Source organism: Streptomyces sp. NPDC127108 (assembly GCF_042677545.1).
Classification (GTDB): Bacteria; Actinomycetota; Actinomycetes; order Streptomycetales; family Streptomycetaceae; genus Streptomyces.
The window spans coordinates 55,076-109,022 of sequence record NZ_JBHXTE010000036.1 but is presented as its reverse complement, the minus strand read 5'-3'; the positions used below and the strand labels follow the sequence as shown (position 1 = coordinate 109,022).

At 71.4% G+C, this 53,947-nt stretch carries 43 protein-coding genes (1 of these 43 only partly in view); 13 read left to right on the top strand and 30 right to left on the bottom strand.

The annotated features are described in order from the left end of the window. Window positions 1–36: 36 nt before the first annotated feature. The 3 genes from ACFVHO_RS27880 to ACFVHO_RS27870 form a co-directional block, all read right to left on the bottom strand. Window positions 37–2,136 (bottom strand): MMPL family transporter, encoded by a 2,100-nt coding sequence (locus ACFVHO_RS27880; RefSeq protein ID WP_385720168.1) that lies wholly within the window; start codon window positions 2,134–2,136, stop codon window positions 37–39. Window positions 2,137–2,337: 201 nt separating this feature from the next. After that, window positions 2,338–2,652 carry a hypothetical protein gene (locus tag ACFVHO_RS27875; protein WP_385720166.1) on the bottom strand — a complete coding sequence of 105 codons (315 nt, stop codon included), beginning with the start codon at window positions 2,650–2,652 and terminating at the stop codon, window positions 2,338–2,340. Continuing rightward, window positions 2,649–3,038, bottom strand: a complete 390-nt coding sequence (locus ACFVHO_RS27870; RefSeq protein WP_385720164.1) for an ArsR/SmtB family transcription factor — start codon at window positions 3,036–3,038, stop codon at window positions 2,649–2,651. The genes ACFVHO_RS27875 and ACFVHO_RS27870 overlap by 4 nt, the downstream gene beginning before the upstream one ends. Before the next feature lie 335 nt (window positions 3,039–3,373). Here ACFVHO_RS27870 and ACFVHO_RS27865 point away from each other — a divergent pair, with 335 nt between their 5' ends. Next, window positions 3,374–4,438: an alpha/beta hydrolase gene (locus tag ACFVHO_RS27865; protein ID WP_385720162.1), complete on the top strand. Its 1,065-nt coding sequence runs from the start codon at window positions 3,374–3,376 to the stop codon at window positions 4,436–4,438. Between the two features lie 197 nt (window positions 4,439–4,635). After that, a complete protein-coding gene (locus ACFVHO_RS27860) occupies window positions 4,636–5,916 on the top strand; it encodes an alpha/beta hydrolase family protein (protein ID WP_385720160.1) in 1,281 nt (426 codons plus the stop codon). Window positions 5,917–5,939: 23 nt separating this feature from the next. Here the strand turns inward: ACFVHO_RS27860 and ACFVHO_RS27855 are convergent, their stop codons facing one another. Further along, entirely contained in the window at window positions 5,940–7,160 is a 1,221-nt protein-coding gene (locus ACFVHO_RS27855; protein WP_385720157.1) for a metallophosphoesterase, read from the bottom strand. Window positions 7,161–7,249: 89 nt separating this feature from the next. On the opposite strand from ACFVHO_RS27855, the gene ACFVHO_RS27850 reads away from it, so the two are divergent. Beyond that, window positions 7,250–7,381 carry a hypothetical protein gene (locus tag ACFVHO_RS27850; protein ID WP_385720155.1) on the top strand — a complete coding sequence of 44 codons (132 nt, stop codon included), beginning with the start codon at window positions 7,250–7,252 and terminating at the stop codon, window positions 7,379–7,381. Between the two features lie 54 nt (window positions 7,382–7,435). Here the strand turns inward: ACFVHO_RS27850 and ACFVHO_RS27845 are convergent, their stop codons facing one another. Together ACFVHO_RS27845 and ACFVHO_RS27840 are read right to left on the bottom strand one after the other, a co-directional pair. Next, window positions 7,436–8,335, bottom strand: coding sequence for a GNAT family N-acetyltransferase (locus tag ACFVHO_RS27845; RefSeq protein ID WP_385720152.1), 900 nt, complete (start codon window positions 8,333–8,335; stop codon window positions 7,436–7,438). 264 nt (window positions 8,336–8,599) lie between these two features. Next, window positions 8,600–8,968 (bottom strand): MerR family transcriptional regulator, encoded by a 369-nt coding sequence (locus ACFVHO_RS27840; RefSeq protein WP_385720151.1) that lies wholly within the window; start codon window positions 8,966–8,968, stop codon window positions 8,600–8,602. 59 nt (window positions 8,969–9,027) lie between these two features. Between ACFVHO_RS27840 and ACFVHO_RS27835 the strand changes: the two genes are divergently transcribed. Continuing rightward, window positions 9,028–9,825, top strand: a complete 798-nt coding sequence (locus ACFVHO_RS27835) for an SDR family NAD(P)-dependent oxidoreductase (RefSeq protein WP_385720148.1) — start codon at window positions 9,028–9,030, stop codon at window positions 9,823–9,825. Between the two features lie 127 nt (window positions 9,826–9,952). Here ACFVHO_RS27835 and ACFVHO_RS27830 read toward each other — a convergent pair whose 3' ends face one another. Further along, window positions 9,953–14,197 carry a glycosyl hydrolase family 18 protein gene (locus ACFVHO_RS27830; RefSeq protein WP_385720146.1) on the bottom strand — a complete coding sequence of 1,415 codons (4,245 nt, stop codon included), beginning with the start codon at window positions 14,195–14,197 and terminating at the stop codon, window positions 9,953–9,955. 176 nt (window positions 14,198–14,373) lie between these two features. On the opposite strand from ACFVHO_RS27830, the gene ACFVHO_RS27825 reads away from it, so the two are divergent. Continuing rightward, window positions 14,374–14,829, top strand: coding sequence for a VOC family protein (locus ACFVHO_RS27825; protein ID WP_385720143.1), 456 nt, complete (start codon window positions 14,374–14,376; stop codon window positions 14,827–14,829). A gap of 35 nt (window positions 14,830–14,864) precedes the next feature. Here ACFVHO_RS27825 and ACFVHO_RS27820 read toward each other — a convergent pair whose 3' ends face one another. The 8 genes from ACFVHO_RS27820 to ACFVHO_RS27785 all read right to left on the bottom strand — a co-directional run bounded on the left by ACFVHO_RS27820 (window position 14,865) and on the right by ACFVHO_RS27785 (window position 25,298). After that, on the bottom strand, window positions 14,865–16,091 hold the full coding sequence (locus ACFVHO_RS27820) for a cytochrome P450 (RefSeq protein WP_385720140.1): 1,227 nt from the start codon (window positions 16,089–16,091) through the stop codon (window positions 14,865–14,867). Window positions 16,092–16,204: 113 nt separating this feature from the next. Continuing rightward, window positions 16,205–17,323: a methyltransferase gene (locus ACFVHO_RS27815; RefSeq protein ID WP_385720137.1), complete on the bottom strand. Its 1,119-nt coding sequence runs from the start codon at window positions 17,321–17,323 to the stop codon at window positions 16,205–16,207. 46 nt (window positions 17,324–17,369) lie between these two features. Next, entirely contained in the window at window positions 17,370–19,025 is a 1,656-nt protein-coding gene (locus ACFVHO_RS27810; RefSeq protein ID WP_385720134.1) for a serine hydrolase domain-containing protein, read from the bottom strand. 107 nt (window positions 19,026–19,132) lie between these two features. After that, on the bottom strand, window positions 19,133–20,074 hold the full coding sequence (locus tag ACFVHO_RS27805; RefSeq protein WP_385720131.1) for a class I SAM-dependent methyltransferase: 942 nt from the start codon (window positions 20,072–20,074) through the stop codon (window positions 19,133–19,135). Next, entirely contained in the window at window positions 20,071–21,192 is a 1,122-nt protein-coding gene (locus ACFVHO_RS27800; protein ID WP_385720128.1) for a Gfo/Idh/MocA family protein, read from the bottom strand. The genes ACFVHO_RS27805 and ACFVHO_RS27800 overlap by 4 nt, the downstream gene beginning before the upstream one ends. 5 nt (window positions 21,193–21,197) lie before the next feature. Then, window positions 21,198–22,508, bottom strand: a complete 1,311-nt coding sequence (locus ACFVHO_RS27795) for a B12-binding domain-containing radical SAM protein (RefSeq protein ID WP_385720125.1) — start codon at window positions 22,506–22,508, stop codon at window positions 21,198–21,200. After that, complete coding sequence (locus tag ACFVHO_RS27790) at window positions 22,505–23,623, bottom strand: Gfo/Idh/MocA family oxidoreductase (RefSeq protein WP_385720122.1); 1,119 nt, start codon at window positions 23,621–23,623, stop codon at window positions 22,505–22,507. Before ACFVHO_RS27790 ends, ACFVHO_RS27795 begins: the two co-directional genes overlap by 4 nt. After that, a complete protein-coding gene (locus tag ACFVHO_RS27785) occupies window positions 23,613–25,298 on the bottom strand; it encodes a hypothetical protein (protein ID WP_385720121.1) in 1,686 nt (561 codons plus the stop codon). The genes ACFVHO_RS27790 and ACFVHO_RS27785 overlap by 11 nt, the downstream gene beginning before the upstream one ends. Window positions 25,299–25,632: 334 nt before the next feature. On the opposite strand from ACFVHO_RS27785, the gene ACFVHO_RS27780 reads away from it, so the two are divergent. Continuing rightward, window positions 25,633–28,749 carry an AAA family ATPase gene (locus ACFVHO_RS27780; RefSeq protein ID WP_385720118.1) on the top strand — a complete coding sequence of 1,039 codons (3,117 nt, stop codon included), beginning with the start codon at window positions 25,633–25,635 and terminating at the stop codon, window positions 28,747–28,749. 82 nt (window positions 28,750–28,831) lie between these two features. Here ACFVHO_RS27780 and ACFVHO_RS27775 read toward each other — a convergent pair whose 3' ends face one another. Further along, complete coding sequence (locus tag ACFVHO_RS27775; RefSeq protein ID WP_385720185.1) at window positions 28,832–29,368, bottom strand: TetR family transcriptional regulator; 537 nt, start codon at window positions 29,366–29,368, stop codon at window positions 28,832–28,834. Between the two features lie 160 nt (window positions 29,369–29,528). Here ACFVHO_RS27775 and ACFVHO_RS27770 point away from each other — a divergent pair, with 160 nt between their 5' ends. After that, window positions 29,529–30,290, top strand: coding sequence for an SDR family NAD(P)-dependent oxidoreductase (locus ACFVHO_RS27770; RefSeq protein WP_385720115.1), 762 nt, complete (start codon window positions 29,529–29,531; stop codon window positions 30,288–30,290). A gap of 99 nt (window positions 30,291–30,389) precedes the next feature. On the opposite strand, the gene ACFVHO_RS27765 is transcribed toward ACFVHO_RS27770, so the two are convergent. The 7 genes from ACFVHO_RS27765 to xylB all read right to left on the bottom strand — a co-directional run bounded on the left by ACFVHO_RS27765 (window position 30,390) and on the right by xylB (window position 39,803). Further along, the gene (locus ACFVHO_RS27765; RefSeq protein ID WP_385720182.1) at window positions 30,390–31,001 is read right to left on the bottom strand and encodes an SDR family oxidoreductase; all 612 of its coding nucleotides are present in this window, start codon (window positions 30,999–31,001) and stop codon (window positions 30,390–30,392) included. 195 nt (window positions 31,002–31,196) lie between these two features. Further along, window positions 31,197–32,105 carry an amidohydrolase family protein gene (locus ACFVHO_RS27760; RefSeq protein WP_385720112.1) on the bottom strand — a complete coding sequence of 303 codons (909 nt, stop codon included), beginning with the start codon at window positions 32,103–32,105 and terminating at the stop codon, window positions 31,197–31,199. 281 nt (window positions 32,106–32,386) lie between these two features. Next, window positions 32,387–33,910 carry an aldehyde dehydrogenase gene (adh, locus tag ACFVHO_RS27755; protein ID WP_385720109.1) on the bottom strand — a complete coding sequence of 508 codons (1,524 nt, stop codon included), beginning with the start codon at window positions 33,908–33,910 and terminating at the stop codon, window positions 32,387–32,389. Between the two features lie 188 nt (window positions 33,911–34,098). Beyond that, a complete protein-coding gene (locus ACFVHO_RS27750) occupies window positions 34,099–35,382 on the bottom strand; it encodes a GAF domain-containing protein (RefSeq protein WP_385720107.1) in 1,284 nt (427 codons plus the stop codon). A 204-nt stretch (window positions 35,383–35,586) separates the two neighbouring features. Further along, complete coding sequence (locus ACFVHO_RS27745; protein WP_385720104.1) at window positions 35,587–36,231, bottom strand: N-acetylmuramoyl-L-alanine amidase; 645 nt, start codon at window positions 36,229–36,231, stop codon at window positions 35,587–35,589. Between the two features lie 865 nt (window positions 36,232–37,096). Continuing rightward, window positions 37,097–38,227 (bottom strand): ROK family protein, encoded by a 1,131-nt coding sequence (locus ACFVHO_RS27740; protein WP_385720179.1) that lies wholly within the window; start codon window positions 38,225–38,227, stop codon window positions 37,097–37,099. A gap of 130 nt (window positions 38,228–38,357) precedes the next feature. After that, window positions 38,358–39,803: a xylulokinase gene (gene xylB, locus ACFVHO_RS27735; RefSeq protein ID WP_385720102.1), complete on the bottom strand. Its 1,446-nt coding sequence runs from the start codon at window positions 39,801–39,803 to the stop codon at window positions 38,358–38,360. A 136-nt stretch (window positions 39,804–39,939) separates the two neighbouring features. Here xylB and xylA point away from each other — a divergent pair, with 136 nt between their 5' ends. Together xylA and ACFVHO_RS27725 are read left to right on the top strand one after the other, a co-directional pair. Further along, entirely contained in the window at window positions 39,940–41,106 is a 1,167-nt protein-coding gene (gene xylA, locus ACFVHO_RS27730; protein WP_385720099.1) for a xylose isomerase, read from the top strand. 342 nt (window positions 41,107–41,448) lie between these two features. Beyond that, window positions 41,449–41,709, top strand: a complete 261-nt coding sequence (locus tag ACFVHO_RS27725) for a hypothetical protein (protein ID WP_385720096.1) — start codon at window positions 41,449–41,451, stop codon at window positions 41,707–41,709. Between the two features lie 23 nt (window positions 41,710–41,732). On the opposite strand, the gene ACFVHO_RS27720 is transcribed toward ACFVHO_RS27725, so the two are convergent. From ACFVHO_RS27720 to ACFVHO_RS27710, 3 genes are all read right to left on the bottom strand, one after another. Continuing rightward, window positions 41,733–43,103, bottom strand: coding sequence for an esterase-like activity of phytase family protein (locus ACFVHO_RS27720; RefSeq protein ID WP_385720093.1), 1,371 nt, complete (start codon window positions 43,101–43,103; stop codon window positions 41,733–41,735). A gap of 354 nt (window positions 43,104–43,457) precedes the next feature. Next, window positions 43,458–44,822 carry an SWF or SNF family helicase gene (locus tag ACFVHO_RS27715; protein WP_385720090.1) on the bottom strand — a complete coding sequence of 455 codons (1,365 nt, stop codon included), beginning with the start codon at window positions 44,820–44,822 and terminating at the stop codon, window positions 43,458–43,460. After that, window positions 44,819–47,698: a DEAD/DEAH box helicase gene (locus ACFVHO_RS27710; protein WP_385720087.1), complete on the bottom strand. Its 2,880-nt coding sequence runs from the start codon at window positions 47,696–47,698 to the stop codon at window positions 44,819–44,821. Before ACFVHO_RS27710 ends, ACFVHO_RS27715 begins: the two co-directional genes overlap by 4 nt. 249 nt (window positions 47,699–47,947) lie before the next feature. On the opposite strand from ACFVHO_RS27710, the gene ACFVHO_RS27705 reads away from it, so the two are divergent. Continuing rightward, window positions 47,948–49,012 (top strand): fatty acid desaturase family protein, encoded by a 1,065-nt coding sequence (locus ACFVHO_RS27705; RefSeq protein ID WP_385720084.1) that lies wholly within the window; start codon window positions 47,948–47,950, stop codon window positions 49,010–49,012. A 106-nt stretch (window positions 49,013–49,118) separates the two neighbouring features. After that, entirely contained in the window at window positions 49,119–49,301 is a 183-nt protein-coding gene (locus ACFVHO_RS27700) for a hypothetical protein (protein ID WP_030359293.1), read from the top strand. Between the two features lie 71 nt (window positions 49,302–49,372). Here ACFVHO_RS27700 and ACFVHO_RS27695 read toward each other — a convergent pair whose 3' ends face one another. Together ACFVHO_RS27695 and ACFVHO_RS27690 are read right to left on the bottom strand one after the other, a co-directional pair. Continuing rightward, window positions 49,373–50,290: a hypothetical protein gene (locus tag ACFVHO_RS27695; protein ID WP_385720081.1), complete on the bottom strand. Its 918-nt coding sequence runs from the start codon at window positions 50,288–50,290 to the stop codon at window positions 49,373–49,375. Between the two features lie 477 nt (window positions 50,291–50,767). Further along, a complete protein-coding gene (locus ACFVHO_RS27690; RefSeq protein WP_385720078.1) occupies window positions 50,768–51,067 on the bottom strand; it encodes a hypothetical protein in 300 nt (99 codons plus the stop codon). 100 nt (window positions 51,068–51,167) lie between these two features. On the opposite strand from ACFVHO_RS27690, the gene ACFVHO_RS27685 reads away from it, so the two are divergent. Further along, window positions 51,168–52,073 (top strand): oxygenase MpaB family protein, encoded by a 906-nt coding sequence (locus ACFVHO_RS27685; RefSeq protein WP_385720075.1) that lies wholly within the window; start codon window positions 51,168–51,170, stop codon window positions 52,071–52,073. Window positions 52,074–52,097: 24 nt separating this feature from the next. On the opposite strand, the gene ACFVHO_RS27680 is transcribed toward ACFVHO_RS27685, so the two are convergent. Continuing rightward, on the bottom strand, window positions 52,098–52,619 hold the full coding sequence (locus tag ACFVHO_RS27680; RefSeq protein ID WP_385720072.1) for a PadR family transcriptional regulator: 522 nt from the start codon (window positions 52,617–52,619) through the stop codon (window positions 52,098–52,100). 121 nt (window positions 52,620–52,740) lie between these two features. On the opposite strand from ACFVHO_RS27680, the gene ACFVHO_RS27675 reads away from it, so the two are divergent. Next, a complete protein-coding gene (locus ACFVHO_RS27675) occupies window positions 52,741–53,496 on the top strand; it encodes an alpha/beta fold hydrolase (RefSeq protein ID WP_385720177.1) in 756 nt (251 codons plus the stop codon). Window positions 53,497–53,556: 60 nt separating this feature from the next. Here the strand turns inward: ACFVHO_RS27675 and ACFVHO_RS27670 are convergent, their stop codons facing one another. After that, a protein-coding gene (locus ACFVHO_RS27670; RefSeq protein ID WP_385720069.1) for a class I SAM-dependent methyltransferase crosses the window boundary here: on the bottom strand, window positions 53,557–53,947 show its 3' portion. It continues 209 nt past the right edge of the window; 391 of the gene's 600 nt are visible here — the last part of the coding sequence; its start codon lies beyond the right edge, outside the window; the stop codon is at window positions 53,557–53,559.

Sequence of the window (53,947 nt, the reverse complement as noted above, 5' to 3'; positions counted from 1 at the left end):
CCGGCACGTCGCACCACCCGGGACCGCCGGGCTCGTTCAGACCGTCGCCCGCGCCGCGCTCTCCTCCTTCGGCGCCGCGGGCCGCCGCTCCAACGCGTGGAACAGCTTCCCGGGCCACCAGAACCAGCGGCCCAGGTCCAGGGCCAGGGCGGGCACCAGGACCGTGCGGACGAGGAAGGTGTCGAGCAGGACGCCGATGCCGACGATCACGCCCATCTGGGCCATGGTCACCAGCGGAAGGCCCGCGAAGACCGCGAAGGTCGCGGCGAGTACGACGCCCGCGGAGGTGATGACGCCGCCGGTGCTGGTCAGGCCCTCCAGCACGCCGTGGCTGTGGCCGAGGCGGGTGGCCTCCTCCTTGACGCGGTGCATCAGGAAGATGTTGTAGTCGATGCCGAGGGCGACGAGGAAGACGAAGCCCATCAGGGGGATCGACCAGTCCACGCCGCCGAATCCGAGCGCGTGCTCGAAGAGCAGGTTCGAGGCGCCGAGCGCCGCGAGGTAGGACAGGACCACGGTCGCCAGAAGCAGGAGAGGGGCGATCAGCGCCCGCAACAGCCAGATCAGGACGGCCAGGACGACCAGCAGGACGACCGGGACGACCGTCGTCAGGTCGCGGTCGGCGGCACGCTGCGTGTCGACGGCCTGCGCGGTGGTGCCGCCGACCAGCGCGTCGGCGCCGTCCACGGCGTGCACGGCGTCCCGGAGGCGGTCGACGGTGTCCTTGGCGGCCCGGCTGTCCGGCGTGTGCTTCAACACCACGGAGAGTTGGGCGAGTCGGCCGTCGCCCGTGCGGGCGCTGTCCTCGACGCGCGCCACCCCTGCGACCCGGGATACGGCCGACTTCACCTGCTCGGCCTGCGGCGTGTTCGTGACGATCTTCGCGGGGTCGGAGGCGCCGGACGGATAGTGGGCGGAGATCTTCTCCTGCGCGACCACCGACTCGGGCTTGTCCTGGAACATCTCGGCCTGTGTCAGGCCCAGGTTGATGCCGAAGGTGCTGAGCGCCAGGACCCCGGTGACCGCGACCGACATCAGCCAGGACCAGCGGGGGCGCAGCGCGACGGCGGCTCCGACGCGCGACCAGACCGTATGTTCCTTGCGGGCCGGCGTGCCGTGGCGGGGGACGAACGGCCAGAACACCCAGCGGCCCGCGGCGACAAGGAGTGCCGGCAGGACGGTGACCATCGCGAGGAAGGCGCACACGACACCGACCGCGCCGACCAGGCCGAGGGAGCGCGAGGAGTTGATGTCGGCGAAGACCAGGCAGGCCAGGCCGACGGCGATGGTTCCGGCCGACGCGAGGACCGCCGGTCCTGAGCGGCGCTGGGCGATCCGCATCGCCGTGTGCCGGTCCTCGTGGCGGTGCAGCTCTTCGCGGTAGCGGGCGATGAGCAGGAGCGCGTAGTCGGTGCCGACGCCGAAGACGAGGACCATGAGCACGCCCGCGCTCTGCGGGTCCACGGGCAGGTCGGCGTACTTGGCGAGGAGGTACGTGCAGACCTGCGTGAGGACGGCGGCGAAGCCGACCGCGAGCAGCGGGAACAGCCACAGGACAGGGCTGCGGTAGGTGATCAGGAGCAGGACGGCGACGACGATGCCGGTGGCGATCATCAGGGTCGAGTCCAGGCTGTCGAAGACCGAGACCTCGTCGGTGAGCGAGCCGGCCGGACCGCCGACCTCGACATCAAGGCCCTTCGGTGCGTTCGCGCCCGCGATGTCGCGCAGGTCCTCGACCTTGTCGGTGAGGTCGTCGTCCTCCGTCGACAGGGGGACCACGACCATGCGGGCCTCGCCGTCGTCCGACGGCAGCGGCCGCGAGACCTCCTCGCCCGCGGCGGCGAGCTTCGCGAACGCGGACCGGTCGGCGGTGGCGGCCGCGTCGGCTCCGGCGCCGGTGTAGACGACGACCGCGGGCATGACCGGGTCGTCGCGGAACTCCTCCAGTTCCGTGTTGACCTTCGCGGACTCCGCGCCGCGCGGCAGGAACGCGTTGGCGCTGGTGTCCTCGACCTCGCCCAGCTTTCCGGCCAGCGGGCCGAGCGCCACGGCGAGGATCAGCCAGGCCGCGAGGACCAGCCATTTCGAGCGCTGTCCGGCGGGCGCACCGGCGATGCGCTGGAGCAGCGGACGCATGAGTAGTCTCCTTCATGTGGAGCGCGCCGCCGGTCACCGACCGGCACGAGGCGCACGGGACCCGCGCCACGGCGTCTGCGGTGTGACGACCTGCCGTGGCGTCCGGGTGGTGATGTCGGTCCGGGGCCTTTGCCCCGGGGTGTGTTCCGCCTTGGTACGGCCGGGAGTTGCCGCTCCTGGCCGTACCGCGGGGTGCCGCGTCTATTCGATCTCGCGCATCATCTTCTCCATCGAGGTCACGGCGAGGCGGGTCTGCGCCAGTTCCTCGCGCGTCTGCCGCATCTCCTCGGTCGAACGCCGGTGCAGCTCCACGTTGTCCTCGAGGAGCTGTGCGTACTTCGCCGCGAGCTGTTTGTACTGTTCCTCGCGGGCAGCGAGCATCCGGGCCCGCCAGGTGGCGGCGAGCTGCCAGACGATCACGATCAGCAGGAGGAAGAACCCGCCCGCGCCGATCCCGCCGACCCATGCCCCCACCAGGTCGGATTCGGCGGCGAGCGTCGCCCCTTGTCCGTTCACTTCGTTTCCTCTTTCGTGGTGTTCGGAGTGTTCGTGGTCTCGTCGGCCTTGGCCCGGCTTTCGCGCGTGTCGGTGAGAGTCCGTACCGCCTCGTGGATGACATCGGGGGTCAACTCGTAGAGAAACGGCGCTACTTCGAAGTACTTCACCGTCTTGCCGTCGTCGGCCGCCTCCAGCGATCCGACGACGAGACCGGCGCCTTCGAGCAGCTTCAGGTGCATGTGCAGCAGCGGACGGCCCATGCCGATCTCGCGGGCCAGTGCGCTGACGTAGTTCCGGCGGGCGGTGAGCGCGGCGACGATCCGCATCCGGTGCGGATTGCCCAGGGCGGTGAGCACCTTGAGCAGCTTGTCGCCCGTCGGTTCCGGAGCCTGCTCCTCGGCCATCACGGCCTCTCTCCCTTGTTCCTGTCAAGAAAAGCTGACATGCCCCGAGAGGACCTGTCAAAGATTCTTGACACATCTCGGGGGCGCGTCAGGGAGAGATGGGGGACGCCTCGGGGGCGTCTCAGGGTCGGCTGCGGGTTCGACGGTCGCTGACCTTCGCCACTGATGCCGACTACTCCCACGGGAGTACCGCCCGACTCCCGGCGGCGGATGCCGCCCCGCCCCGGCCTCCCTAGCGTCGAGGGCATGACCGGGGCGATGCGACCCACCGAGCGAACCGGCGACGGGACGCCTGACCCACCTGCCCCTCCCACCACCACCGAACGGTCACGATCATGCGCAAGAAGCCTCAACTCACAGCCCTGCTGGCCCTGTTGCCCCTCGTCGTCCTTCTCCTGCCCGGCCCGGCCGGAGCCGCCCCGGCCGCGGGTGAGCACGCGGCCGCGAGCGCGCGAACGGCCGCGCCTGACGGTGCCCGCGTCGTCGCGGAGCGGCGCCTCGGTCCGCGCCTGCGCGATCTCACCGTGTCCTCGCCCGCGCTGGGACGCGACGCGAAGGTCCGGCTGCTCACGCCGGACGGCTGGGAGCGGCGTCGGCCCCAGGACCGCTGGCCCGTGCTCTATCTCCTGGTCGGCGGCGACGGCAACTACAAAGCCTGGACGGAGGACTACGCCTCCCGCATCCAGGAGCTGCCCGCGCTGCGCGACGTTCTGGTCGTCATGCCCGAGATGCCGCTGTTCGGCTTCTACACCGACTGGTTCAACGGCGGCGAGGGCGGCCCGCCCGCCGTCGAGACCTTCCACCTGGGCGAGGTGCGTCCTCTCCTGGAGCGCGGCTACGGCGCCGGGACGCGTCGTGTGGCCGCGGGCGAGTCGCAGGGCGGATTCGGGGCCCTGTCGTACGCGGCACGTCACCCGGGACTGTTCCGCGCGGTCGCGAGCTACAGCGGCTTCGTACACCCTTCGCGGCATACGCACGCGATCAGGGCCGCGATGACGTACCTCGGGCTCGACTGGCGTGCCCTGTGGGGCGATCCGGTCACCGACCGCGCCAACTGGCAGGCGCACGACCCCTATTACCTCGCCGAACGCCTGCGGGGCATCCCTGTCCACCTCGCCGCCGGTGACGGCACCGAGGGCCCGCTGGACCCGCCCGGCGTCGAGCCCGACCCGGTGATCCCCGGCCTCGAGGACCCCGCGGACCCGTTCCCCGAGGACGCCGTCTCCCCGACCGAGACACTCATGGCTCGTCAGTCCCGCGCGCTCGCCGACCGCCTGCACACCGTCGGCGTCCCGGTGACCACCCACTTCTACGCGGGCACACACTCCCCGCCTTACTGGGCAAGGGAGTTCCACAAATCCCTGCCGATGCTGCTGCGCGCGCTGGCACCGACTTCCTGACCCTCCGGCTGTCGACGCCGGGCGGCGCGAGCCGTTGTCACCGCTGGCTGTCGTCGCACAGGTGCAGCACCGGTCGCCAGTTGTCACCCCCGGGCCGACGACGCGCGCGGGGTCCGGCTCCTAGCGTGCAAGGCCTGCGAAGGTCCGGCACGCCCGTCCTGCGTGCCGGACCGAACCACCGACAGAAAGCGACCGACATGAAGGCAAGGCATGGTGCGCCCCTCGCCGGTGCGGCAGCCGTCGTGGCTCTGCTCGTCTCCGCCGGAAGTGTCCCCGCCGGAGGTGTCTCCGCCGGAGGTGTCTCCACCGAGGGAGTCCCCGTCGGGGGCGGCGCCGCCGCGTACACGGACACCGTCGCGTACGCGGAGACAGCATCGCCCGCGCCACCGGATCGGACCGCACCCGCCCTGCCCGAGCCTTCGGGCGACAGGCCGGTGGGTCTGACGACCCTGCATCTCAAGGACGCGGACCGGGCCGACCCCTGGGTGCCCGAGGAGCGCCGCGAGTTGATGGTGTCCCTCTGGTACCCGGCGAGGAAGCCCTCGGGCACGCCCGCGCCGTACATGACCGCGGAGGAGTCGAAGCGGTACGTCGCAGCCAATCGGATACCGGTCCCGCCCACCGCGTTGAGCGAGGTGACGACTCACGCGACGGTGGGCGCCAAACCGGCCCCCGCGCCCGGCGGACTGCCACTGGTCGTGCTCTCTCCCGGATTCGGGATGCCGCGTGCCACCCTGACCGGACTCGCCGAGGAACTCGCCAGCCGCGGCTACGTCGTCGCCGCCGTCGGGCACAACTACGAAGCCGACGGCATCTCCTTCCCAGACGGGCGCACCACGTCCTGCGTGGCGTGCGCGAACAGGGACTATCCCAAAGTGGGGGCCGTCCGCGCCGCAGACGTCTCCTTCGTCCTCGACAAGCTGACAGGCAGGGCCGCGCGGGACACCTCCGGCCCGGCCCCGGCCGAGGCCCGGCACCGGGCCCTGCTCCGGAAGGGCGGCCCCCGGATCGACACCCGCCGCGTCGCGATGGCCGGCCACTCCGCCGGAGGCTTCAGCACGATCCCCGCCATGCTGCGCGACACCCGGATCAAGGCAGCCGTCAACATGGACGGCAACTACCACTTCCCCAACGACATCCCCGTCGACCGGCCGCTGCTGATGCTGGGCAGGCCCAGTCACGTACCCGGCGGGCCGGACGGAACCTGGGACGAGACCTGGACCGAACTGACGGGCTGGAAGCGCTGGCTGACCGTCGACGGCATCGAGCACAACTCCCTGACCGACCTGGCGTCGCTGGCCGAGCAGTTCGACATTCCGCTGCAGGACCTCGACGGCGACCGCAGCGACGCGATCGTCCGCGGCTACGTCACGGCGTTCCTCGACACCCACCTGCGGGGCCGGGAGACGCCGCTCCTTGAAGGGCCGTCGGCGCGGTACCCCGAGGTGCGCTTCCACACTCCTCGGGGCCTCGGCTGACGGAACCGGCGGCCCGGCCCGCGCTACGCCGAGGTGGGCCCGTGCGGGGAGCGGAGTACGAGCAGGGTGATCTCGCTGGGGGCGAAGATGCGGAAGGGCGGGCCCCAGAAGCCGGTGCCGCGGCTGGTGTAGAGGAGGGTGCGGGTGCCGTGGCGGCTGAGGCCCGCCAGCGCGGGCTGGTCGATGCGGACCAGGTGGTGGAAGGGCCAGATCTGGCCGCCGTGGGTGTGGCCGGAGAGCTGGAGGTCGACGCCGCCGGCCGCCGCCTGGTCGACGAACTTGGGCTGGTGGGCCAGGAGCAGGACGGGGTGGTCGGGGTCGGCGCCGTGCAGGGCCCCGGTGAGGTGGGCGCGGTGGCCGGGCAGGCCGGAGGACTCGGCGGTGACGTCGTCCACGCCGGCGACCACGAGGGTGTCGCCGCCGCGTTCGAGCAGCAGATGGCGGTTGCGCAGCGGCTCCCAGCCCAGCTCGTCCATCAGGTCGACCCAGCCCTGGGCCTGGCTGTAGTACTCGTGGTTGCCGGTGACGTAGACCCGGGCCCGGGTGGCCCGCACGGTGCCGAGCGGGGCGGCCTGGGCTCGGCGGCGTGCGGCCGTGCCGTCCGCGATGTCCCCGGTGTGGCAGACCAGGTCGGCCTCCAGGGTGTTGACCGTCTCGCAGACCCGCGCCGACCAGCGGGCACGGTCGAGCGGGCCGTAGTGGGTGTCGGTGATGAGGACGACGCGCGTGCCGTCCAACCCGGCTCCGAGGCGCGGGAGTCGCACGTCGAGGCGGCGTACCCGCGGGACCCGGCGAGCCTCGGCGTACCCCCAGGCGAGCAGCACGGCGGTTGTGCCGAGGGCCGCCCAGGTGACGGTCCGGGCCCGGTCCTGGCCGTCGCCGACACCGGTCACGGCCAGGGCGAGCCGCAGCAAGGCGCCGAGGAGAACGGACCAGGTGAACAGGGTCCAGATCGCGCCCAGCAGGGTGTCCCCGATGATCGCCGCCCAGTCCTGCTGGCGGCGGCCGTGGCCGCGCATCATCGCGAGCGGCATGCCGATCAGACCGAGGGCGAACAGGGTGGTGCCGGCCAGGGTGACGGGGAGCGGCCAGTGCTGGCCGGTGTGCAGCAGCATCCAGCAGGGCACGGTCCACAGCAGGACGGGGGCGATCAGGGGGAGATAGCGCATCAGGCGCTGCAGTCGGCTCGGCCGAGTCTCGTGCGCTGCACTGTCGGCGGTTCGGGTTTCGCTGGTGCCGGTCACGCTTCCCCTCCTTCTCGAACAACCAGGCTGGCGTCGACCGCACTGTATCCGGCCGCCTTCTCTGTGGTCGGTCGAGGTCGTGGGTGAGGATGGCGGCACGACGACATGGTTACGTAGACGGCTGGCAGGACCAGCCGCAGGCGGTCGAGGTCTCTGCGGAGGAGTTCGAACGGCTGTGGGCCGAGGCGCGGCGGGCTCTCGGTGGCGGGGTACGCCACTGACGAGGGGCCCGGACCTGCCCTCGGTCCGGGCCCCTCGCCGCGTGCTACCCCTCGCTAGGCCGCTCGGCCCGCCAGGTGGAAGTTGATGCGTTCACTGACGACGGGGAAGCCGGCCTTGGCGAAGTTCGCCGCCATGGGGAAGTTGCCATGGTCCGTCGCGCCGCTGATGAACTCTGCGCCCTGCTCGACGAGGAAGTGGGTGCACTCCGTGAGGAGGTCGTAGGCGTAGCCGTGCCCGCGTTGTTCCGGGACGACTCCGATGAAGCCGATGGTCGGGCCGGAGGGGTTGTGGGCCGGGATGTGGATGCCGGCCAGGTCACCCTCGGGCGTGTGCGCGACCTGCCACCACTCCCGAGGGGAGGGGCACCAGTGGAAGAAGTCGAGTTCCTCCTGGGCGGCCTGGTCGAGGCCACCCTCCTCGATGGCCTTGAGCGCGTGGGCGTCCAGGGTTACGGAGTGGATGCGGCGCAACGCGTCGAAGAACACGGCGTCGTCGGGTTCGGCGCCGAAGCGCAGCCGTCCGGGCCGCTCGGGCAGACCCCGCTCCGGGGTCCAGCGGTACAGGAAGCGTTCCACCAGGCGTTCGTACCCGGCGGCTTGTGCCGCGGCGAAGCGTGCCTCTGCGGCGGCACGCAGGTCCGGCTTGTCCCGCCAGTCGCCGGGCAGGTTGATTTCGAGTTCGACCTGCCAGGGAGCGGAGCGCAGGAGTTCGGTCCCTGCCTCCTCCTCGCCCTCGGCCACGTCGAACCAGTTGACGTTGACGGGCTCCGAGTCGTCGGGGCCGCCCCACCAGGCGCCGCGTGCGACGACCTCGCCGTCGCGCAGGGCGACGCGCTTCCACTCGGGCCGGAACTGGGTACGCCGATGGGCTTCTCGGGCACCCAGGGGGTCGGAAAGTGCGTCGAAGAGATGAGCGTCGCTCGCCGAGAGCGCGCGGATGACCAGATCGGTCATGGATTCCTCCGGGATACAGGCTGCTAGGAGCGCTCCCGGTCAGAACTGAAGAACCACGCCGGGACAGCGGAAAAGGGAGCGCTGGAAAGGTGTGAACCGCACGGCACTCGCCTCCTTCCGTCCATGTTCAGGGCGTGGAGCCAGACACTACGTGGTCTGCAACGGGTCCGTCCATGGTTTTCCTCGGCCGTCAGCGGGCGCCAGTCGTCGCCCGGCCCCGGTCGGCGGTCAAGCCCTGGTCGGCGGTCAGGCCCCGGTCGGCGGTCAGGCCCCGGCGGTCGTGGCCTCGCCCGCGTGAATGATCGAGCTGAGCATGGCGTGAGCGGCTTGGAGCTGCTCGATGGAACTGCTCATGCGCTCGCGCTCGCGCTTGAGGTCCTGGGCCATTTCCTCGCAGGTGGGCGCGAGGATGGCGCCTTCGTCAGTCATGCAGGGCAGCACCTCCCGGATCAGGTCGGTGTTCAGCCCGGCATCGAGCAGGATCCGGATCCGGCGCACGGTGGCCACATCGGATTCGTCGAACTCGCGGTAGCCGCTGGCCCGACGCCGCGGACGCAGCAGTCCTTGCTGCTCGTAGTACCGAAGGCCCCGGGTGCTCACGCTGGTGCGCCTCGACAGCTCGCCGATGAACATGTGACCCCCGGCACAGAAGATTGACTCTGACGTCAACGTCAATGTTTAGCGTACCGGCCATGACAACGAACACCAGCACCCAGACCATCCCCGCCATCGATCCGAAGGCCCTGACGGGCAAGAAGGCCGTCGTCACCGGCGGCACCGTCGGCATGGGCCGGGCCATCGTCCGGGCCCTGACCGACCGCGGCGCCGAAGTGCTCTACACCGGGCGCAGCGACCAGCGGCTCGCCGAGGCCCAGGCCGCGCTCGACACCCCGCTGGCCCACCCGGTGCGCTCCGACGCCACGGACGCCGACGCCATCGCCGCCCTCGGCGACCAGGTCGCCGACCGCTTCGGCGGGATCGACTACCTGTTCGTCAATCAGGGCATCGCCGAGTTCCAGACGCTCGAAGAGGTCACCGAGGAGTCGTGGGACCGCATCTTCGACGTCAACGCCAAGGGCGCCTTCTTCACCGTGCAGCGGCTGGCGCCGCTGATGTCCGAGGGCGGTTCGATCGTGTTCACCACGGTCTCCAACGACCAGATCTTCCCCGGCCTCAGCGCCTACTCCGCGGCGAAGGAGGCCGTCGCCGCCTTCACCAAGGTGCTCGCCGCAGAGCTGCTCCCCCGCAGGATCCGCGTGAACGCCATCGCCCCCGGCTTCATCCTCACTCCCACCATGGGGGTCGCCGAACTGACCGAGGAACAGCGCGCCGAGTTCATCGAACAGGGCAACGCCTCCACACCGATGGGCCGGGGAGGCACCGTGGAGGAAATCGCCGCCGCCGCGCTGTACTTGGCTGTCGAGGCCACCTTCACCACCGGCGTGGAACTGCCCGTGGACGGCGGCTTCGGCCAGGGCATCGGCGCATGACCGCCTCCACCCGGTAGACGCTCTCCCGCCGGCAGACGTTCTCCCGCAACCGGCTCAGCCGGGCGCGGGAGAACGCGCGAGCCCTCGCGGGGCTCACACCCTGGGAACCAGGGACCTCAGGGCAGCATCAGCTCGCCCGTCCCAACTTCCGCCAGGGATACACCTCCTTGCCCTGGCTGTCCCGCTCCGAAGTGCCCGGTTCGACGGTCGTGTACCAGGACGCCGCCCAGTACGACCCCTTCCAGGAGACGTAGGCGCCGGTCGCCGGGTCGGCGGTGTCGCCGCCCCACAGGTGGGTGCTGGAGGTCGTGGCGCCGAAGGCGGCCTCGACGTCCTTGCCGTCGGCCGAGCGGAGGGTGAAGAGCTTGCCGTGGGCAGGGGCGGCGGGGGAGCCCTCCGCCCCCGTCGCCGGGTCGATGGGGACGAAGTGCCAGCGCTGGCTGTCTGAGGAGTCGCAGCCGGACACCTTGACGTCCTCGCGGGCACCGGACGCCGTCAGGCACTTGCCCGCGTTCTGGATGGTGTACCAGCCGTTCCCGGCACCGCGTGGGGTCCAGAGCTGGTTGGGGTTGTCGGGCTGCGGCTCCACCAGGTGGGCGCGGTTCTCGCCGGGGTGGTGGTCCATCAGGTTGCCCTGGTACTCGAACTGCCAGCCCTTGTCGCCCTTGTCCCAGGCCGCGAAGGTCCGGCCGACCGTCTTGCCGTGCGCGGAGCCCCGCTGCCACTCGGGGGCACCGCACTCCTTGGCGTCACCGGTGTCCGGCTCGACCTTCCGCACGCCCTTGCGGTCGTCCTGGACGGAGCCGTACGTGTGGTCGCCGGTCGACACGGTGATGTTCGCGGGGCCGGTCACCGGCAGGTAGTACTTCAGGCCGATGTCATGCGACTTGCCGGGCGCGATGGCCTCGCAGAAGCCGAGTTTCAGCGTCACGCGGTGGAAGTCGGCCTTCAGACCGCCCACGTTGGGCCCGGAGCGGCCGGGTTTCACCGCGTCCTTCAGCTCCGACCAGCCGTCGTCCTTGAGGAGCGGTGATGTGGACGTGGGCAGGTCGAAGGAGATCTCGGTGCCGGTGCCGAGGGTCCGTTCCGTGTTGTTGGTGATGCGCAGCTTGGGCTGGATCGGCCACAGGTCGCCCTCGGCCGTCGGGTAGTCCACGAACTCGGCTGAGACGTCCACGACTTCGTCGGGGAGGGCAGTGTCACCGGCACGTTCCGTCTTGTAGCCCCCGGAGCCGTGCAGCGCCCCGTCCAGGCGGCTGGTGACGTCGTATCCCATGCCGTACTCGCCGTTGGCGCGCTTGGTGTAGTCGCCCGCCAGCTCCCACAGCATGACGCCGCCGATGCCGTTGTCCTTCACGTACCGCGCCTTGGCGTCGATCGAGGCGTCGTTCTCAGTGGAGAGGAACACCTTCTTCTCGGCGTTCCACAGCCACGACGCCTTGAGGGTGTCGTCGTACTTCTCCGTGTACGTGCCCTTGAGCTTGCCGGACTCCTTGTCGATGTCGACGTAGGAAGGGAGGTAGCCGGGGGTGATGCCGTCCTGGAGGTTCCGGGCGTGCCACAAGGGGTTGGACCCGGAGGCGACCTCCTCGCCCCGGGTGCCGAGGTCGTGCCAGACGTTGTCGATGCCCTCGGCGCCGTGGCCGCAGTCGACCTTCTCACCGGTGCCGGGCTGGCAGGCGTCCTGGTCGGGAAGGGACGAGGTGCCCCACAGGCCGTCCGTGCCGCCGCTCACGTTCTGCCAGCCGCGCGTGTAGTAGGGGACGCCGAGGTTGATGCGGCCGGGCGGCAGCGCGCCCCGGTAGTAGCGGTACGACCAGTCGACGTTGAAGTAGCCAGTCCTGTCGAACTCCTTCTCGTCGTAGACCTTCGCGGCGGCCAGCTCGGCGTCCTTGCCGTCGTCGTACAGCGGCGCCTGCGGGCCGACGTACTTGTTCCAGGAGCCGTGCAGGTCGTACGACATGACGTTGACGAAGTCCTGGTACTGGAGGGCCTGTCCGGCGTCGTAGCCGCGTACCAGGTAGCCGGAGGCGGAGCCCGCCGAGGTGAGGAGGTAGTAGCGGTCCTTGTCGGCGCCCGCGCGGTCCAGCTTCTCGCGCAGGGTCTTCATCAGCGCGTTGTAACCGGCCTGGAGGCCCTTGCGGCGGCTGTTGGACAGTTCCCAGTCGGCCGGGTTGCCGCTGTCGGGCAGCGCGGTCGGGTACTCGTAGTCGATGTCGACGCCGTCGAACCCGTACCGGTCGAGGAAGCCCGTCACCGAGTCGGCGAACGTGTCGATGCCCGCCTGGTTCACCGAGCCGTCGGCGTTCGTGGCCATGGTGTAGAAGTTCTTCGTCTCCGCCCAGCCGCCGACCGAGATGAGCGTCTTCACCTGCGGGTGCTTCTTCTTGTAGCGGTTGAGGAGGTTGAAGTGGCCCTTGTACGGGAGTGAGTCGTCCATCTCGGCCCCGCGCGCGCCCGGCCAGGTCATTCCGGTCGCCGGGTTCTTCGGGTCGTCCGTGTCGCCCACGGAGATCCTGTCGCCGCCGTCGACGCTCGCGAAGGCGTAGTTGACGTGCGACACCTTCGACCAGGGGATGTTCTTCGCCAGATAGCGCGGATCGCCCTTGGCGCCGGTGCGCCAGCCGGTGAAGTAGCCGACGACCCGTTTGTCGTGCCCGTTGCCGCCGAGCCACTCGCGCCCGTCGTCGCCGTACACCTTGCAGTACGGGGTGTCGACGCCCTTCGTCGCGGCGAGCCCCTCGGGGCGACACTGCTCGTGTGGGCCGGCCGTGGAGGGCTTGGCGGTGCGGTCGTCGGTGGCGTTGTCGACGGGGTCACCGGCGCTGCCCGTGGCGGGAGGGGTCTCCGGGGTGCCGCCCATGCCGGGGGTGTCGCCGTGGTACGTGTACTGGTTCATGGCCTTGACGGCGGCCATGGGGTCGCCGTCCTTGTACTGGTCGATTGCGAGAAAGTTCGGCTTCTTGCGGGCGGCGGGCATGCAGAAGCGCTCGGCGCGGTTCTGGAGCTTCTCGTTGTCGTTGCGGTAGGTGGGAGCCATCGGCGAGGACCGGAAGTGGTTCATCACGTACAGGCGGCGGAAGTTCGTTTCCTCCTGGGTGAGCGGATGCCCCCAGCGGCTGTAGCAGCTCCAGTCGGCGTTGCCGATGCCGAGCCCCATCGACCAGTGGTTCTGCACGGTCCAGTCCTGGTCGTACATGAACCCCAGCTTGTTCTTGCCGTCGGCGCTACCGGACGCCTTGCTGTCGCCGGTGAAGAGCAACAGGCGCTTGCCCGATTCGACCATGGACTTGACCGTCGGCCAGCCCTTCTCCTTCACGCCCTCGGCGTCGGGCCGGAAGACCATGCTGGCCGCGTCGGTGCCGGGGGCGAGGTCGTCGCCGAGTTCCTCGGCCAGCTGCTCCGCCGTCGTGTAGTCCTCCAGGAAGATGGTGACGACCGCCTTCTTGTCCTCCTTCATGAAGGCGACGATGTCCTCGAAGATCTTGGAGAAGGTCATGGTCTGGGTGATTCCGCCGCCCAGGCAGCCGCCGTGGCACAAGCGCACGCGCCCGTTGGCGTAGTACGCGTCGAGCATCACCGCCCGGACGCCGTCCCGGAGTTGGCGGGACACGGAGTGCGGTTGGTTGGGCGCGGCGGGCGCCGGCGTGCCCTCCGAGTCCTCCGAGTTGAAGAACGCGTTGTGTGTCGTCAGGAACGACATGTCGTCGAACTTCGGGTTCGACGGCATGGGCGACTTCGGCGGGTTGATCGGGGTGAGGTACCAGTTCTGCCGGTCGGTGTGCGGATTGTCGGCGTCCACCCAGAGAGGGAAAGCGCTGGTGTCCACGTCCTTCTTGTATTCCTCGCCCCGCAGCCTGCGCTCCGAACCGGGCACGTGGATGCGGTACTGCTCACCCTTCTGGTGTCGGAACTCCCAGTCCGTCTCCTCGTTGCCGCAGGGTTCGACCCCGAGCCGGTCGCCGCTCTGCTGGGCGAGGCACTCCCCGCCCCGGTCCGGGTTCTTGATCTTGTACGTTCCGTTGGCGTTCCGGCTGAACTCCCACTGCTGCTCGTCCTCGTCGCCCTTGGGGCGGTGCGGGGCGACCGGATTGTCGCTCGCCGAGATGTTGTAGCCGGTGGCGACGTTCTGGATGTAGAACTTCCCGTCCGTCGGCGGCCCTTCGTCCTCGCTCGCGGCGGCCTCGGTGCCCGCCGTCGCCGACGCGGCCCCCGCCCCGCCGGTCGCCTTCGCCGCCGCCGGTGGCCGTGGCTTTTGAGGGCGGTCGGGTCTGGTGGGCCCTTCCGGGCCGTCCGCCGCGACCGCGGGGGTCGCGAGCAGGGCGAAGGCCAGTGCCGCGCACCAGGCTGCCGCCGTGCGTCTCTTGCGCACAGGACGCTCCCTTCTTTTGTCAGTCTTCATGCCGATTCCGGGCGCGGACGCGCCCGCGGTGAAGACTGGCAAGGGGCGATCTTTTATTGATCAACGTCCTATGAACGCCGCGGCGAAGCGCGGTTGCGCCGCACAGAAGTGGATCGACTGTCAGACCTGCCTGAGAGGCTCCGCGTATGGAGATGACACTGCAGCTGACGATCGACTGCTCCGACCCGCAGAGGATGGTGACTTTCTGGGCCGAGGCACTGGGCTATGTGCCTGAGCCTCCGCCGGGCGGGCATGCCACGTGGCGTGCCTACTGGGCGGCAGCGGGGGTGCCCGAGGCGGAGTTGCCGACCGGCGCCGGGGACATTCCGGAGTCGATCATCGATCCCACGGGACGTGGACCGAGGGTGTGGTTCCAGCAGGTTCCGGAGCAGAAGGCCGCCAAGAACCGCTGGCACTTCGACCTGAAGGTCGGTGGAGGCCGTGACGTGCCACTGGACGTCCGCGCACAGCGGGTCCAAGCCACGGTGGAACGGCTGGTCAAAGCTGGTGCCACCGTGCTGTCGATCAAGGATGAGCCGGACATGGGGCTCTACGCCGCCGCCCTGCAGGACCCCGAGGGCAACGAGTTCGACGTCGTCTGAGGGCCGTTGCGCCGGTGCTGGTCGCAGCCACTCGTTCACGGCTGCGACGAGCACCGACGCCCCCAGGAGCGACCTGATCCGGTGAGGTTCACGGGCAGGGTGAGCGGGCCCCGGACGACTGCCTCGGGCTGGCGCCAGGGTAGGGAGGGCAGGGGGATATGGGGGGTGAGGCCGGAGGCCGCCGTGGCCAGTTCCTCCAGGGCCACGCGGAGCTGAGTGCGTGCCAGTTGGGCGCCCAGGCAGGTGTGGGCGCCGTGGCCGAACGTCAGGTGGCGGGCGGGACAGCGGGTGATGTCCAGTCGGGCGGGGTCGCGATGGGCGCGCGCGTCGAAGTTCGCGTGCAGCAGCGACACCACGAGCGCCTCTCCGGCTCGTACCACGACCGGGCCGAGCCGCACGTCCTGCCGTGCGACGCGCGTGAAGCTCATCGGCACGACCGGCGCGTGGCGCAGCAGCTCCTCCACGGCCGCGGCGGTTTCGCGGTGCGGCGCCGTTGCCAAGCGGTGCCACTGATCGGGGTGTTCGAGCAATGAGACGACGGCCAGGCCCAGTTGGCCGATGGATGTCTCATAGCCCGCGTTGAGCAGCAACTCGACCAGTGCCGTCAGCTCGTCGTGGCTCAGTGCGCCGCCTTCGTCGTACGCGGTGGCCAGGGTGCCCAGAACGTGCTCGCCGGGGTCGCGGCGGGCCCGGTCGATCAGTTCGCGGATGTAGGCGCGCAGCGCGTCCCGGGCCGGGCCCTGCTCCTCGAAGGTCCCGGTGGTGATGCCCAGCGCGCGGTCCGCGAGGCCGGCGAACCGGTCGTGCTCGGCTTCGGGCACGCCGAGGACACGGCAGATGGTGGTGGCCGACAGCGGCATCGCGTACTCCGCGACGAGGTCGATCCGGTCCCGCCCGGCCAGGAGGCGGCGGGCCTGCCGCCGGATGCCCTCCTCCAGACCGGCCACGGCCCGGGGCGTGAACGGACGGTTCACCAGGCGCCGCAGCCGGGTGTGCTGCGGCGGGTCGAGACTGGTCAGGGCCGCCGGGTCCGGGCGCATGGGGTGGACGGCCGGGGCCTCGGGAGTGACGGCCGCGGCGCGGCTGAACCGCTCGTCGGTGAGGACCGCGCGGCCCAGGTCGTAGGCGGTGACCAGCCAGATGCGGTCGCCCGTGGGCGCGATGACGGACACGACATCCGCCACGTCTGCCTCGGCGGGCAGGAAGTCGGGAAGCGGCCCGTGCTGGCCGGCCGTCCGGCTCGGCAGGTTCAGAGGGTTCATCGGTATGGGTGTGCTCCCGCTCAGGGGAGGGCGGCGGGCGCGGTGCCGACTGCTCGTCCGGCCCGCCCCGGCCGCCCCTCCGGTGCCTCAGCCAACTGGCCGCTCGCTGTGCGTCAATGGGCCCTCTTGGTTCCGGCGACGAGGTACTCCGGGCCGTCGAGATGGCGTACGGAGGTCTCGGTGAAACCTGCCTCCTCCAGCCAGGACCGGCAGTCGGCACCCGTGTAGCCGAGGCCCCCGGCGGAGACCAGTGACACGTTCAGACTGATCAGCAGGCCGGTGGTGCGGTCCTTGCGGTCGTCGTCGATCAGGGACTCGTAGATGAGCAGCACACCGTCCTCGGGCAGCGCTTCGTACGCCTTGCGGATCAGCATCTTCTTGATGTCCAGGTCCCAGTCGTGCAGGACGTGCCCCATCACGAGGACGTCGGCCGTGGGCAGCGGGCCGGTGAAGAAGTCGCCGCCCTCGAAGTGCGCCCGGTCGGCGATGCCGAGCTGCTTGGTGTGTGCCGTGAACCCCTCCTCGACCACGGGCAGGTCGAAGCCGATGCCCTCCACGTGCTCGTGGCGGGTGAGGATCTGGGCCAGGAGGGAACCCTCGGCACAGCCCACGTCCACCACCGTGCGCACGCGCCGCCAGTCGTGGGTCTCGGCGAGCGCGTGGTTGGCGCCCATGCTGTAGCCGGTCATCGCCCGCAGGAATCCGGTGACCTGGTCGGGCGCGGCGAAGGCCTCGCCGAAGGTGTCGCTGTCGGCGTCGGCCCCGACCAGGGAGGGCTCGGTCGGCGCCGCCTCGCCGGAACCGTCGGAGTTGCCGGACGCGGCGAGGGCGCGGGTGAAGTCGAGCCGTCCGCCCGTGCGCAGCCCCTCCGTGAGACCGGCCCAGCAGGGGAAGCCCGCGTTGAGGAACTCCAGGTAGCCCGAGATGTCGGTGGCGGGCTTGGCCGGGTCCAGGTGCCGGTCGGCGAGCGGGGAGTTGTGGTACACGCCGTCCCGTCGCTCCAGCAGGCCCATCGAGACCAGGGCGTCCAGGAAGTCGGCGCCGCCGCGCCCGGTGATGCCGAGGCGGGTGTGCAACTCCGCACCTGTCGAGGGCCGTTCGGCGAGGGCGGCGAAGACCTTCAGCTCCACGGCGCTCAGCAGGACCTTGGACTTCCAGAAGGCGACGGCGAGATCGATGATGGCGTGCGGCGATCCGGGCGTGGCGGCCCCGGGGGTGGTGGTGTCGGTCATGCGGAACTCCGTTCATGGGGTGGCGGGGTGAGCAGGAACCAGTGGTCTACGTCAGGCCCAGGTCCTCGTAGAGGGCGTCGCCGAACGCGATCATGCGGGTCTGGTGTTCCTCCTGCCAGGTCTTGCCGTTGAGGTGCAGCGCCACGACGAGCCCGGCGTCGGGATCCGCGAAGGCCGACGAGGTCCACAGGCCGTAGTGGCCGAAGGTGCGCAGTGAGGCGTGGTGGCTGAAGGCGGTGCAGATCTCGCCCAGGTGGTGGGACTCGTTGCGGAAGCCGAGGCCCCAGTCCGCGTTGCCGAAGGCGTCGACGAGGCCCACCCGGTGGCGCGCGGTGAGCGCCATGACCGTCTGCGGGCGCAGCACGCGGCCCGCAAGGCCCTCCCCGCCGTCCATCAAGGCCTCGAAGAACAGTGCCAGGTCGGACATCGGGCCGCGGATGTTGAGTCCGGGGATGGGGCGGGTGCAGGACGCCTCTGTGGCGTACCAGTGCGTGGCCTGGATGGGGGCGCCGCCCCCGGCGAGGTGGATGAGCGGCAGCCGGTCGGCCGTGTCGCGGTATTCCCGTGGGCTGAGCACGACCCGGGTGGCGTCCATTCCGCAGGGCGCGAGGACCTCCTCGGTGAGGTAGCGCTCGTAGTCGCGCCCGTCGAGGGCCCGGACCACCTCGGCGATCAGGAACCACGCCCACCACGGTGCGTACGCGATCCGGGTGCCCGGCCGGGCGTCGGGCGGCACCGTCATCGTGCGCAGCCGTTCACGGCGCAGTGCGACGGGAGCGGCCATGGTGCCGTGCAGCGGATCGAGGCCCATGGGCACGGCCGAGGTGTGGGTGAGGAGTTGGTACAGCGTGATGGTCTCCCGGCCGTCGCCGGTGAACCATGGGAGGTACGTGGAGACGGGCGCCATCGGATCGAGCAGGCCCCGCTCCCACAGCTGCCCCACGGCCACGGCGCCCACCGACTTGGAGCAGCAGTACCAGATGGGCAGGGCGGCGCGGGTGAAGGGGACGCCGGGGCGGCAGTCGCCGAGGGCCACGGACAGACGGGTGCCCGACGCGCGGTGGACGACGGCGAGTTGGGCGCCCGGGGTGCTGCGGCCGAGCTCGGCGCGCAGGACGGCCAGGGCGCGTGGCAGGATCTGCTCGGCCTGGCGGCGGGCCTCCTCCTCGTTCTCCTCTTCCTCGGCGTCGGCGCGGCCCGGCGCCGGGTGCGGGCGACGGGCATGCGGCCCGGCATCCCGGGGTGGGGGCAGGCTCGTGGTCACCGCGCGCAGCCGCGCCAGTACACCCGTCCGGTCCTGTTGGAGCATCCGGTCCAGGAAGAAGACGAACAGGAACACCCCCTCCAGGCGCACCCCGTCACGTTCGAAGAGCCGCACCCGCCGCACCGCGTCGCCGAAGAGGAACACGGCGGCGTCCGCGACGCTCAGCGTGAGCACCAGGGCGGGCCGCTCGCCCCAGTCCCCGTCGCTGAACCGCAGGTGCCCGGTGGACAGGTCGGCCTGGACGAGGACGCGCTCCGCGGTCCCGGCGGGAGCGTCGGTCAGGCAGAGGCCGAGTCGCACCGCCGAGCCCTCGTCCACCGGCTCGGCGGCCGTCAGGTCGGCGGCGCACCGCAGCCATCGCGCGGAGAAGAGCGGGCTGGGCGCGGGCGTGCCTGCCCTCGACGCCGCGTTCGCCCTCGACTCCGCGTCCCCCCTCATCGCCGCGTCCGCCCCCGTCGCAGCGTGCACCCCCGTCACCGCATCGGCCCCCGTCACCCCCTCGGCCCGCGGCACGGCGTCCGCCTGCATCACGTCACCGCCCCCGGTCACCGCATGGCCCCCGTGCCCGGCGACCGCTGCGCCCGCGCGACGGTGAAGCGCACCGCCGAGGTGGTGGTGAGGCTTCCGTCGGGGGCCCGCAGCCGGTCGAGCTCGGCGTTGACCGCGGCCTCGGCCCGCTCGCGCGACTCGGCGGGCACGCCCTCCCAGAACATCCGACCGGCGGTGGACCAGACCCAGTCCCACCACTGGTGCGGTCCCCGGAAGCGGGTCACGCACGGCTCTTCGACGGTCTCCGCCGAGGCGTAACCGGCGTCCTCCAGCATCGCGTGCAGCGCCTCCACGGAGCGGAAGGGGCTGTCCTCGGGCAGCGCGTGCGAGGAACCGCCCCGCCCGTAGGGGGCGCTGGCCGCGAAGACGGGATCCCAGCGGGGATCGGGCCGCCCCCACCAGGACAGGGCGAGCCGGCCGCCGGGTCCGAGCAACTCCCGGTAGCGGGCCACGGCTTGACGCGGATGGGGCAGGAAGAACAGGGAGATGCCGGCGAACACGACGTCCAGCGAGCCGTCCGCGGGCGGGACCACACCGTCCTGGGCGCTCCAGTCGATCGTCTCGGCGTCCGCGAGCACGGCGTGGGCGTGCGTGAGGCCCGCCTCGCGCAGCGCCGCACGGGAGCGCGCGACCATACCGGCCGACAGGTCCACGCCGACCGCGCTGCCCGTGGTGCCGGTGGCCTGGGCCGCGGGGACGAGCACGGCGCCGGTGCCGCACCCGATGTCGAGGAGCCGGTCGCCGGGCAGCACGTCCGCGTGGGCGACGAGCTGTCGGCCGAGGTCGGCGAAGTGGTTGACGCCGACCCGCTCGTAGGTGGGGGCGCTGCGGTCGAAGAGCCCGGCGAGCGCGGCCTTGCGCTCGTCGGCGGTGGCGGGCCGCTCGATGGTGCGGGTGGAGCGGGAGGCGGGCGGGGGAGAGGCGGCGGTCTCGGTCATGGCGAGGTCCCTTCGGGGGCGGGGGAACTGCTGGGCGGAGCGGGGTGCCCGGTGCGCACGGGTGCGCCGGTGCGGGCCGAGGCATAGACAGCGGTCACCACCTCCAGGGCGCGGCGGGCGCCGTCCCCGTCGGCCAGCGGCGGGCGGCCCTCGCGTACGGCGGCGCAGAAGTCGGCGAGCTGGTCGCGGTGCGGCCGGTAGAGCAGCCCGCCCTGGTCGCGCGGAGGCTCGGCTCGCTGCGGCGGCAGCACGTCGGCGACCTGGTTGCCCGTCCCGAACGCGCCGTAGGCGGCGGCCCGTTCGCCCTCGCGCGCCGCGTGGAAGTAGACGAGTTCGTCGTTGTCGATCACCGCGCTGCCGCGGTCGCCGTGCACCGCGAGGCGGGCGGTGCGTCCCGGGTAGGCGGCCGTGGTGGCGAGCAGCACCCCGAGAGCGCCCCCGGTGAAGCGCAGACTGGCGCTGGCCACGTCCTCGACATCGATGTCGTGGTGGGCGAGGAGGCCGGTGTGCGCGGCGACCTCCGCGACCGGTCCCGCCAGGTACAGGGCGAGGTCCACCAGGTGCACGGCCTGGTTGATCAGCGCGCCGCCGCCGTCGAGGTCCCGGGTGCCGCGCCAGGAGCCGGAGGCGTAGTACGACTGCTCGCGCCACCACGGCAGCTCGACGACCAGGGAGGTCAGCTTCCCGAACCGGCCCTCGTCCACGGCGGACTTGACGAGGCGGACGGCCGGGTCGAAGCGGTGCTGGGAGACGACCCCCAGGGTCAGGCCGCTGTCCCGGGCGGCGGCGAGCAGCCGGTCGGCGGCGTCGAGCGTGACGTCGACCGGCTTCTCCACCAGGACGTGCTTGCCCGCCCGCAGCGCGCGCACGCCCACGTCGGCGTGCGTGCCGCTCGGCGTGCAGACCACCACGGCGTCGATGTCGGGCCGGGCGAGGAGGTCGGTGACGGTCAGCGGATCGCAGCCCAGGGCCTCGGCCGTTTCCTTGGTGCGCCGCGGATCGCGACCGGCCACCGCCACCAGGCGGGCCGTGTCGGGCAGGCCCTCCTGCTCGTGGGTGAGGAGGCGCCCCAGGAAAGAGCCGAGCACGCCGCAGCCGATGACGCCGAAGCGGAGCACGTGCCTCACCCTGCCGTCGGGACGATGGAGTTGCCCAGGAAGTTCGGCAGCTCGGTCAGGCGCTGCTGCTGGGCGTCCAGGTCGATCGGGTAGGTGGCGCGGTAGTGCCGCGTGACCTCTTCCACCTCCCGCCAGGTCGTCGGCGTCCGGCCGCCGTTGTGGGCGGGCGCGAGCTGGTCGTACAGCGTGGTGCCAGGACGCAGGTAGAGCTGGTTGATGCCGAACCAGGCGGGCAGTTCGGCGGCCCAGTCGACGAGTCGGCCCGATATGCACGCCTCGTCGCCCGGCAGGCCCATCAGGACGAAGGCGAACGGGACGATGCCCGCGTCGCGCAGCTTCAGGACCGCCTCCTTGATCTGCTCCTCGGTGACCCGTTTGTGGACGCCGGTGTCGGCGACCGCGGGCGACTCGGCGCCCAGCCACATGCCCTGGCAGCCCGCCCGCGCCCACTGCGTCACATCGCTCTTGAGCACCATCTCCGCACGGGTCTGCCCCACCCAGCCCAGACCGCGGCCGTTCAGGCGCTCGCACAGGTCGCCGTAGAAGCCGCGGTTGATGCCGAAGACGTAGTCCAGGAAGAACACGAACTCCAGGCCCGCCTCCTGCTGGGCGTCGATCTCCGCGACCACCCGGTCCAGGGGCTGGGTGCGCATGCGGGTGCCGAACGGCAGGTGGCAGTAGGTGCAGCCGTACGTGCAGCCGCGGGCGGCCAGGACCATTCCGCACGGGCCCGGCAGCGGCAGGCCGCCGGAGATGACCTCGGCGGTGTAGTCGGCGGTGGGCACCAGGTCGAAGGCGGGGAAGGCGAAGGAGTCCAGAGGGATGGCGGGGTAGGGCTTCGGGCGCGGGGCCGGGGAGTCGAGGAGGTTGTGCGGTGTGCTCCGATCGCACAGGACCTGGTCCTCGACGCCCGCGAGAAGATCGGCGACGGCGCCGACGGTCGCCGAGTCGGTCTCGCCGATGGCCACGTGGTCCACGGCCAGGTCGGCGCGGGTGGATTCGGGCAGTTGGGTGCCGTGCGGGCCGACCGCGACCGTACGGGCCGTGGGGAAGCGGGCGACGGCTCGCTCCACGGCCGCCCGCACCGGGCCGAGGTCCAGGGGGTAGCACTGGGCCCGGTCCGCGATGGCGCTGTAGACGACAAGCACGTCGAACGGTCCCGCGTCGGCCGGAGCGTCCTGCAGGCGCTGGTCCCAGATGGTCACGGAGTGGCCCGCGGCCCGCAGTTGACCGGCGGCGGTCACCGCGTCCAGGGGCAGTTGGATGAAGTACCGGTCGAAGGGGTTGCTGGGGATGACGAGGCAGACGCTGCTCATGACGACTTCACTTCCACGGTCGGGGTTCGGGGCGCCGGTGACGACGCGCCGACGGGCAACTGCTCCTGAGCGCGGGCCCGGTCCGCGAGCCGGCTGATGCGGGTGATGCCGCGCAGGTCCGGCGCGGGGCGCGGGCCCGGGGCGAAGAGCGTGGACAGGGCCCAGCGCAGGGCGTTCTCCATGGGCGAGTCGTGGATGAGCCACTCGCGGGCGCCCTCGGCCCGGCTCATGGTCAGGCGGTGCATGTTGCGCGGCAGGGGAGTGCCGCCGGGCAGGCCGACCGGATCCAGTTCGAGGCTGAAGGACACCGGGCCGGTGTCGACCTGTACGAGGCGCTGCCTGCTCTCGGCACCGGTGGGCGTTCGTGGGCACCAGGCGGGCACGGGACAGCCGGGGCCCGCCTGCGGGCCGACGATCGTCGAGTACAGCTCCACGGCAGGACCGTGTCGCGGGCGGGTCAGGTCGTGGGCCGCGACGCTCGTCAGCTCCGGGTCGTGGGCGACCCCGAGGTCGTGGGCGCCGGGGTCGGTGGCCAGGTAGCGGTCGTGCACGGCGGGCGGCAGGACCGTGCCGAGCAGGGCGAGCATGTGCAGCCACTCGTAGCCGAACACGCCGTAGTCGTGGTCGACGAAGCGGCCCGAGGCGATGTCCGCGCGCCGGTCCTTGCCGAAGGCGATGCGCACCGCGTCGATCGGGTGTTCCGGTGCCCACTCCTTGCGCGCGGCCTTGAGGATGCCGGGCGCCGCCGCGTGCGCGTACTGGTTCATGACCACCAGGCGGCTCTCGTCGTACTCGGCGAGCAGCGCGGACAGGTCGGGAGCCTCCCAGGAGCGGCACACCGGCTTCTCGACGAGGATGCGGGCGCGCGGGTCCCGGTCCAGGACGGCGGCGACCGTCTCCACGTGCGCGGCGGTGGGCGTGCACACCGACCAGACGTCGACCCGCAGACGGTGCGGCACGTCCTCGATCCGGGTGAACGCGGGCAGGGAGGGCGAGAGGCGGGCGGCGGCCGGGTCGACGACCGAGACGCGCACGCCGAGCCTGCTGAGCAGCCGGTGGTGCAGTTGTCCCGCGACGCCGTAGCCGACGACGCACACATGCGTCCTACCGGACATACGCGCCTCCCTCGGGTTTCGCGGTGTCGTGCGGCCCGGTGCCCGAAGGGCGTCCTTCACGCAGGTAGCAGTCGTAGTACGCGGGGAAGAGGCCGGCCTCGTCGATGAGTTCGTCGACGACGTCGAGGTGCACCCCGGGGGTGAAGGAGTCCGCGTCCCGGCACAGGCGCTTGGCCGCCAGCAGGGTTCCGGCCCGGTAGGCGTCGTAGCCGCGGTTGGCGATGCCCTCGTACTCGTACAGGTTGAGCGAGCGGCCGTCGCCGAGGAGCGTGACGGTCGCGCCGTGCGGCAGGTGATGGCGTACGCCCACGTAGGGGACGGGCGTCGACGTCGCACCGCAGCGGCCCTCGCTGAGCACGCTGAAGTCCTTGGTCGCGAAACCGGCGAGGAGCGTGCCGTCGGCGAGCAGCGGGACGTCCCGCTCGGTGATCGCCGTGCCGCCGCTGCTGCCGATGACGAGGAAGGGACGGTGGCCGGTGAGCGCCTCGGCGATGGTGCGGTGCGTCTCGAAGCCGTCCTCTGCGGCCGTGATGAGCGCCAGGATGTCGGTGTCCACGACATGGACGCGACAGCCGAGCGCGCGCAGGGCGTGCGCCACGCGGTTGCCGAGCGTGCCGTAGCCGAGGACGAGGACATGGCGGCCGATGAACTTCTCACCGGGCACGATGGCGCGCAGCCGGCGCACGCAGGAGTCGGCGATCTCGTTGTAGCCGAGGCGCGACTTGAGCTGCGAGCGGGCCATGTTGAGGACGGGCACGGCCAGTCGGCCCGGCGCGTCGTGGATGCGTTTGAGGCCGCTGACGGTCAGCTCGATGGCCGCGTCCACCGGCTCGACGAGGCCGTTGTCACTGCCCCGGCCCTGGGCGAGCAGCCCGCCGTCGTCGATGACGAGGACCTTGCGGCCGACGGCGTGCGCCCGGCGGATGAAGTCCTCCACGCGGGCGTCGACGGCGAGCGCCTCGGCCCGGGCGGCCTCGTCCGCCGTCCCGTTGATCACCGAGTTGTCCAGCACGTCGCTGGCGTAGCCGCGGTGCAGGAACCACGCGTGCACCCGGTCCCGGTGCAGCGTGCGGTCGCCCTTGGACAGGGCGTAGATCCACTCGGGGGCGATCCCGGCCCGCTCCATGGCGAGCAGCAGGCCCACGCTGTTCTCCACGTAGTGGTCCCGGAAGATCAACGCCCACTCCGCGAAGGCGGGTTCGGGAGCGTCGTAGCGGCCGAGCAGGGGCATCGCCGCCACGATCGAGTCGGCTTCGGCCTGCGTGTAGCACCGCGCGCGCCGCCCCAGCTCCTCCACGAGCGCGGCGAACACCGATTGGGCGCGCGGCGGCAGTGGTGCGGACGCCGATACAAGGACTCGATGCCCGTACGCCGCGGAGGCCACGGACGCGGCAGAGGCCGCGGAGGCCGCAGAGGCTGCGGAGACCACGGACGTCACGGCGTCGAGTGTTCCGGGCGGTCCCGCGGGCAAGGGAGCGCTGCGTACCGTGAGCTCGACGCCCTCGACGCCCTCGACGCGCACCGCACAGCGGCCGGGTCCCTCCTCGTACAGGCGGGCAGGTTCCCTGGGCCAGGTCTGCCCGGCGATGACCGTGCGCACCGCCGCCAGGACGGCGACGGGATCAAGACAGCCGTCCACCACTTCGAACGGGCCGGACGGCCCGCACGGTGACACCTCCTTCTCGTGCTGAGCGTGATTCGAACCGACTTCAGATACCGACATATGTCCACCCATGCCAGGCGTGCATTCCTCGTGAGAACAGCCTTGTGCGGCCCGGCCGTTGCTCTGTTCACAGCAGCGGCGCGTGGCCTCTGGAGCCACTCTCCGTCGCGAGCGGGCGCCCGGGCATCTGTCGGACGACGAGCCTCTCCGAGCGGCAAAGGGGGCAAAAAATGATCAGCGTGGCGGCGCAAACCTCCGGCCATCCGTCATGCCGGGCGGGATAGATCGCGGAGCATCAGTCAATGCATCAGTCGACGGGGGCGGTCACAGCGGAGGGCAATCTGGCATGCTCGTCGGTCGGGAGCGGGAACAGCACGAACTTGCGCGCGTCGCCGCCGCGTTGCACGAAGGGCACAGCGGGTCCCTCGTCGTACGGGGGGTGGCCGGGGTCGGCAAGAGCGCGCTGCTGCGGCACCTGCGGCACACCCTGAAACCTGAGGTGACGGTGCTGACCGCGATCGGCGTCGAGAGCGAGACCGAGCTCTCCTTCGCCGCCCTGCATCAGCTCCTCCTGCCGCTGCTCCCCGAAGTGGACCGGCTTCCACCGCCCCAGAGCGCCGCCCTGCGTTCGGCCTTCGGCCTCCAGAGCGCCCCCGCCGACCGGTTCCTGGTCGCCCTCGCCGCGCTGACCCTCCTGTCCGAGGCCTCCCAGAGCGAACCGCTGCTCCTCCTGATCGACGACGCCCAATGGCTCGACACCCCCTCCGCGGACGCCCTGCTGTTCGCCGCCCGCCGTCTGGGCGCCGAAGCCGTCGGGATCGTCTTCGCCGTACGCGACGGCTCCCGCCCCTTCGCCGCGCCGGGCCTGTCCGAACTGCGCGTGGGCCCGCTGGACGTGTCCGCCGCCCGCACCCTGCTCACCCATCACCTGCCGCAAGCCGCCCCCGTCACCCGCGACCGGGTCCTGCGCGAGGCCGACGGCAACCCCCTCGCCCTGACGGAACTCCCGCGCGCCCTCAGCCGCCCCCAGCTCGACGGCGCCGCGCTCCTGCCCGAGGAACTCCCGCTCACCGAACGCCTGCAGCGCCTCTACCGGCACCGCGTCACCAACCTCCTCGCCCGGCCGGGCAACGCCCTCGTCCTCGCCGCGACCGAGAGCGACGGCGACCTGGCCGTCATCCTGCGCGCCGCCGACGACACCGACCGGGCCATGGACGAACTGGGCGCCGCGGAGAGCGCCGGACTGCTCGACCTCGACCAGCAGCGCCTGCGCTTCCGCCATCCCCTGGTCCGCTCCGCCTTCTACCAGGGCACCCCCCTCAGCCTCCGCCGTGCCGCCCACATCGCCCTGGCCGAGGCCCTCGACGCCGGCGACGACCGCCACGTCTGGCACCGGGCCGCCGCCGCGATGGGCCCCGACGCACAGGTCTGCCACCTCCTAGCCGACCTCGCCGACCGGGTGCGGGGCAGCGGCGGCGTCGCCACCGCCACCAAGGCGCTGCGCCGCGCCGCCGATCTGGCGCCCTCCGACGCCCTGCGCGCCCACCTGCTGATCGACGCCGCCGACTGCGCCTGGACCGCCGCCGAGACCGGCCAGGCCCACGCCATGCTCACCGAGGCCGAGCCGCTGGCCGACCACCCCGTCCTGCGAGCCCGCCTCCTGCAGGTGCGCGGTGCCATCGCGCACGCCTCGAGCGATCCGGCCAGGGCCTGCGCGACCCTTCTCGAAGGCGCCGCACTGGTCCGGGACGCCGACCCGCACCTCGCCCGCGAGTCCCTGGCGATGGCCGCGCGCTCCGCGTGGGTCGCCGGCGATTCGGGACGTCTGGCGCACATCGCGGGGGTCTTGGACGAGCTGGCTGCGGTGGACAACGGGGTGGTGGGTGGGGGTGGTGCTGTGGGGGATGGTGCCCGTGGGGGCGGTGCCGTGGCGGGCGGTGCTGGAGGGGGCGGTGCCGTGATGGATGGTGCTGGAGGGGGCGGTGCTGTGGCGGGCGGTGCCCGTGGGGGCAGTGCCGTGGTGGGCGGTGCTGGAGAGGACGGTGCCGTGATGGATGGTGCCGGAGGGAGTGGTGCCGTGGCGGGCGGTGCCGGAGGGGGCGGTGCCGTGGCGGACGGTGCCAGAACGTTCGGCACGGCGACAGACGGCGCCGGTGCGGCCGCCACCGCGCCGGATGCCATCGCGTCGTCCGATGCCACTGCGTCGTCCGGTACGACCGCGTCGTCCGATGCCCACGACGCCTTCGGCTGCCATCTGCGCTACCTCAGCGGCCTCGCCGCCGACTCCACCTCCGCTCCCGAGCAGGCAAGTTCGGACGGCGGCGCCGACGTACGCGGCGCCTCCATCCCCGGGACCTGGCTCGACCCCGAGGACCCCCAGCCCTGGGTATGGCCCCCGACGTTCCTGCCCCACCTGCTGGACTGCGCCCTGCCCTGGCGCGACGACCTGGAGCGGGCCGTGGGCACCCTGCGCCGCCACGGCGCGATCGGTGCCCTGCCCATGTCCCTGGCCCCGCTCGTCGCGCTCCAACTCGTGACCGGCCCCTGGCCCGATGCCACCGCCCACGGCAGCGAAGCGCTCACCCTCGCCCGGGAGACCGGGCAGCTCGGCGCCGCGAGCCATCTGCGCGCCATGCTCGCCTGGCTGGCCGCCGCCCAGGGCGACAGCGCTCGCTGTCTGCTCCTGGCCCGGGAATCCCTCGACGTCGCCGTGCCGCGCCGCATCACCAGCGCGGTCACGCTCGCCCACTGGGCGCTCGGCCTGAACGGTCTGGCCGAGCGCCGCCCCGAACACGCCGCGCAAGTCCTCGGTGAGGTCTGCACACCGGGCGGCTCGGCCGAGCACTTCATGCTGCGCCGCCTGGTCCTGCCCGACTATGTGGAAGCCGCCACCCGCGCGGGCCAGCACCAGCGCGCGGAGAAGGCGATGCACCGCCTGGGTGGTCCACAGGCGCACGACGGACCCCACCTGCTCGCGTCCCGGCTGCGCTGCCAGGCCCTGCTCGCCCGGGGCGACCGGGCCGAGGAGCTCTTCACCGCCGCCCTCGACAAGCCCGGCGCCTCACCGTTCGAGACGGCCCGCACGCGCCTCCTGTACGGCGAACGCCTGCGCCGCGACCGCCGCATCAAGCGCGCCCGCGAGCAACTGCGCCTGGCCGAGGTCGAGTTACGCCGGATCGGCGCCCGGCCCTGGGCCAAGCTGGCGCGCATGGAACTGGCCGCGGCGGGCGACCGCTCCGCCCAGGCCGCCGCCCCCGCCCGGACCGCCGACCACCACGCCCTCACCGCGCGCGAACAGCAGGTCGTACGCCTGGCGGCCCAAGGCCTGAGCAACGGCGAGATCGGCGCCCGTCTCTTCCTCAGCCCCCGCACCGTCGGCTACCACCTCTACAAGGCCTTCCCCAAGCTCGGCGTGGCCTCCCGGGCCCAACTCGTGGGGATGGCCTTCGACGAGGGCAGGTGAACGACGAACCACGAACAACGGCTGCGCACGTGGTGCGGCACGCTGAGGGGAGACGTGCCGGTACGGCGACGCGCCGGGCGAGTCACCGGTCCGCGTCGGTGCGGGCGAAGCGCGTGACCGCCGCCACGACGGCCTCCCGGTGCGCGGCGATGCGCTCGGGGTCCTCGGGGTCCTGGCCGTCGGCCCGCAGCAGGCCGATGGGCGTCAGGTACCACGCCTGGGCCACCGCGTAGATGAAGACCAGCAGGTCGACGGCGGTGAGCGGGGCGCTCTCGGCGGCCGAGACCGTCGTGGCCTTGGCGAAGTAGCTCTCCATCGGTTCGGCGGCGGCGTGCGGTCGTTCGAGCTGGGCCCAGAGGCTGATCCGCAGGGCGGCGGGCTCGCGACGGTGGTAGTCGAACAGGTCGCCCGCCCAGCCGGCCAGGTCGGTCGGCCGAGGGGGCACCGCGGCCGCCATCGACGTGATGGCCTTGGTGAGGGCGGCGTCGAAGAGCTGGTCGTTGTTCCCGAAGTAGGCGTAGATCATCCGCACGTTGGTCCCGGCCGCCTTCGCCATCCGCTCGATGCGCCCGCCCGCGTGCCCGTACTCAGCGAACTCGGAGAGCGCGGCCTGAAGGATCCGGGCCTTCGTCGTCCGGGCATGGGTTCTCCAGGTGCGCTCTTGCGTTTGACAGGGATCTGGCCGGCTCCTACCGCAGCAATAAGTAAATAGTTACTTACTTACGTGCCGGGCCCGAGGCCCAGCACGTGCGCCATCCGCATCGAGGGGGAGCCGAGCCATGTCCGAACCGAGAACCGCGCTGGTCACGGGAGCAAGCCGCGGGTTGGGACGGGCGACCGCCCGTGCGCTCGCCCGCCACGGCGTACGGGTCGCGCTGACCTATCGGGGCGGGGCCGACGGCGCCGTCGAGACCGTTCGGACGATCGAGGAGGAGGGGGGCGAGGCGATCGCTCTGCGCCTGGACATCGGCGACATCGCCGGCTTCGAGCAATTCGCCGAAGAGATGACCGGCGCGCTGCGCACGAGGTGGCGGGCCGACCGCCTCGACGTCCTCGTCAACAATGCGGGAGTCGGCTTGTTCGACACGCTGGAAGACGTGACTCCGCGGCGCTTCGACGAGATCGTCGGCACCAACTTCCGGGGCACCTACTTCCTGATCCAGGCGCTGGTTCCGCATCTCGCGGACGGCGGCCGGATCGTCAACGTGTCGACCTCGCTGACGCGTCACGTCAGCCCCGGCACGTCCGTCTACGCGGCCTCCAAGGCAGCCGTCGAAGCGTTCTCCCTCAGTCTGGCCGAGGAGCTGGGCCCACGCGGCATCCGCGTCAACTCTGTCGCGCCCGGTCCGAGCGCCACCGACTTCAACGGCGGGGCCATGCGGGACGACCCGGCTCTGCGCGACGCCCTCGCCCAGCAGACGGCCTTGGGCCGGGTCGGCAGCCCGGACGAGATCGGCGATGCCATCGCGGCCCTCGTCTCGCCGGACATGCGCTGGGTCACCGCCGAACGCCTCGAAGTGTCGGGCGGCGCCCTCCTGTGACCGGCTGACCCCGGGCCGCCCCGGCCGGTCACAGGCCACCCGGCCATGGTCACGGAAGGGAGGGCCAGCCTCGCGCATCACCGCGAGGCGTCGCGGAGATCAGTGCTGGGCGGTGGGCCGGACGACGATTTCGTTCACGTCCACGGTCGCGGGCTGCTCGATGGCGAACGCGATGGCTCGGGCGATCGCTTCGGGCGGGATCGCGATCCGGTCCCGCATCTTCGTGATCTCCGCTCGCACCCGTGAATTCGTGGACGCCTCGGCGAAGTCGGTGCCGATCATGCCGGGGGAGACGGTGATGAAGTGGCCCGTGCCCTGCGCCCGGAAGGCCGGCAGCGCGGCGCCGATGCCGTGCAGCACGTCCTTGATGTTGACGTCGACCATCTGGTCCCACTCGTCGACTCGTAGATCGTCGAGAGGGGAGATGGTTCCGGCATCGGCGTTGCTGACCAGCACGTCGATGCGGCCGAAGCGCTCGCGGGCCAGAGTGACCAGGGCGTGGAGGTCGTCCCGTCGCGTCACGTCGGTGCGGGCGTGCGTGGCCGTGCCGCCCGCCTTGTCGATCCGCTCCACCAGATCCAGGAGGCGTTCGGATCGGCGCGCGCCCAGGACGAGCCGCGCGCCTCGCTCGGCAAGCAGCAGCGCGGCAGCCTCGCCGATGCCGCTGCTGGCTCCCGTGACCACCACGACTCTGCCGTCCATTCCCTCGATGCCGCCGTGAGCTGGGCGCTTTTCTGCGCAGCCGCAGAGAGCGGCTGACACCGGACGGCGTCGGGGGGTGGTGGATTTCGCCCACACCGCGTTCCACCTCGCCGAACAGCTGGACCGCACCCTCGTGATCTACTCCGACGACCGGGACCGGGCCGCTTGACCACGTAGGTCACGCATGGCTGCGGGTCGGCCTGTTCAGAGCCTGTAGAGCCGCCGTGCGGTGTCGTGGAAGAGCTTTGCCTGGCTGACCGGCGAGTACTTGCCTGCAACGCGCCGGAAGTACCCGTAGATGTCGTCGAACGACAGGTGGATGCTGCCGACGGGGAAGTCGCTGGCGAACATCGCACGGTCGGCCCCGAAGGCGTTGACGATCGTGTCGATGACGAAGGCGAACGACTCATCCGTGGGCCGCGGGTCGTAGGTGCCCAGGGCGGAGATCTTGATCGCGACATTGTCCGCCGCGGCGAGCTCGGCGATGTTCTTCTGCCACGCGGCCAGGTCGGCGGCACCGCGTTCCATGGGGCTGGCGGCGTGATTGACCACCATGGTGACCTCCGGGAAGGCGCGGGCCAGGTCGACGACCTGTTCGGCCTGCCACGGGAACATCAAGAACTCCAGGAGGAGGCCGAGTTCGCGTGTTGTCTCGACGCCCTGTCGCCAGTCGGGATTGCGGGTGAGGAACTGGTCGGTGACCCAGGACCGCTGGGGGTCCGGATGCCAGCCGATCGTCTGGCGGACTCCGACGACGCGGTCGAAGGCGGCCTGCACCCGCAGCGTCGACTCCGTGGACGGGGTGCCGAAGGGACAGGCGGCCACGTAGCGTTGGGCGACACCGCGGTCCTTGGGCAGGGTCTGGAGCCATCGCGTCTCGTTGACCGGGTCATCTGCGGCGTCCCAGAGTGCTTCGACGTGGACGCTCGCCACGATGCTCTGACCGGCGGTGTCGGCCAGGTAGGAGTCGACCAGATAGTCGTGCTGGAGCTTGTCGATCCCGGGGAAGACGCTGAAGTTCGCCGGGGACAGCCACGGGTGGACGTCGGCAGCGAAGTCCCACAGGTGCATGTGCGGGTCGATGACGGGCCCGTCGTAGCCGGTGTGCGGCATGGCTTCCTCCGAAGCGTGGTGGGAAACGGTTGCTGATGGCCCTCAGGATGTGCCGACCGGAGGTATGAGGACTGCACCGAAACACCCTGCGGCGGCGTTCTGGACGGCGAACTCAGAGCGGGCGGCACGGGCCCGCCCGGGGGCAAGGTCACCAAGCCGAAGGCCGACCTGGAGGAGCAAGCAGATTCCCTGACGTCTCCGGGACGCCCCCGAACGAAGGCGCCTGACCGGTGAATCCGGGTCAGGCGCCTTCATTCGTACCTCTGGAAGAATTCGTGCCCCTAGAAGAAGCCGAGCTTCTTCGGCGAGTACGACACCAGGAGGTTCTTCGTCTGCTGGTAGTGCTCCAGCATCATCTTGTGCGTCTCACGGCCGATCCCGGACTGCTTGTAGCCGCCGAACGCCGCGTGTGCCGGGTACGCGTGGTAGCAGTTCGTCCACACGCGGCCCGCCTGGATCGAACGTCCCGCGCGGTACGCGGTGTTGATGTCCCGCGTCCACACCCCGGCGCCAAGGCCGTACAGCGTGTCGTTGGCGATTTTGATGGCGTCGTCGAAGTCGTTGAACGACGCGACCGACACGACGGGGCCGAAGATCTCCTCCTGGAAGATCCGCATCCGGTTGTCGCCTTCGAAGATGGTGGGCTGCACGTACCAGCCACCCGCCAACTCGCCGTCGTACTCGATGCGCTGCCCGCCCGTCAGGACCTTTGCGCCTTCCTGCTGGCCGATGTCCAGATACGAAAGGATCTTCTCCAGCTGATCGTTGGAGGCCTGCGCGCCGATCATCGTGTTCGTGTCGAGCGGGTGCCCCGGCTTGATCGCCTCGGTCCGGGCGATCGCCGCCTCCAGGAACTCGCTGTAGTGACCGCGCTGGATCAGCGCGCGTGACGGACACGTACACACCTCGCCCTGGTTGAGCGCGAACATGGTGAAGCCCTCGAGCGCCTTGTCGCGGAAGTCGTCGTCGGCGGCCCACACGTCGTCGAAGAAGATGTTCGGGCTCTTGCCGCCGAGTTCCAGCGTCACCGGCTTGATGTTCTCCGAGGCGTACTGCATGATCAGCCGCCCCGTCGTCGTCTCCCCGGTGAAGGCGACCTTCGCGACGCGCGGGCTCGACGCGAGCGGCTTGCCCGCCTCCACGCCGAAGCCGTTGACGATGTTGACCACGCCGGGCGGCAACAGGTCGCTGACCAGGCTCAGCCAGACATGGATCGACGCCGGTGTCTGCTCGGCGGGCTTCAGGACGACCGTGTTCCCGGCGGCGAGCGCGGGCGCCAGCTTCCACGTCGCCATCAGGATCGGGAAGTTCCACGGAATGATCTGCGCCACCACGCCCAGCGGCTCGTGGAAGTGGTACGCGACGGTGTCGTCGTCGACCTCGCTGAGCGAACCCTCCTGCGCGCGGATCACCCCCGCGAAGTAGCGGAAGTGGTCGATGGCCAGGGGAATGTCGGCGGCCAGCGTCTCCCGCACCGGCTTGCCGTTCTCCCAGCTCTCCGCCACCGCGAGGGATTCGAGCCCGGCCTCCATGCGGTCGGCGATCTGCCTCAGGATGGCCGCGCGCTCACCCACGGACGTACGCCCCCACGCGGGCGCTGCCGCGTGCGCCGCGTCCAGGGCGCGCTCCACGTCCTCGGCCGTGCCCCGGGCGATCTCGGTGAACGGCTGCCCGTTCACCGGGCTCGGGTTCTCGAAGTACTGCCCCCGCGCCGGCGCCACGTACTCCCCGCCGATGAAGTGGTCGTACCGAGCCTCATAGGCGACGACTGCGCCTTCGGTACCGGGCGCTGCGTAACGGGCCATCTTGACTGCCTCCCCGGACACGCCGCCCGCCATTGGGCAGCTCTCCGCCGGAGGTTAGGGACGTGGAGGTTGCAAGTACGTTGCGCGCCACAGTCGCGCTGCGCGGGCTTGGCGGTCTCGGAGGGTCCGTAAGGCCCGGGTCGATGTCTTGGCGTGTGGCCCGGGCGCCGGGTGCCCGGGCGCTGGTGCTACCGAGGGCGACGCCGACTTCCGTCCGCAGCGTCAGCCGTCAGCTCGCTGTCGAGGGCCCGTAACCTCGCCACCACGGGCGCCGTCGGCCGCACCGCCGCCAGGGCCCGCCACACTTCCGCGTCGTCCTCGCCCCACGGCGCGTGCACCCAGTCCGACAGGAGGTCCGGGTCGCCCCGCGCGATGAGCGCCGCCCGCACCTGATCGGCCAACCGCCGCCGCAACCTCGCCACGGCGGGCGCCTGCGACCCCGGAAGGAGCGGCCCCGCATACCCGGACACTCCCGCCGTCACCGCCCCGCACCCCAAGCGCCGCTCCACCACCTCCACATCCGACGTGACCCGCACCGCCAGGCGGTACGGCCGCGACCGCAGCATCTCGGGCCCGAGCACCTGCCGCAGCCGCGCCAACTCCGCCCGCAAGGTCACCGGCGTCACCGACTCGTCCTCGTACAACGCGCACAGCAGTTCATCACCCGTCAGCCCCTCCGGGTGCCGGGCGAGCAGCACCACGATCTCGCTGTGCCGCCGGCTCAGCCGCAGCTTGCGACCGTTCGCGACGAGCAGCGCCTCATCGCGCCCGAGTGCCGTCAGCTCCAACGTGCCGTCCGCCTCCACCGGCGGCGACAGGAGCGCCAGTTGGGACTCCGCCGCCCGCGCCACCGCCTGTACGAAGGCCAGGCTGTGCGGGTGCGCCAAGCCGTCCCCGCCGGTGATGTCGACGGCCCCGAGGAGTCGGCCGGAGCGAGGGTCGTGCACGGGGGCGGCCGCACACGTCCAGGGCTGCACCCTGCGCACGAAGTGCTCAGTCGCGAACACCTGCACCGGCCGGTCCACGGCGACCGCCGTTCCTGGCGCGTTCGTGCCCATCGCCGACTCCGCCCACCGCGCGCCCGGGACGAAGTTCATCCGCCCCGCCCGCATCCGGGTGGCGGGGTGTCCCTCGACCCACAGCAGCCTGCCGTGCACGTCGCACACCGCCAGCAGATGCTCCCCGTCCTTGGCGAAGCCGCCCATCAGCTCACGGAACACCGGCATCACCCGCGACAGCGGATGCTCGGCCCGATACGCCCCGAGGTCCCCGGCCGTCAGCTCGACCGATGCCCCGGTGTCCTCCGGGCTGACCCGCGCCCGCACCGAGCGCCGCCAGGACTCGGCCACCACGGAACGCACGGGGCGGGTGACGGTGCCCCCTGCCGTGAACCGCTCATGCGCGCTCCGTATCGTCCGGACCCGCTCGGCGGGATCGGTGCCGAACTCCAGAGCAACCCATGGATCGGTCAACTCGGTCCTCCCGGGGCGGCGATGCGGTGCTGCCATCGTCACCCCGGGAACTCGAGCCGACAAGCGTCCGCGCATTCACGTCGGCTGATCCTCGACCGTCCGCGGTCGGCCCTCGACTGGCTCTCGACCGGTCCTCGGCTGTCCCTGGGGCGGTCCCGAGCTGTCGTCGGTTGCTTCGGCGGTCGGGGGCCGCCGATGCTGCGGTCAGGCGAAGTTCACCATGCGTATGTAGCGCGACCAGTCCCAGTACCGGCCGGGGTCGGTGTGGTCCGTCCCCGGCACCTCGACGTGGCCGATGATGTGCTCACGGTCCTTCGGGATGCCGTACTTCTTGCAGATCGCCGCGGTCAGGGCTGCGGACTTCTGGTACATCGCGTTGGTGAAGTACTCGGGTTTGTCCACCCACCCTTCGTGCTCGATGCCGATGCTGCGTGTGTTGTAGCTCCAATTGCCCGCGTGCCAACCGACGTTGCGCTCACGCACGCACTGAGCGATGTGCCCGTCCACCGAGCGGACGACGTAGTGCGCGGAGACCTTCTTCGCCGGGTTCTTGAAGATGGCGAGCGTGTCGGCGTACGTCTCCTGCGTGACGTGGATGATCACGTACTCGACCGGATAGGTGGTGGGACGGTTGGAGGCGGTGTAGTTGGAGGTGCTGGCCGGTACTGATTCGGCCGAGGGATAGTCGACCGCCCGCGCTTGAGCGCTGGCCGGACGTGCCGTCAGGAGTGCGGAGGGGAGGGCGGCCAGTGCGGCGCCCTGGAGGATCCGGCGCCTGCCGGGCCGGAGTATCGACGCGGGTGTTTCGGCTTGTGGTGTGTCCTTCGGTCGGTGTTCTGCTCGGTCCATGGCTGTTCTGCCTCTCGGTGGGGGGGAGCAGCTGGACGGCACGGTTCCTCAGTGGGGGTGGCGCGGGGCTGTATTGGTGAGGGGGTGGTGCGGGCCGTAGTGGGGGGTGAGGAGGGAGGGTGCAGGAAGGCGGGGCAGGTTCCCGATGCCCGCACAGTGTGAGTGGTGAATTCGCGGGCGTCCAGGGAGTGGTAGGCGAAATTCTCGCAGCCGCCTCGGCTGCCTGTTGAGAGATTAGCGTATGTCCTGAGTCGTTCCTCCGAGTCCTTTCCTTAGTCGCTCACGTGCGCTGCCTGCGCTCGCTTGCGCGAGCGGGATGCCTGAAGTCATTTGCGTCCTGGCGGGTTTTCCTGCGTAGGTGCGATCCCCCTTCCGTCTCGTCGTCGGCGCGGTGGTGGCCTCACGCGAAATACGTTACGGGCCAGGTCGGTTGAGGTGGAAGGGCCTGCGGCGCATCTGTGTACGGCGCGGCGCATGTGGATAACTCGACCACTCGTGTGGGGGACGGGGTGGATTGATTGAGGGCAGGGAGAGCGGAATCCTGGATTCACCCGCCGTGTTCACAGTCGGCTGGACGCCCATCGATCAAGCCGGGCTGAAGTCACTTACGCAGCCCTGCCATTGGGCTAAACCGGTGGCATTCCCGCGAATGCGAAGGGGAATTTCCGGACGGGTGAGGGCAGGGTCGTTCCGCGTTCGATGGAGATTCCTGGGGAATTGACGCAGGTCTGTGGGCCCGATGGCCTGTGCGCCCGACGGGGCCCGACGGCGCAACCACGCCACCAGCTGAGGAGTGATCTCGATCGAGGGTGCCGCGAGGCAGGCCACGACGGGCCCAAGCCTCACAGCAGCCGGCCGAGCCGCCCTAAGCGACACCCACCGGATCATCAAGTACCGCCCGCACCACCGCATGAGCCGCCCCCAGCAGCGGACCGTCCGACCCGAGGCCGGACACGACGATCTCGCAGCCGGGACCCGTGGTGCGGCGCCCCAACTCGCCCTCCAAGGAAGGAAGAAGCCACGGCGCGAGCCGAGACAGCGCGCCGCCGAGCACCACCGCCCGCGGATCGAGGAGATTCACCGCACCGGTGAGCGCGACCCCCAGCGCGGCCCCAGCACCCTGCAGAGCCACCCTGACCTTCGCGTCACCCGCGTGGGCCCGCTCGGCGAGCACCCCCACCCGGTCGGCCCCGGGTGCCAGACCCGCCGCCCGCAGCACCGCCTCCTCGCCCGCGTACTGCTCCAGGCAGCCACGGCCACCGCACGCGCACTCCGGCCCTTCCGGCCAGACGGGTACGTGCCCCAACTCGCCCGCGAAGCCCCGGCTTCCCCGCAGCAGCCGCCCGTCGACGACCAGCGCCGCACCGATACCGATCTCGGCCGACACGTGCAGGAAGTCCGCGGGTGCCGTCCCGCCGAGCCACAGCTCCGCCAGGGCGCCGAAATTGGCCTCGTTGTCCACGGTCAGAGGCAGTTCCGACGGCAACAGGGCGCCGAGGGCGACGTCGTGCCAGTCGAGGTTCGGGGCGCGCACGACGGTATGCGTGTCGCGCGCGACCAGGCCGGGGACGGCGACCGCGAGGCCTGCCGGACGCAGCCCTTCCCGCTCGGCCGCACCGGCCACCTCCCGCACCAGGGAGGCGAGGTCGGCAAGCACGGGCCCAGGGGCGCGGCCTCGGTTGCCGACCTGCCGCACGGCACGCGCGCGTACCTCGCCGCGCAGGTCGACCGCACACACTGCCAGGTGATCGACGCCTACCTCCGCCCCGATACCGGCCGGTCCTCGAGCGCTGACCGCTAGCGCGGAACCGGGGCGGCCCACCCGGCCCGGACGTTCAGGGCCCAGCTCTTCCAGGAGCCCCGCACGGATCAACTCGTCCACCAACGTGGACACGGCGGCCCGGGTCAAGCCGATCCGGGAGGCCACAGAGGCGCGCGACAGCGTGCCCTGAGCGGCGACCGCGTGCATCACCCGGGAGAGATTGCGGCGGCGCATGCCCTGCTGCGTGTCGGCGAGGCGCTCGCGGGTGCCACGGGTGGGCCGTTCTTGCGGTGTGGTGAGTGTGCGCTCCCGCGCCGCGCCCGCCTCCGCCCGACCTCGGCCGTCCCCCGCACGCTCCGTACCGTCACGCCCCATGAGCCCCATCCAGCAAGGGTGCCGCATCGGAGAGGAAGGACGAGATCCTGGAGAGCGTCGACTCGTCCCGTTCGACTGCCTCCAGGACCGGCCCCCGAGCAGTTCCCCAGCGCCGCGCTACCGCGGCCGGGTCTTCCCCGGAGAGAAGCCCGGCGGCCTGTGCGGCGGCACCCAGGGCGACGAGTTCGCGGGCTTCGGGGATGTGAACGGGCCTTCCGGAGAGGCGTCGTACGGTCTCCTGCCAGGCCCTGCCGCGCGCGCCGCCGCCGATGACCAACAGAGGCTCGGAACGGTCGGCATCCGCGTCCAGGACGGCATCCAGTGCGCCCAGAAGGGCGTGGACCGCGCCGTCGTACGCCCCCTGGAGCACCTGCCCCGGCGTCGTGTCGTGGCGCAGGCCGTGTAGCGTCCCGGAGGCGTGCGGCAGGTCAGGCGTGCGCTCGCCGTCGAGGTAGGGGAGTACGGTCACGGTTCCGCCCGGCTGTACGGCTTCCCGGTCGAGGCTGAGGAGTGCGGCCACCCGGTCGATGGCCAGGGTGCAGTTGAGCGTGCAGGCGAGCGGCAGCCACGCACCGCGCGCGTCGGCGAAACCGGCGACTGTTCCGGTCGGATCGGTGGGGCGGTGTTCGGAGACGGCGTACACCGTTCCGGACGTGCCGAGGCTCAGGACCGGCGTGCCGGGGCGCAGCCCGAGGCCGAGCGCGGCGGCCGCGTTGTCGCCGGTCCCGGCGGCCACCAGCGTCCCCTTGGAGAAGGGCAGTTCATCGCTGCCGCGCACCGTCCCGGCGACCTCTCCGGAGTGCACGACGCGCGGCAGGAGCGCCGGGTCGAGGTCCACCAGGCGCAGGATCTCCTCGTCGTACGACTCGGTCGCCGACGCCCACCATCCCGTACCGGAGACGTCACCACGGTCCGTCGTCCCGGAGCCCGTCAGGCGCTGAGTGAGGTAGTCGTGGGGGAGACGCACCGCGGCCGTGGCGCGGACCGAAGCGGGCTCGTGCTCGGCGAGCCAGGCCCACTTGGTGACCGTGAACGAGGGCCCCGGCACGCTTCCGACGCGGTCCGCCCACGCCTTGGCTCCGCCGAGGCGCTCCACCAGCCGTCGGGCCTGCGGCGCGGACCGCACGTCGTTCCACAGCAGCGCGGGCCGCACGGACCTGCCCCGGGCGTCGAGCGTGACCAGCCCGTGCTGCTGGCCGGCGACCGACACCGCGGCGGCCTCACGCGCGGCGGCGCCGCACTGGCGCAGGGCCTCGCAGAGGGCGTCCCACCACTGCTCGGGGTCGCTCTCCCGAAGAGCCCCGGAGCTGACCGTGTGGGGGGCCTGGCCGCTCGCCACGACCTGCCCGGTGCCCGCGTCGACGACGAGGGCCTTCGTGGACTGCGTGGAGCTGTCCACACCGACGACGAGGGGGCCTGATGGCGCTGATGACATCGGCGACTCCGTTCTGGCGGCTCTCCCGGGCGTGCGCACGGGAACGTGCTTCCTTCGACCTTCCCAGCGGTGCGTGAGGATACTAATTTGTAAATCGCCATGACGAAATGGTCGAGGAGCCCGCGAGGAGTCGCACATGAACTATCAGCCCACCCCTGAGGACAAGTTCAGCTTCGGCCTGTGGACCGTCGGCTGGCAGGGCCGGGACCCGTTCGGGGATGCCACCAGGGCTCCACTGGACCCGGCCGACTCAGTACGGCATCTGGCCGAACTGGGTGCCTACGGAGTCACCTTCCACGACGACGACCTCATTCCGTTCGGGTCGACGGACGCCGAGCGCGCCGGGCACATCAAGCGCTTCCGGGAGGCCCTGGACGCGACCGGTCTGGTCGTGCCGATGGCGACCACCAACCTGTTCACGCACCCGGTGTTCAAGGACGGCGCGTTCACCGCCAACGACCGCGACGTACGCCGCTACGCGCTGCGCAAGACGATCCGCAACATCGATCTGGCGGCCGAGCTCGGCGCCCGTACCTACGTCGCCTGGGGCGGCCGGGAAGGCGCGGAATCCGGCGCCGCCAAGGACGTGCGCGATGCCCTGGACCGTATGAAGGAGGCCTTCGACCTGCTCGGCGCCTATGTGACCGAGCAGGGGTACGACCTGCGCTTCGCCATCGAGCCCAAGCCGAACGAGCCGCGCGGCGACATCCTGCTGCCCACGGTCGGCCACGCCCTCGCCTTCATCGAGCGCCTGGAGCGGCCCGAGCTGTACGGCGTGAACCCCGAAGTGGGTCATGAGCAGATGGCGGGCCTGAACTTCCCGCACGGCATCGCCCAGGCCCTGTGGGCGGGCAAGCTCTTCCACATCGACCTGAACGGCCAGAACGGCATCAAGTACGACCAGGACCTGCGGTTCGGAGCGGGTGATCTGCGCAGCGCCTTCTGGCTGGTCGACCTCCTGGAGAGGGGTGGTTACGAGGGGCCGCGCCACTTCGACTTCAAGCCGCCGCGTACGGAGGACGCCGCCGGAGTGTGGTCTTCCGCCGCCGGGTGCATGCGCAACTACCTGATCCTGCGCGACCGCGCGGCGGCCTTCCGGGCGGACCCTGAGGTGACCGAGGCGCTGCGGCAGGCACGCCTGCCCGAACTGGCGCGCCCCACCGCCGAGGACGGGCTCGCGGGCCTGCTCGCCGACCGCGGGGCGTATGAGGCCTTCGACGTGGAGGCGGCCGCCGCGCGCGGCATGGCCTTCGAGCGGCTCGACCAGCTGGCCATGGACCACCTGCTCGGCGCCCGGGGCTGAGGCCGGTTCGGCCGCGGTGGCGCCACTCGGTGTGCACCCGGTCCTGTGCCGGAATCGTTCGGTCCGTGGGGTGGGCGTGTAGCAACCTCCGCGCGGGGGTCGCTTCTTGACCGGTTCGGGCCGACTCTTGGTGGTATGAGCATGCCGCCGGTACCGCCGCAGCCTCCCCCTCCGCCGGGTGACGCACCCCCTCCGGGGAGTGGCGACTTCGGGCCACCTCCCGGAGGGTACGGCCCTCCGCCGGGCGGGTACGGCCCACCTCCCGGAGACGACGGACTGCCGTCACAGCCACCGCGGGGCAGGCCGCCCGGGCGGCGCAACGGGCTGGTCATCCTGCTCGCTGTGATCGTGGCCGTGGCAGCCGTCGCCGTCGTGGTGCTCCTGGCCGCCGGAGGCGACGACTCCCCGGACAAGAAGAGCCCTTCGGAGGAGACCAAGAGCCGCGAGCCCAGGCCCACGCCGTCGCTGAGCATCCCCTCGGAGATCCCCTCCGAGCTGCCGAGCGACCTGCCCAGCGACATCCGGACCCGACTGCCCAGCGACCTCCCCACGCTGCCCTCGGGGCTGCCGAGCGACCTCGAATCGTTGGTCCCGACGCGCTGAGCAGCCCCTGAGCCCTGTGCGGGTCACAGCCCCCTGGGGAGCCGCACGTACGTCACGCTGGTCTCGATACCGCTGCCCACCAGCCGGCCGTCCTTGTCGAACGCCTCCGGCCCGTCGGTCATCCCGAAGTCGTTGTCGTTGATCAACGCCAGCGTGCGGTTGTCCACCCGGGCCACGCCCTCGATCTTCCCGGGCACGCCGTCGACGGTGCCCAGGTCGACCACCAGGCGCTTGCGCAGGACCGGTACGCCGGAAGCGGCCGGGTCCTCCAACTGCTCCAGGGACGGGCGGGTCGCCACGTCGTCCCAGCGGCCGCCGAGGATGTCCGCGCGCCGGTCCAGGCGTACGACCTGCAGGCGGGCCGCCTTGTCGGTGCGCTCCTCGACGAGCAGCCGGTCACGGCCCACGGCGACCACGGAGGAGATCTTGAGCTCGGAGGTGTCGTCCTCGCCCGGGTCCACGACACCGACCGGGTCGAACCGGTACGCGTACTCGGCGGTGACCGCCTGCTTCCGCGGCGAGAACCGCAGCAGCCGGGCCGTCCGCGAGCCGTCGCCCGCCTCCCCGTCCGGAAGCGACAACGGGCTCTGCACCGCAAGCACCAGCTCACCGTTGGGCAGCAGGGCGAGCCCTTCGAAGCCGCGGTTGACCTTCCGGTGCAGCAGCACCGCGGGCAGCGACTCCGACACCGGGTAGCCCGTGCCGCGCAGCTTCAGCCCCTTGGGGACGTACCGCTTGATGACCTTCCCGCGCGCGGAGACATGGACCAGCGACGGACCGTACTCGTCGACCAGCCAGAAGGAACCGTCCTTGGCCCGGACGATGCCCTCGGTGTCCAGGCCGTTCGGGTCGTAGGAGAGCGGCTTGCGGGCGTTGTACGTGTACGGGGCCTCGTCGCGGCCCTCCTGGTTGGGCAGACCGGTGACGGGCTTCCCGGAGCGGGTAGTGATCGGCAGCGCGTCGATCACCTTCACGGAGCGCCCGGACACCCGGACCTTCACGATCGCCGGGTTGAAACCGGGCACGGGGAACGTGCGGCGCTTCTTGCCGTCGACCTTGATCTGCCCGTTGGGGCCACGGTCGGTGACTGTCCAGAACTCGCCCTTGCGGCCGGCCGGGTAGATGTCGCTTCCGATGCCCCCGAGGTCCACACCCCGGTCGTTCCGCACGGTGCCGGGGAGCAGCCGGTTGCTGAAGGGACCCAGAGGGATGTCGCCGAGCGTCGCGGTGGCGGTGACACGAGCTCCGTGGCCCTTGCTTCGGCCGTCGTCCGTCGAGCCGGTCGGCGCGCCCACCGCGGTCCCGGTGACCACCACAGCGGTGAGCAGGGCGAGCGGCACGCCGAAGACGACGGAACGGTGGACACGACGCTGGTCGGCGGCGCGCGAGGGCATCAGGCCTCCTGGGGCACGATTTCGGTGACGGCGCCACCCTTCGCCGCTGTCACGAACACCAGGGGGCCCGTGGGTGAACGGCGCATGGCGACGCGCCGACGGCGCCTCCCGCGAGGGGCAGGAGGCGCCGTCATCACCGGGGCGATCAGCAGTGGCGGGGGCGGAACGCCCTCTCATCTCCCCTTCGGCTTGGCCCGCACGACTGAACCGGCGTGATCCACGGTCCTGGATGTCATGACCGCACTCAATCGCTGACCAGGGTGAGTGCGTGCGCCGGTGTTCCCGGCGCACGTGTCACCACCGCCGTCACGCCGGTGGCCGCTGACTGTGTTTCAGCCACAGCGGCCGGGCCGGTCACTCACCCGCGGTGACGGCGGCCAGCGCGGTCGCCGGGTCCTGCGCCGCCGGACCCGCGGGCACCCACCGGCCGCGCTCCTTGCGGTAGGGCCACCAGCGTCCGTCGCGCCCGTGGCGCAGTTGGGCGTCGGCACCCGTCACCGTCCAGCGGTTGCGGGCCGCGCGCAGCGTGGGACGCTCGCCCTCGTCCCAGGCCGCGTCCAGGGCGGCACGCGCGCGTGCCAACGAGTCCGCCTCCAGGGTCCATTCGTCCTCAAGGACGGCCAGCGCCGTACGCCCGCCGTACTCCCAGGCCCGTACCGCTCGGGCCAGACCGTCCCGGTCGCGGCCCGAGGCCGCGGCGAGACGTTCCACGATCGCGGACTCCGGTGAGGCGGCGGCGAGCCGGACGGCATCCTCGTCGAGCGTGAGACCCGGCTCGGCGGGCTGTTCCTCGTGGCCGGGGGCGAGGGCTTCGGCGAGCAGCCGGTGCGCCTCGGCCGCCGCACGAGCCGCCAGGAACTCCAGCGCGGACACGTCCACGCCGGGCTCCGGCTCCACCTCCGTGTCCAGCGAAGGCGGCAGGCCGGGTTCTGCGGGCAGCACAGGCGGTTCGGGCAGCGGAGGCAGCACGGCGCCGTCCGCGTACGCCTCAGCGGCGTCCACGCCCTCCTCGGCGGCCTCCGGTGCTTCCCCCTGCGCGGACTCCGGCGCCGACTGCTGCGCGACGCTGCGCACTTGCAGCTCGTCGAGGAGTTCGCGTTCGCCCCGGCCCCGCATGAGAAGCAGCACGAACGGGTCCTGGTCGAGCAGGCGGGCCACCTGGTAGCACAGCGCGGCCGTGTGCCCGCAGTGGTCCCACGCATCACAGTCGCACTCCGGCTCCAGGTCGCCGATGCCGGGCAGCAGTTCCACGCCGGCGGCCGCGGCGTCCTCGACCAGGTGCGGCGGCATCTCACGGTCGAGGAGCGCGGCGATGTGCCCGGCTCGCTCGACGGCCATGCCGAGGAAGCGGTCCCACTCGTCGTCGCTGAGCTCCTGGAGCAGTACGTCGGAGCGGTGCGGCGTCCGGTCCTTGTCCTGCACGACCGCGGTGATGCGCCCCGGGCGTACGGAGACCGCGCCCACGGAGCCGGCTCGGGCCAGCCGACGCCCCGACTTGAGCTGCTGCAGGTCCAGCGCCGTGTCCTCCAACGCCTTCAGCCACGCCTGGCCCCACCAGGTCTGGGCGAAGCCCCGCCCGTGTGCCGGAGGCAGCGCCGCGAAGGTCCGCTCGTTGTCCTGCCCGGTCGATTCGCTGTGTCCGGTCAATGCGTCGCCCCCGCCGTCGATCCTGCTGTCCTCGTGGCCTTCGTCGTACGTCTCGTCGTACGCGTCACTCATCGCGTCGTCCCCCCTCGCAGCGCGACCAGGTCTGCCAGCTCGGCGTCGGTCAGTTCGGTGAGCGCCGCCTCTCCGGAGCCGAGGACGGCGTCGGCGAGTTCGCGCTTGCGCAGCAGCATCTCGGCGATGCGGTCCTCGATGGTGCCCTCCGCGATCAGCCGGTGCACCTGCACGGGCTGCGTCTGACCGATGCGGTACGCGCGGTCGGTCGCCTGGGCCTCGACGGCGGGGTTCCACCACCGGTCGTAATGCACGACGTGCTCGGCCCGGGTGAGGTTCAGGCCCGTGCCCGCCGCCTTCAAGGAGAGCAGGAAGACCGGCACCTCACCGTCCTGGAAGCGCTGGACCATCGCCTCGCGCTCGGCCACCGGGGTGCCGCCGTGCAGGAACTGCGAGGAGATGCCGCGGGACGACAGATGCTGCTCGATGAGGCGCGCCATCTGCACGTACTGCGTGAACACGAGCACGCTCGCGTCCTCGGAGAGGATCGTGTCGAGCAGCTCGTCCAGGAGCTCCAGCTTTCCGGAGCGTCCGGTGATGCGCGGCTTGTTCTCCTTGAGGTACTGCGCGGGGTGGTTGCAGATCTGCTTGAGCCCGGTCAGGAGCTTGACGATGAGGCCTCGGCGGGCGAAGCCGTCGGCTCCGGAGATCTCCGCCAGCGTCTCCCGGACCACCGCTTCGTAGAGGCCCGCCTGTTCGGCGCTCAAGGAGACGGCACGGTCGGTCTCCGTCTTCGGGGGAAGCTCGGGGGCGATGCCCGGATCCGACTTGCGACGCCGCAGCAGGAAGGGGCGCACCAGCTGGGAGAGCCGTTCGGCCGCGGCCGGATCGGAACCGCTCTCGACAGCCTGCGCGTAGCGGGTGCGGAACGTGCCGAGCTTGCCGAGCAGCCCCGGAGTCGTCCAGTCGAGGATCGCCCACAGCTCGGAGAGGTTGTTCTCCACAGGAGTGCCGGTGAGCGCCACGCGCGCGCGGGCGCCGATGGTGCGCAGTTGCTTGGCCGTCGCCGAGTACGGGTTCTTGACGTGCTGTGCCTCGTCGGCGACGACCATGCCCCAGCCGACCGAGTCGAGCCGGTTCGCGTCGAGCCGCATCGTTCCGTACGTGGTCAGTACGAACTCGCCGTCCGTCAGGTCGTCGAGTCCGCGCTGTGCTCCATGGAAGCGGCGGACGGCCGTGCCAGGTGCGAACTTCTCGATCTCCCGCTGCCAGTTGCCCATGAGGGAGGTGGGGCAGACGACCAGGGTGGGGCCCGCCGTCGCCTCCTCCGTCTGACGGTGCAGATGGAGCGAGATCAGGGTGATGGTCTTGCCGAGGCCCATGTCGTCGGCGAGGCACCCGCCGAGCCCCAGGGACGTCATCCGGGCCAGCCAGTTGAGTCCCCGCAACTGGTAGTCGCGCAGGTCCGCGGCGAGCGCCGCGGGTTGTCCGACGGGCTCCATGCCCTCCGGGTCAGCCAGGCGCTCACGCAGCGTCGCGAGCCAGCCCGTGGGTTCGACGTCGACCCGGCGGCCGTCCACCTCGGTGGTGCCGGTCAGGGCGGCGCTCAGGGCGTCGATCGGGGTGACCTTGTGGTCCTGCTGCGCGCGGGCGCGCTGTGCCTCGTGGGGGTCGATGAGCACCCACTGGTCCCGCAGCCGCACCACCGGGCGGTTGGCCTCCGCGAGCTGGTCGAGCTCCGCGCGGCTCAGTTCCTGGTCGCCCAGGGCGAAACGCCAGTTGAAGGCGAGGAGCGCATCGGCCGAGAGGTACGAAGGGGCGTCCGACCCGAGCTTGTCGGGACCCTTTCCGCCCTCGCCCGTGCCTTCCTCGGGGCCGATGTACGCGCGGGCGGTGAGGCTGCGCGCCAGCTCCCTGGGCCAGTGCACGTCCACCCCGGCGGCTGCGAGCATGCGCGCTCCCGAGCCCAGGAGTTCGGTGACGTCCTCGTCCGCGAGTTCGACCGCGTCCGGCACCGGTGCCGAGAGCAGCGGTCCGAGCGACGCCCACGCGCGCGTGGCGCGGCGCAGGGCCAACAAGGCATCCATCCGGGCGCGCGGCCCGAACGCGGCCGCTGCGGCGCCGGAACCGGCCCACACCTCGGCGGCGTCCGCGACGAGTGAGGGATCGCTGACGCTGTGGATCTGAAGGACGGCCCGGAACGGCAACCGGGTTTCGGCAGAGGTATCGGCCAACAGGCCGGGTACCTCGACGCGCAGCGAGATCCGTACGCCCGCGTCGTGGCCCGCCGCGACGTCCATGGCCCAGGCGCGCTGCGCGGGCAGGCGCTGGGGTTCCGGCGAGGCGAACGCGGGCTGGCCGGCCGCCGCGGTGGCGGCGGGGGAGCGCGGCAGCGTATCGGCCACGGCGTCCAGGAACTGGCGCAGCAGACGCTCCGGCGCGGGCAGGCGCGGCGGGGTGCCGGCGTCGAGAGGAACGGCGTGGGCGGCGGGTGGCATCGACGCCGCGAGGTCACGCAGTCGCCCCAGGTCGTCCTCGTTGAACGGGCCCGCGCGCCAGGCGTCGTGATCGCTGTCGGTGAGGCCCGGCAACAGCAGGCCGCGGGCGGCCAGTTGCAGGGCGAGGACGGCCGCCGCGCCCCAGAAGGCGGCGGTGGGGTGCGCGCCGGAGGTGGCCCGTGCGCGGGTGAGGACGGGCAGCGCGGTGCCGACCGGCAGCAGCGCGGCGGGTACGACGTCGAGTTGGATGCCGTCGGCGCCGGGGACGGCGACCGTCAGCTCGCCGACGTCGCCAGTCGACGGGGCGTGCGGCGTGCGGCCGTCGGTGTGCCAGAACGCGACCTGACCGGTGCGTCCAGGGTCACCGGGAACGAACACAACGGAGCAGCGGGACAGCTCTGCGATCTCGGAGGGAGTGACAGCGGAGTGCTTGTGCACAGCTATGGCGCATTCCTCAAACTTGACTAATGTGACGGGAGCGGCCGAGAGTACCTCGCAATTCGCATCTTGCGGCGCTCCATGTGCTGTGATGTGCGCCACTTCTCTCGAAGGGTGTACCCAGCACCCCTTTTTTCGTGGGCGCTTGCCCCCGGTGGAACACGGGGGGTGGCGCCATGGTCGCCGAAGGTCACAGATCCGTACGTTTCCTGAGGTCAGAGCATCCTCACGGAGACCGGAGAACTCGTCATGGCCCAGGCTGCCGCAGCCGTCGCGGAACGCCCTGATGGCGTCAGCGCAAGGCATCGCTCCGGGAGCGACTTCGCACCACTCCTGCGCGCCGTCAAAACAGAAGGGCTCCTCGAGCGTCGCGTCGGCTGGTACGCACGCGGCATAGCCCTGAACGCGGCGGCGTTGACGGCTGTCGGCGCGGGACTGTTCGCCCTCGGTCACACCTGGTGGGTGCTGCTGCTGGCGCCGGTGCTCTCCGTCCTGTGCGCACGCACCGCCTTCATCGGGCACGACGCCGGACACTCCCAGATCACCGACAACCGCGCGGTGGCGCGCCTGATCGGCCTGGTGCACGGCAACCTGCTCCTCGGGATGAGCGTGAGCTGGTGGAACGACAAACACAACCGCCACCACGCCAACCCGAACCACACCGAGAAGGACCCGGACGTCGCCGCCGACATCCTGGTGTTCACGGCACGGCAGGCCAGGCCCCGGGCCGGATTCCGACGCTGGCTCACGCGCCATCAGGCCTGGCTGTTCTTCCCCCTGACGCTCCTCCAGGGCATCGCCATGAAGGTCTACGGATTCCGTGACCTGCGCCGCCAGAGCCGACGGGAGCGAGCCGTCGAAGGCCCGCTTCTGGTCGCCCATCTCGTGGGTTACGTCACGCTCCTCCTGACGGCCATGCCCCTGGGGCACGCGATCGCCTTCGCCGCCGTCCACCAGGCCCTCTTCGGACTGCACCTGGGGATGGCCTTCGCCCCCAACCACAAGGGCATGGATATGCCCGACCCGGACGGCGAGCGGTGGGGTCACCTGAAGCGCCAGGTCCTCACCTCGCGGAACATCCGAGGCGGCGCGCTCACCGACTGGCTCCTCGGCGGGCTGAACTACCAGATCGAGCACCATCTCTTCCCGAGCATGCCCCGGCCGCATCTGCGGCTCGCCCAGCCCCTTGTCCGTGCGCACTGTCATGCTGTGGGTATGTCTTACGCGGAGACCGGGCTCGTCGACTCCTACCGGCAGGTGCTTCGCCACATGCACGAGGTGGGCGAACCGCTGAGGGCACTCAGGGTCGAGTAGGGGACGCACGTCAGGGATCGGTCAGGGTCGCGACCTGGAACTGGGCGCGGTCCGATCCCGTTTCTCAAGACAGAGAGCGGCACCTGCCGCGAAGGAGGCGACGGACATGTCGAAGAAGGCGAAGATCGCCGCAGGAGGCGTGGCGGCCGGGCTCATCCTGCTCATCTGGCTGCCCTGGTGGCTCGCGTTCCTGATCGTGGTCGGCGTCCCGGCCGCGGCCTACCTGACCCTCGATTCCGGGCAGCGCCGCAGGTTGCGTCGCGTCACCCGCAAGGAGCTGGGCCGCTGAGCCGCCATGGGACAGCAGCGCGTCCTTCGCGGCGGGACGCGTCCTGAGGGAGGCGGTGCCGAACGCCTGAGTCAGGAGGGGCGCACCGCCATCTTGTCGAGCGCTTCGAGCAGCCCCGGTAGCTCCGGCCCGCGTCCCACCGGCAGTACCTCGCCCGGCTCCTCGTCGAGCAGGACGAAGGCGATGTCGTCTGTCCTCGCGACCATGGACCAGCCAGGACCGTCGGCACGCAGCGTGCGTGCCTGACCAGAGGCGAAGGACGACCGCACCCGCCCCAAGGGCGGCGGTGTCTCCACGTACGCGCGCGCCTCGGCGAGGACCCGTCGCACACCGGTCAAGGGAGCTGAGGCCGAGCCTTCGGGGCTGCTCCCCGCAGGGGGTGCGGCGCCCGCGTCCGCGCCGCGCTCCCCGTCCGTGGAGGGCTCGGTCCTCGCGCCGCTGTCGCCCACCGCGCCGTCCTCCTCGGCGGCGCCGTCCGTGGCGAAGTTCTCGTCGTCGATCTGATCGCGCCACGCGGCCCACTGGAGGGCTATCTCGTCGGCGCCCAGGCGGCGCTGGGCCGGCCCCCAGGCGTCCGACTGCGGCGGGGTGAGCGGGAGCTGGCCGGGCTGTTCGGGGTCCGGCTCGGGGTCGTGCGGCGCGGGCACGCCGGGGGCCGCCACCGCCACGGCGAGCGGCCAGCCGGGCAGCGCCGCGACCACGGTGCCTTCGTCGGGCGACAGGTCGTACTCCATGCCGCAGTCCCAGGAAGCGATCGCGACGGCGACGAGTGACACGTCGTCGGTGACGACGGTCCAGCGCGCACCCGCGCTGTCCTGCCCGAGCACCAGTCCGTACCCGGCGGCCAACGGCGGCAGCCCCAGCGCGGCACAGGCTTCCGGATAGTCGTCGCCGAGCACGCTCGGAAACTTCGCGGGCGTCAGCAAGACCGCCGTCAGCACGTACAGCGCGTCGTCATCGGTGGCGACAGCGTCGTCCGTCGCGGCCATGCTGCCTCCCCATCACAGGCCCCTGCTTGCTCCGTCGGCGCACCTTAACCATTGGCTCAACACGCCGTCGAGGGTGGATGACCAGGAAATTCGCTCGTACGTCGACGGAACGGCCACCTAAGCTGCCCGCCATGCCCAGCGCCAGATCGCACTTCATCTGTCTGCCGTGCCGCGCGTCCTTCAAGAAACCGTCCGACTTCGCGCGGGCGCGCCACGACGTCTGCCCGCAGTGCGGTCACCGGCTGCTCGACGCGGGCACCGCCCTCGCGGTGCCCAAGCGCAGGGACACCGCGGCATGGCGAGCCCTCGCGGTGATCCTGACCGCCGGTGTGCGCTTCCGGCAGGACTGCTGCGGCTGCGGGCCCGGCTACCGGCCCCGCACGCCCCGAGAGGTCCGCGAACGCCTGCTGCACGCCGCCGATTCGGGGATCCCCGTCAGCGCGGCGCTCGTGTGCCCCGACCCGACGCACGCCGACGTCAGGCGGCAGGCAGGCCGAGGAGCGTACGCGCCACGGCGCTCGGAGACTCGTCGCGCTCCCGTGCGAGAGCGATGACGGCACGGCAGGCGAGTTCGTTCACCCCGAAGGACAGGGCCTCCGGAGACACCCAGCCCGCGGCCTCGTCGACGCCCTCCTGGTCGTCCTCGGCGCACGCCGCCACATAGACGGCGGCGGCCTCGAAGAGATTGTGCGGGCGCTGCTTCTCTGTGACCGTCGCGGGGGCCGCCGGGTCCGTGGACGCGCCCCGGTGCCAGCGCTTGCGGATCTTGTCGAACATTCCGACCGCCTTCCCCCATGTGGATCACTCCGTGGACCACGTGAACTACAGATCCCCAACGTAGAGTTGGAGCCCCGGCTGTAGATAGGGGGACCGTGCGGTGAAGCGTTACGAACGGCTCCGGCACATCCGGCGCCTGGACCCGGAGAAGGACTTCCTGACGATCTACCGTCTCTCCGCGACGTACGAGTTCCCCTGGGACTTCACCCGCGCCCTCGAGCTCGCGCTCTACCGCACCTACGCCGTCCCGAGCATCGGCCGCCTCCTCGCGCGGACCGCGGAGCTGACGGACCGCACGCAGAAGCGGTACGACGACACGGCACTACTCCTCGACGCGGTCGTCGAGCACGGCTTCGACAGCGTCGTGGGCCGCACGGCGCTGCGGCGCATCAACCAGATGCACGGCAGCTACGACATCACCAACGACGACATGCGGTATGTGCTCTGCACCTTCGTGGTGACGCCCAAGAGATGGATCGACACCTACGGATGGCGCAGGTTCTCCCAGCACGAGGCCGCCGCGTCCGCCGTGTACTACCGCACGCTCGGACGGCACCTGGGCATCCAGGACGTACCCGGCTCCTACGAGGAGTTCGCCGCGTGCCTCGACGCCTACGAAGAGGCCCACTTCGCCTGGGACGAGGACGCGCGAACGGTCTCCGACGCGACCATCGACCTGATGGCCTCCTGGTACCCCCGCCCCCTCGCTCCCCTCCTGCGCGCGGCCACCGTCGCCCTGCTCGACGACACCCTGGTGAAGGCCTTCCGCTACGAAGAACCCCATCCCGTCACCAGGACGCTCGTCCGTGGCGCGGTGCGGCTGCGCGGCCGCGCGGTACGCCTGCTCCCGCCGCGCACGGCCCCGCACTACGCCCGGCAGAACCGCGAGATCAAGGGCTATCCGGACGGCTACCGCGTGGACGAGCTCGGTACGCGTCCCGTCCCCGGCGTGCGCGGCTGCCCGGTGCGCCCCGTGGATCCGTCGACCACGGCGCGGCCGGAGTGACCACGGCCTGAGCGCCCGCTGGCCTCAGCCGAGTGACACCAAGGTCTTGCGGAGCCATGCGAGTTCCGCCCGGCTCGTGGCGCGGGCGATGGTGAGGATGCCCTGCCGGAACGGATCGTCGAGCTCTTCGGCGCGCAGCGGGCGGTCGCCCTCGTAGAAGAAGCTCGCCGGTTCCTGCAGGAAGTCCAGACGCCGCCGCAACACGGAGGCCTGGGCGTCGGCGTCGTCGAGGTGGCGCAGGAACGCCAGCAGCGTGAACCAGCGGTTCTCGTCCGTGATGTCCGCCCGCGCGGGCTCCGTGAGGCGGCGGCGCAGCTCGCTCCTGCCCGCGTCGGTGAGACTCAGGACGTGGCGCGGCGCGGCGACGGCGCCGGGCTGGGTCTCACGTACCAGCAGCCCGGCCTTCTCCAGGCGTTTGATGGCCGGGTAGAGCGTGCTCTCCGCGACCGGGCGCACGTGACCGGTGAGGGCCGTGATGCGTTTGCGCAACTCGTAGCCGTGCAGCGAGTGGTCGTAGAGGAATCCAAGGATGGCGAGCTCCAGCATGCCCGTATTCTGCCGCACCCACGCTGTACATCGATCCCGTAATACTACGGTGTCGATGTATAGTCTCCCGAGAGTCGAGGCCACAGGAAGTCGGGGCGAGGGCAGGGGGATGGTCATGGCCATGTGTGACGCGCGGTTCGACGCGCGGGGAAGCCGGATCCGCTGGACGGAGTCCGAAGGCGCGGGACCGGCGCGCGTGTACGTCCACGGGCTGGGCGCGGCCTCGGCCGCCTATCACGCGCACATCGCGGCCCGGCCCGAACTGGCGGGGCGCAGATCGCTGTTCCCGGACCTGCCGGGTCACGGCCTCAGTGACCGCCCCGCCGACTTCGGCTACACGCTGGAGGATCACGCGGATGCCGTGGCGGCCGCACTGGACGGGGCCGCGGTGCACGGGGCGGAGCTCGTCGCGCACAGCATGGGAGGCTCCGTCGCCATCGTGCTCGCGCATCGGCGGCCGGACCTCGTGTCGCGCCTGGTCCTCACGGAGGCCAATCTCGACCCGGCCCCTGCCTCGACGGCGGGCAGCAGCCGAATCGCTGCCTACGAAGAGGAGCAGTTCGTGAAGGAGGGGCACACCCGTGTGCTCGAGCAGGCGGGACCCGTGTGGGCTGCGACCATGCGGCTCGCCGACCCGCGCGCCCTGCACCGCAGCGCGACCGGGCTCGTCCGGGGCACCGACCCCACCATGCGCGTGATGCTGATGGGCCTCTCCGTCGAGCGCGTGTTCCTGCAGGGTGCGCTCAGCGAGGAACTCGTGGGCCGCGAGGAACTGGTGGCGTCCGGGGTGCGGGTCGTCACGGTGCCGGACGCCGGGCACAACGTCATGCTGGACAACGCGAAAGCCTTCGCCGCGGCGGTCGCCGGCCGGGCCTGACCCGCTGATGCTGCGGCCTCGGGTGGCGCCTGGCACTGCGGCCGGGCGTCACCGACCGTCTCAGTTCTCGCGTACGGCCAGCGCGAGGAACCGGGTGTCCTCGTCGACGTACGACTTCATGCGCCATCCCGAACCGGACAGGAGCGGCCGGAGGTTGGGTTCCGCGCGGAGATCGTCCGGCGTGATCTGACGTCCCTGCCGGGCCGCGAGCGCGGCCCGGCCGATTGGATGGAACAGGGCGAGCAGCCCGCCCGGTCGCACCACGCGAGCCAGTTCCCGGAGATTCGTCGCCGGGTCGGGCAGGTGAGAGATCAGACCCGCGCCGAACACGGCGTCCAGAGAGTGCGTGCGCACCGGCAGCCTCGCCACGTCGGCGAGCAGCAACTGTCCGTGGGCGTCCCTGCCCGCCCGCACGGCGGCTTCGAGCATCGCGGGGGTGAGATCCGCCCCG

Bases quoted from the DNA above. Each gene is read 5' to 3' on its own strand.
- ACFVHO_RS27770 (WP_385720115.1), top strand. From the start codon at position 29,529: ATGTCCGAACCGAGAACCGCGCTGGTCACGGGAGCAAGCCGCGGGTTG.
- ACFVHO_RS27760 (WP_385720112.1), bottom strand. From the start codon at position 32,105: ATGCCGCACACCGGCTACGACGGGCCCGTCATCGACCCGCACATGCAC.
- ACFVHO_RS27720 (WP_385720093.1), bottom strand. From the start codon at position 43,103: ATGCCCTCGCGCGCCGCCGACCAGCGTCGTGTCCACCGTTCCGTCGTC.
- ACFVHO_RS27825 (WP_385720143.1), top strand. From the start codon at position 14,374: ATGGAGATGACACTGCAGCTGACGATCGACTGCTCCGACCCGCAGAGG.
- ACFVHO_RS27860 (WP_385720160.1), top strand. From the start codon at position 4,636: ATGAAGGCAAGGCATGGTGCGCCCCTCGCCGGTGCGGCAGCCGTCGTG.
- ACFVHO_RS27850 (WP_385720155.1), top strand. From the start codon at position 7,250: ATGGCGGCACGACGACATGGTTACGTAGACGGCTGGCAGGACCAGCCG.
- xylB (WP_385720102.1), bottom strand. From the start codon at position 39,803: ATGTCATCAGCGCCATCAGGCCCCCTCGTCGTCGGTGTGGACAGCTCC.
- ACFVHO_RS27690 (WP_385720078.1), bottom strand. From the start codon at position 51,067: ATGTTCGACAAGATCCGCAAGCGCTGGCACCGGGGCGCGTCCACGGAC.
- ACFVHO_RS27810 (WP_385720134.1), bottom strand. From the start codon at position 19,025: ATGAGGGGGGACGCGGAGTCGAGGGCGAACGCGGCGTCGAGGGCAGGC.
- ACFVHO_RS27870 (WP_385720164.1), bottom strand. From the start codon at position 3,038: ATGGCCGAGGAGCAGGCTCCGGAACCGACGGGCGACAAGCTGCTCAAG.
- ACFVHO_RS27865 (WP_385720162.1), top strand. From the start codon at position 3,374: ATGCGCAAGAAGCCTCAACTCACAGCCCTGCTGGCCCTGTTGCCCCTC.
- ACFVHO_RS27795 (WP_385720125.1), bottom strand. From the start codon at position 22,508: ATGAGCAGCGTCTGCCTCGTCATCCCCAGCAACCCCTTCGACCGGTAC.
- ACFVHO_RS27740 (WP_385720179.1), bottom strand. From the start codon at position 38,227: ATGCGCCGCCGCAATCTCTCCCGGGTGATGCACGCGGTCGCCGCTCAG.
- ACFVHO_RS27840 (WP_385720151.1), bottom strand. From the start codon at position 8,968: ATGTTCATCGGCGAGCTGTCGAGGCGCACCAGCGTGAGCACCCGGGGC.
- ACFVHO_RS27715 (WP_385720090.1), bottom strand. From the start codon at position 44,822: ATGAGTGACGCGTACGACGAGACGTACGACGAAGGCCACGAGGACAGC.
- ACFVHO_RS27745 (WP_385720104.1), bottom strand. From the start codon at position 36,231: ATGGACCGAGCAGAACACCGACCGAAGGACACACCACAAGCCGAAACA.
- ACFVHO_RS27815 (WP_385720137.1), bottom strand. From the start codon at position 17,323: ATGACCGACACCACCACCCCCGGGGCCGCCACGCCCGGATCGCCGCAC.
- ACFVHO_RS27700 (WP_030359293.1), top strand. From the start codon at position 49,119: ATGTCGAAGAAGGCGAAGATCGCCGCAGGAGGCGTGGCGGCCGGGCTC.
- ACFVHO_RS27705 (WP_385720084.1), top strand. From the start codon at position 47,948: ATGGCCCAGGCTGCCGCAGCCGTCGCGGAACGCCCTGATGGCGTCAGC.
- ACFVHO_RS27880 (WP_385720168.1), bottom strand. From the start codon at position 2,136: ATGCGTCCGCTGCTCCAGCGCATCGCCGGTGCGCCCGCCGGACAGCGC.
- ACFVHO_RS27695 (WP_385720081.1), bottom strand. From the start codon at position 50,290: ATGGCCGCGACGGACGACGCTGTCGCCACCGATGACGACGCGCTGTAC.
- ACFVHO_RS27675 (WP_385720177.1), top strand. From the start codon at position 52,741: ATGTGTGACGCGCGGTTCGACGCGCGGGGAAGCCGGATCCGCTGGACG.
- ACFVHO_RS27820 (WP_385720140.1), bottom strand. From the start codon at position 16,091: ATGAACCCTCTGAACCTGCCGAGCCGGACGGCCGGCCAGCACGGGCCG.
- ACFVHO_RS27680 (WP_385720072.1), bottom strand. From the start codon at position 52,619: ATGCTGGAGCTCGCCATCCTTGGATTCCTCTACGACCACTCGCTGCAC.
- ACFVHO_RS27805 (WP_385720131.1), bottom strand. From the start codon at position 20,074: ATGACCGAGACCGCCGCCTCTCCCCCGCCCGCCTCCCGCTCCACCCGC.
- ACFVHO_RS27790 (WP_385720122.1), bottom strand. From the start codon at position 23,623: ATGTCCGGTAGGACGCATGTGTGCGTCGTCGGCTACGGCGTCGCGGGA.
- ACFVHO_RS27835 (WP_385720148.1), top strand. From the start codon at position 9,028: ATGACAACGAACACCAGCACCCAGACCATCCCCGCCATCGATCCGAAG.
- ACFVHO_RS27845 (WP_385720152.1), bottom strand. From the start codon at position 8,335: ATGACCGATCTGGTCATCCGCGCGCTCTCGGCGAGCGACGCTCATCTC.
- ACFVHO_RS27780 (WP_385720118.1), top strand. From the start codon at position 25,633: ATGCTCGTCGGTCGGGAGCGGGAACAGCACGAACTTGCGCGCGTCGCC.
- adh (WP_385720109.1), bottom strand. From the start codon at position 33,910: ATGGCCCGTTACGCAGCGCCCGGTACCGAAGGCGCAGTCGTCGCCTAT.
- xylA (WP_385720099.1), top strand. From the start codon at position 39,940: ATGAACTATCAGCCCACCCCTGAGGACAAGTTCAGCTTCGGCCTGTGG.